We start from the raw sequence: 57,671 nt of genomic DNA, 5'->3' as shown, positions 1-57,671 counted from the left end.
CCGGTACCATGACGCGGCCTTTGAGCCCGTTTTCCTCAAGCTGCCGGACGAATTTCTCCGCATCCTGCTTGATTGGCGGGAAAGTGCTGTGATGGATGGGCACTGTCAGCTTCGCGTTGTACCATTTTGCCGCTTGCAGCGCGTCCTCCGGTCCCATTGTATAGTGGTCACCGATTGGCACGAATGCGACGTCGATCTCATACCGATCTCCAATCAGCTTCATATCGCCAAATAGGGATGTATCTCCGGCATGCAGAATAGTGAGGCCTTCCGCGAATACGAGGAATCCGGCAGGCATACCCGCATACATGATTTGTTTCGTTTCCATATCCACGATGCCGGAGCTGTGGAACGCTTGAATCATTTTCGCTTGCGCAAAGCCGAGGTCGACCGTTCCGCCCATATTCATTCCGATTGTTTTCGCGCCTTGCCAGGACATGTATGTGGCAAGCTCGACAATCGATACAATCGGCGCATCGTTGGCAATCGCGACCGGAGCGGCATCCAGAATATGATCCTGATGAGCGTGAGTCAGCAGCACGGCATCGGTCTTCAGTGCTTCCGGCTTCTGGACAGCCACGGGGTTGCCGCTAAGAAAAGGATCAATGACAAGGGATTTATCGCCAGTGCTGATTTGAATGCAGGCATGGCCATGGAATTGGATTTTCATCTAAGAGATCGCTCCTTCGATTCAATAGTCGGTACATCTTCCATAGTGCCAGATTATGGAGCTGGAAGCAATTTGAAGGCGGGGAAATCGGCTGTTTTTACAAGAAGCTAATATGTTAAAAGCCCTACCTCGTGTAGAGGCAGGGCTTCTGAACTTGTTATTAAACCGTCACCCGTTGCTCTAACAGGGCAATAATCTCAGAGGAATTGGTTTTCGATGCGGTTTGCAGATACTCAATGGCGTTAAGCGAAGCTTGATGCGCCTCGGGACTGGACCCTCTGACGCAGTCATGGAGCACGCGAACATAATAATCATGTTGATGCGCGTCAGCGCAAGTGTAATGAACGCAAACATCCGTGAGGAAACCGGTAACAAGCAGCGTCTCTACCTTCAGCCCTTTCAGCAGTATATTGAGATCGGTGGAGAAGAAGCAGCTATAGCGGCGTTTGCCTATGGCGTACTCGCCACGAGCAGGCTTCAAATAATCAAGGAATTCAACGTCCTCAGATCCTTCCAAACAGTGGATATCCTCAACGCCCTCCAGCTCTCTGCCAAAATCAATCAGATCGACGCGATGCAGCTCTTGGAAGAAAATAACCGGTATACCCGCCTGCCGAGCAGTTTCCAGCACCTTCCCGATATTGTCGACCGCCGTCTGCGCATCGAAGATCGGAATAGGCGTTTTCTCGGGCGGAAGCAACGAACCCTTGGTTACATCAATAATTAATAGTGCAGCTTTCCCGACGATCGTATCGATTTTCTTCTTCATGCGCAATCACGCTCCCACTGATTATTTGAATAAGAAGGAATCCAGAATGTCATCCGCTTTGACTTCCTTGTCGATCAGCTTACGTTCGAAGAAGAAGGAGGAGTACTCTTCGGTCCGTGCTTCGAGCGTGCTGTCTTTGCCCGTCAACATCGCTTTGACTTCATCTTGCTTCAGCAGTTTGACGCCGCCCATCATGGCGATGACTTCATCCTTGGTCGTTTCCAGCTTCTTGGCCGCAATGTCGGCCGCTTCATCGGTATTGGAATAGTAGAAAGCAGAGCCTTTATCAATGGCGCTTATTAGGTTGCGAAGCGCTTGGGCGTGATCGTCGATCATCGCCTGGGACGTCATGACACCGTCGACAATCAGATCCGGCGCATCTTTCGTGGAGTAGAGCAGGTTGCCGCCTCCGGTTAAGGCCTCCGAGAGATAGGGCTCCCACGTTACGGCTGCATCGACTTGGCCGGCGATAAACAGCGGTCCTGTTTGTTCGGGCGACACGTTGGACAACTTCACATCCTTCTCGCTTAACCCTGCGAGCTGGAGAGCATGATTGAGCAAAAAGTGATTCACCGTTCCAATCGTAGCTGCCACGGTTTTTCCTTTGAGGTCTGCAATGGTTTTGATATCCTTCGAAGCGACGATGCCGTCTGCCCCCATGGATAAATCGGTAAAGCTGAACACCTTTAAATTTTGATCTTGCAGCTCATTGGTCTTAACCATCACGGCCGTGTCCAGTGTCGTGAGAGCAATATCCACGTTGCCGGTGATTAAGGCTTGCGTTGCTTCGGTAGGGCTTGGGAATTGGATAAGTTCAACTTTGACGCCGGCTTCCTCGAAGAAACCTTTGCTTTCGGCTACGAACAGCCCCGTGCTTCCGACCCAGAGGTTGTAAGCGACCCGCAGTGTAATGTCATCTTTCTCCGAGCCGGATGTGGATTTGCTGCAAGCGGAAAGCATTAGGGCAGACGTCAGCATGATGATGAGCAGTAGAAGCGGTAATCTCGTTCTCATCTCGAACCCTCCTCTAAAATAAATAAAACCCGGGAGAATAGATGGTATCTACTCTCCCGGGTTTTTATCCCTCCGTGTAGCTGATGCAGCATCAGCCGCTTCCTCTTGGACCTGCCTCATTCAAATTGTCAGGTTATATTACACATAACCCGAGAAGATTGAATGACGGAACCCTAGAAAGCTATTGTTTATGTAGTTGTTAGTTTGAATTGTAGCTCACGGAGGTTTTATGTGTCAATAAACATTACATATAAATTGTAAAAATGCTAAAAACTCGAATTAATATAACATATATATAACGTAAAATTCAGGCGAAGTGACAACAGCAGACAACTCCACTACAATATAGACAAAATACAGCCTATAAGGAGGCACGGCGTTTATGTTTGTTCATATGTCGATCCATCATCCGAAGCCGGGCAAGAGTGAGGACTTGATCGCTTCGATGCACCGTTTCGGGAGCGCGCTCGAAGGAGCGGCCGGATTAAGAGAAGTACATACCTTGAAGGACAGCCGCACCGGAAAGCTGATCGGTCTGGCGATTTGGGAATCCGAAGAGGCGTTCCGGGCCGGCGTGAGTGCTGCCCGATCTGCGGTCGAGAACGACCCGCTTGAGGATTGGGAAGAGGCATCGGAAGGATTTTGGCTGAGCAAGGTGTAGCAGGGGTACAAGAATTGGCGGGACCGCAACAGACAGCTATACTTGTCGTATGGCTTCAACGTAGTCGAATCAGTAGGGAGATGTCGTCATGGCTTTAGAAATTGAACGCAAGTTTTTGTTACCCGAATTCCCGGAGAGACTCATAGGTACAGGTGAATTGCTGAGACAATCGGAGCATCGGATCGAGCAGACTTATCTGGCGCTTGATGGCCCGCAGGAGCTGAGGGTTCGCAGAATCGTCGATCTTGCTACGGAGGAAGTGAGCTATACCCATACCTTCAAATCCGGCCATGGTTTGGCGCGCGAAGAGGTCGAATACAACATCTCGCAAGGGATTTACGAACAGGTTATCCATGCTTTCGGTGCTATTCCGCTGACGAAGAACCGCATTACCGCGACGTGGGGCGATCATGTTGTGGAAATCGATATTTATGACCAAATCCAGCTGATGGTGCTTGAGGTGGAGTTCGATTCCGAGGAGGCAGCCGTGGCGTTCGAGCCTCCGGCTTGGTTCGGCAAGGATATCAGCACAGAGAAGCAATACAGCAACAAGAAGGTATGGCGCGAGCTGCAGGAGCGCCGCAACTAAGACGAAGTCGGGAAAAAGGTGGTTATGACCATGCAGCGCCAACCTGGCGAGAAGCAGCACGTAATTGAAGAAGCGGAACGGTTCGCCCGGGCCGAGCTGGAGCATGATGCCACCGGCCACGATTGGTGGCATGTGCACCGCGTCGTGCAGATGGCGGAGCGGCTCGCACTGCGGGAAGGTGCGGACGCGGAGATCTGCATGATAGCGGCCCTGCTGCATGATGTGGCGGACGAGAAACTGAACGAATCCAAGGAGAGCGGACTGCATAAAGTGAGCAGCTGGCTGGCCGGTCAGTCGCTGACGGAAGCGGAACAGTCGCACATTATGGAGATCATCGCGACGATGTCGTTTAACGGCGGTGCTAATCCGCCGATGCGGACGCTGGAAGGCCAAGTGGTGCAGGATGCGGATCGGCTCGATGCAATCGGGGCCATCGCGATTGCCCGATGTTTTCTCTATGCGGGCTGGAAGGGAGATCCCATCTATGACCCGAAGCTGCTGCCGCGCGATGAGATGAGCCCCGGCGAATATCGCAAAGGGAAAAGCACGGCGATCAATCATTTCCATGAGAAGCTGCTGAAGCTGAAGGAACGCATTAACACGGAGTCGGCCAAAGAAATTGCCGAGGATCGGCATCGGTACATGGCCGAGTATGTGGAACGGTTCATGCGGGAGTGGAATGGAAATTAACGCGCGAAAATAAGAAAGCCGGGTATCTCCGCGATGGAGAATGCCCGGCTTTTTTTAGATTATTTTGCTGCTGCTGCTGCTGTTTCTGTAACGCTGCTTAGTTCGCCTGTTGTCAGGACAACCGGACAATGGTCGCTGCCCATGATGTGACAGTCGATTTGCGCATCGATTAATGCCGGCGCGAGTCTGGAGGACACTAGGAAGTAATCAATCCGCCACCCCACGTTCCGCTCTCTGACCTTCGGCATATAGGACCACCAAGAATACACGTCTGAAAGGTCCGGATAGAAATAGCGGAAGGAGTCGGTAAAGCCGGATGCGAGCAGGGCGGTCATTTTGCCGCGTTCCTCGAGCGTGAAGCCGGAATTGCCCATATTGGGCTTCGGATGCTTCAAGTCGATTTCTTCATGGGCGACATTCAGATCCCCGCAGACGATGACCGGCTTCTTCGCATCCAGCTCCAGCAAGTAGCTGCGGAATCGATCTTCCCACTCCATTCTGTAATCGAGCCGCGCCAGATCGCGTTTGGCATTGGGCGTGTACACCGTAACGAGATAGAAGTCGTCAAATTCCAGTGTAATCAAGCGGCCCTCAGGCTCATAATCTTCTTCCATGCCGTAGCGCACGGATAGCGGTTTGATTTTCGTGAAAACAGCCGTACCCGAGTAGCCCTTCTTCTCCGCATAATTCCAATAGCTCTCGTAGTCGTCACCAAGCGCCATCTCAATTTGACCTGCCTGAAGCTTCGTCTCCTGCAAGCAGAAGATATCGGCATTCATCTCCGTAAAATAATCCATAAATCCTTTGTTCACGCAGGCGCGCAGCCCGTTTACATTCCATGAGACCAGTTTCATCGGCGAAATCTTCTCCTTGCTGCTTATCGAATGAATTACTACCAGTGTAGCATAGATGGCCGAGCTCATGGTGGCCGGGTACCGCTTTGCACTATAATGGGAATAACTAAGATGAATAGGACAATAGAAGGAGCATGGTTGCAGATGGCCTCCACCCGGCAAAACAATAAATTCGTCAACGCTATAGAGACTAAAATGGACATGAGCTTCAAGGCGATCGTCAGCATGCTTCGGGATCAATTCAGAGGCAGTCCAAACCGCCAGCCGGCGCAGGCCGTTCCTTATAAGAAACTGGCACTGTCGGCCCTGCCACAGGCAGAAGGCGTTCAGGTGACGTGGTTTGGGCATTCCGCGTTTCTGCTTGAGATCGAAGGAAAACGGCTGCTGTTTGATCCGATGTTTGCGGATTCGCCTTCTCCGGTAGCGCTGTTCGGAGGCAAGCGCTACAGCGGCGGGCTTCCGCTGCAGGCGGAGGATTTTCCGGCGATCGACGCGGTCATTCAGTCGCATGATCATTATGATCATCTGCATGAAGGCACGATTCGGAAGCTGAAGGACAAGGTGGGCCGGTTTATTGTCCCGCTCGGAGTAGGGAAACGGCTTCGCAAGTGGGGCGTAGATCCCGCGAAGATCTCTGAGCACGACTGGGGCGACGAGCTGCAGCTGGCAGGGCTTACCCTTGCCTGCATGCCGGCGCGGCACTTTTCGGGCAGGGGGTTGTTCGATCGGAACAGTACGCTGTGGTGCTCGTGGGTGATAGCCGGGAAGAGCAATCGGGTGTTTTATAGCGGGGACAGCGGCTATGGACCGCATTTTAAAGAAATCGGAACCAAGTATGGACCATTCGATCTGACGCTGATGGAGTGCGGTCAATATGACGAGCGCTGGGCGGCGATACATATGATGCCGGAGGAAACGGTGCAAGCGCATTTGGATGTGCGAGGGAAATTGTTGATTCCGGTTCACTGGGGTGCTTTTACGCTGGCTTACCATGATTGGACGGATCCGGTTGAGAGTGCCGTGAAGGCGGCTCGTGCGCAGGGGATCGAAATTGCAACGCCGCAGATCGGTGAAACCGTTGCAGCAGGCAGTGCGCCATATCCGACTGCTGCTTGGTGGCGGAATTAGTCCTGGGAGGGGAGAGAGCGTGATGAAAGGAAATTATCTCGTCATCAATTGCGATGATTTTGGCCAAAGCGCGCCGATGAATGCGGCCATTATGCATTTGCTCGAGGAGCGGCGAGTTTCGTCGGCGACGATCATGGCGCCGGCGCCCGGCTTCGAGGAAGCGGCGGCTTGGTGCAAGAAGCGCGGACAGTCTAATATCGGGCTGCATCTGACGCTGACCAGTGAATTCGATGCACTGCGCTGGGGCAGTGTGACGGGTCATCCCTCGCTGCACGATGCGAGCGGGCATATGTATCGGACGGTGAAAGAGTTCGAGCGGGGTGCAAATACAGCGGCGGTCGTGCAGGAGATGGATGCTCAGTATGAGCGGGTGCGCCAAGCGGGTATTACCATCTCGCATGCAGACAACCACATGGGCAGTCTGTACGGCATTGCGACCGGCCGCAGCCACATTCCGCAAGTCTTGATGAAATGCGCGAAATGGAAAGTGCCGTTCCGACTGTTTCGCCATGTTCATCCCGAGGACATGATGGCAGCCGTTCCCGGCGTGGAGCGTGCTGTAGGCAAAGCCTCGGCGCTTGCGGGTACGCTCGGCGTAGCGATACCGGACTATCTGCTGTCGCATCCTTTCGAGGTTGAAGAAGGGGAAACGTACGAGTCCTTCAAGCAATCCATCATCGCCAAAATGTACCGCCTACCCGAGGGCATCAGCGAGACATATATCCATCCTGCTATCGAGGATGCCGCCATGCTGGCAGCGATCCCCCACTGGGAGAAGCGGGTGTGGGAATACCGCCTCATGCTCGACGACGATTTGCACGCCGCATTGAAGGACGCCGGCGTCACGCTGACGGACTACAGCTTTATCCAGCAGCATGGCCGCTCATCGCGCCTCCGCTCAGTCTGGGCGCTCGGCACGGAGCTGCTGCGCAAGTAGCCGCTCTGCACGCGGGAGGGCTCGCTAGGCGCGGATCGCTCCGGCTGGCGCTGGGGGAAGAGTGGCTCGTAGGGCAACACATTGGTGGAAACGGAGTGGAAATGTCGGGAGAGTAGCTCTCGGGGCGACACATTGGTGGATAACGAGCAAAATGGTGAAAGAGTAACCTGCCAGGAGATCCTTTCGGAGCAATTTCAGTGGAATGCTGCCGAAGCGGTAGACGTATGGTTAGTTTGAAAGTTGAGAGTTCGGATATCGTACTCTCAGCTTCTTTTTTCGGTTTGTTTTGGTGTTGAGAGTTCGATTTTGTGGCTCTCAGCTGCTGAAGCGGTAGATGTATGGTTAGTTTGAAAGTTGAGAGTTCGGATATCGTACTCTCCGCTTCTTTTTCGATTGGTTTTGGTGCTGAGAGTCCGATTTTGTGGCTCTCAGCTGCTGAAGCGGTAGATGTATGGTTAGTTTGAAAGTTGAGAGTTCGGATATCGAACTCTCGGCTTCTTTTTTGAATGGTTTTGGTGCTGAGAGTTCGAATTTGTGATTCTCAGGTACTGAAGCGGTAGATATGTGGGTAGCTTTGAGCGCATGTAGCGCATCAGGGGATCTACATCGGAGCAAATTCCGCGAAATGAGCACATGTAGCGCACCGGGAGGTCTACATCGGAACAAATTTGGCGAAGTGAGCATGTGTAGCGCACCAGGAGTTCTACATCGTAGCGAATTCGGCGGCTGCCTGCCCTTCGAGCATAGCTCCAATATTAAGCGCAATAAAGGCCGGGTTCCGTTATGGAACTCGGCCTTTTCATCATCGGCTTTATTATAGGCGGAATCGCTTCACCATCGTGTTGAGCTGATAAGCGAGCGAGCCGAGGGATTGGGAGGAGCTTGCCGTCTGTTGTGCGGCGGCGGCGGCTTCTTCGCTGATGGAAGCGATGGATTCGATCTGCTTCATGACTTCCTGGGATTGTGCAGCTTGGCTGACGCTCGAAGCCGCGATTTCTTTGGTCTGCTCCGTTACCTCGCCGACCCGAACCACGATGCTGCCGAGCGCATCGCCGGCTTGCCGGTAGAGCGTCTCGGTCGTCGACATCGCCTTCACGCTCTCATGCGTACTATGCTGCATCCCCTTAATAATATCGGCGATTTGTTTCGTAGCTTCGCCGCTGCGTTCCGCCAGCTTGCGCACCTCGTCTGCCACGACCGCGAAGCCGCGTCCTTGGTCGCCGGCCCGCGCTGCTTCGATTGCGGCATTCAGCGCCAGCAGATTGGTTTGCTCCGCTATGTCGTCGATTACACCAATGATGTTACCGATCTGATTCGAATCCTTTTCCAGTTCATTCATACGCTGCGAGAGCAGATTCATGCTGCGGAGCGATTCTTGCACGGTGTTGCCGCAAGCGATGGCCTCTTTGTTGGTGTTGATGGTAAGATGAGTCGCTTCCTTGGCACGCTGCGACACCGTGCGCACGCCTTCCGAAAGTTTCGTAACGACCTCGGAGGCGGTTTGGGCCGACTCGGCTTGATACATGTTGCCTCTAGCCACTTCATCGGTTGTTGCGGATATTTCGGAGGCGGCTACGGTCACGGCTTCGGCGGATGTCAGCACTTGGCTGATCAGCTCTCGAAGGCCGTTTGCCATGGAATCAATGGACTGCGTAATGGTGCCAAGCTCGTCCTTATAATGCTGGGAAGGACCGTCGTGATGAAGATTGCCTTCCGAAACTTGCTTCACACGATGCAGAATATGATCGACAGACTTCGTGATTCGCCGAATAATGCCAAAACCGGTAAACCCGATAATGAGCACAATTAAGACGATGATGATATAGATAAACAAATGCATGCTCACATTGTCCTTCTGAACCAGTTCTGCCTGCGTAACGGCATATGCATCGAGAAACTCGCCAAGCTCATTTAAACTCTCGCGCGCGGTATCGAAATCCGAAATATCGCTTGTACCGGCAGCGGTCTTATCGGACCATGCTTCAAAATGCGTAGTGAACCGATCGAGGTTTTGCTGAACGGTTAATTTGGATTGCTCATGGATTTCTGCCAAAAGTCCATTCTCGGCTAGGATCGTGCCGGCGCTTCCGACCCGTTCCACGATTTGCTCGATATTTTCGCTCAAATCCTGCTGCTGCTGTTGCAGTTCATCACCGGCTAATTGGCCGTTCGCAATGGACTGATAAGCTGCCAAGGCTTGGTACATGTCGCGGTCAGCATTAAGAATCAGCGAAGTGGTTTGCGCACTGACGTCGTACATCATTGTTTTCATCTGACTCAAATCGGCATTGTTTCTTTGAATCAAATATAGACAAACTACAACAAACAGCACTAACGGAATAGCAAGCAGACCGCTCAACTTCTTCTTTAACGAAACGTTATTCAGCATCCGGACAACCCCTTTTATCTTGGTCCAAGCCAGCTTTGACAGCTTTAGAGCCCATTATAGAGACAAGGTGTTTAGGAAGTTTAATAGTAAATGTTTAAATTGTGTTTGATTTTGGGCAGAACGCTAATAAAACGGTCGTATATTTGAGCCTCGCTACAGGGAAAATAGTACAACTATAAAGAAAGGGTCCCTTCTAAGCAGCAGCTGCTTGGAAGAGACCCTTTTAGCTATTCGGCATGAAGGACGGGCTGAGCGGCTTCCTTGACCCAACTATGGGCATGCGTCCAGCTGTTCCAGACCGCGTGAACCCACTGGTGAATCATTGCATCCCGAGATTCGCCGGCTTCCGCCTGAAGTACCTCTTGAATGGTAATGGAGGCGCTCGTTTGCGGTGGGGTGAGCTCGGGCCATGTGATCTTTTTGCGGCCTAATTCCATATGTGCTTGCTGCACCTGTTTGCCTGTAAACCCTTGCTCCACAACCAGATAGAGGCCAATCAGCGAGAAGGCCGTCGTAATGGAACGAGTGATTCCGCCGGAATGCTGCGCGCCGTAGGAGTCCAGTGCCAACTGATGAATGAATTCGGGCTGTCCGTGCGACGTTGTGTAATAAGATAATTGATTGAACAGCTCCATGCATTCACCGCTTGCATGAAAGCGAGAGGGCTCTGCAAAATACTGATTGGGCAGCATCAGCCCGCACCCGGGACATTTAACGATGGATTGTTTCATGGACATTCCGCCTCCTCTAATCGATAAACTGCGTAAGCTGCATAATCAAGCTTCGGCAAAATGAATCCCATTGAACTGCATAATCGGCTATACGACGGACAACACAACCTACTACACAACATAATGCGCCCAGAGAGGAGAGCACGGGATGACGAAAAAGAAGGACTATTATACCCTTCACAGCGCCGTTTCCAAGGATGGGACGGTCATCGGCTACAGACAGTCCGGCCGTGGCCCCGGTCTTGTCATCATACACGGTGCCTTCGTATCCGGGCATGAATATGAGAAGCTGGCGCAGGAACTATCCGACACGTTTACCGTCTATGTCGTCGATCGGCGTGGGCGCTTGTACAGCGGGCCGCAAGGCATGCAGTACAGCATAGAGAAGGAATGCGAGGATGCCTTGGCCGTTCTTCAAGCAACGGGGGCTCCCTATGTGTTTGGTCACAGCTATGGCGGGTTGATCGCACTGGAGTTGGCGCGAACGACGACCCTGCCCGCAGTTATCAAGCTAGCCGCGTATGAACCGGCCATCTCGGTCGACGGCGAGTTTCCTTCCGGCTGGATGCCCGACTATAAGCGGCAGATGGAGAAGGGCCAAGATCTGGATGCCTTTGTTACCTTTCTTAAAGGAGTCGGAACGTCGGAGCGGATGGTCAAGCTGCCGCGCTGGCTTATTAAGCTGATGCTGCTCCCTTCCTTGCTGTTTCGGGAAGGGCGCAAGCTGCGGGAGAAATTGCCGACGCTCATTAAAGAGATGGATGAGGTGTTCCGCCTCGACTCTACTGTCCGGAATTACAGCGCCATTCGAATAGAGACGCTCATTCTGGCCGGCGGCAATAGCCCCGCATTTCTGCTAAAAGGGGCCGGTGCGGCGGCGGCGGTCATCCCGAACGCCTCGTACTCCGTCATGGAGGGACTTGGTCATAATGCGCCGGACCTGTTCAACCAGAAGGAGATCGCGCAGCGGCTGAAGCGGTATTTTGCCGGAGAAAGGGCCGCCAATGAACAAAAGAACCTCGGGCAGCTCGCTGTGAAAGGCGCAGCGGGTGACAGAGGTTCTTCCGGATAGCCCGTCTGAACCCGGGCATTATGGCATATTCGAGTATGGCTCTGGCACAGCCGGACCGCCTGAAAAGAGGGGCGAGGCAGCATGACGCGCCAAGCTGCTAATCGTACAAACGAGAGGCAAGATGGATCGGTTCACTCCGCTCACTCCTTTAGGCAACCGTAGTCAGACTTACCTAAATTATAGCGGATTGAAGCCATGCGTCCATCGCTATTTTTGGCGAAATTTAGCGAAACTGCTTCTGCAGAAAAAGAATCCGTTCCCGGTTGTGATACTCCCCGATTTCGTGGCCGCTAAAAGGGTAATCGAAGATCGCTTTCTCCGATGTAATCCGGTTGTAAACCGCATAGATCGTCTCCGGCAGGCAGACGCCGTCCTTCCAACCGACAGACATCAGGACAGGAACCTTGATGCGTGATGCAAGATTTAGCATGTCATAGTGGGCCAGCGTATGTAGAATCGGCTCCAGCTGGTCAGGATAACGCTTGATATGCTGCGCGACCTCCGATAAGGAGCTGCTGGAATGGAGCACGCCGTGATCCATATTGCACATATTCGGAATGTCGGCAATAATGGCCGTTACTTTGGGGTTCAGCGCTGCCGAGATTAAAGCGAGACCGCCGCCTTGGCTGCCGCCTACTGAAGCTAGTCTGTCCGGATCAACCTCGGGCTGAGCTGCAGCGGCATCGATGGCGCGAACGACATCAAGCGTCAGGGCATGGTAATACGAGCCTTCCGGCTCCAGCAGATTGCCGGATACCCAGCCTTTCACCGAGCCGGCTTGCTCCGGCATGTAATTGCCGGTTTCGCCGCCTTGGCCCCTCACGTCTACAGCGAATACGGCGTAGCCGAGAAGCAGCCAGCTCGCGTAGCGCTCCGGATACCCGCGATCGTCGGTATAGCCGGGGAAGGTTACGATACAAGGGAGCTTGGCACCCGCGCTTGCCGCGGCTTGCGGAACGATAAACCAGCCGTGAATCGGCGTGTCGTCGAAGCCTTTATAGGAGATTTTATCGACGGTAACGCCCGGGAAAGGGGAGTCCGCGCGCTCGCGGCAGAGCTCCAGCGGGATATCGTCATATTTTCGCAAAACCCTGTCCCAGAAGGCCTGAAGCTGATCAGGATCCATCGTCAGCTCCGCTGAGTAATTCATAAGCTCGCGCTTGCGGCGAGAAATGGCGTCGTTCACAGTAGAATGCCTCCTCCAAGTCGGTATTGAGTATTATTTGTGCATCGTCATGAGCACGGAAGCCGTCGCTGAAGCCGATCGACGAGATGTAAGTGAAGCCCACAGAATAACGAGCAGCATCAATGCCGCCGTACCTGCGAATAACCAGCGAACCGCTTCCGGGCCGTGCTGGTCGAGGAACCAGCCGGTTCCTTTAGGCAGCAGCGCGCCGCCGATACCGCCGCAAGCCATGAGCAAACTGGTCGTCCGCTCGGTCCTACCCGGCGTTGCCCGGTTGGCAAATACAAGTGCAATTGCAAACATGCCCGACATCGTCAGACCGACGGCAAAAGCGAGCACGAATGCCGGCAATGCCCCGGTAAACAAGGTCATCAGAATGAATAGAACGGCGGTGATGATACAAGTACCGATCAAGTAGGCCGAGCCGCCTACGCGATCGGCGATTTGCCCGGCAACCAAACGTCCGATGACCATTGCGCCCCAGAAGAGACTAAGCGCCAGCGTAGCCGACGATTCCACCAAACCGTTCGTTTGAACGAGCAAGGAAGGCAGGTAATGGATGTAGCTCATTTCAAGGCCGACATAAACGATGAAGAAAACAGCGCACGCGACCAGAATAACCAGCGAGCGTGAAGTCAGTTTCGGTGCGGCCTCCGCGTGTACCTCATGCCCACCATGGACGGAGCCTCCCGCCGAAGCAGCAGGTTGATCCAGAACGGAAGGCCACCAGATCGACCACAGTAAGAAGGTAACGGCAGCCAGTACACCGACGATTCCGAAGGACAGCTTCCAATAACCGGCCTCGATTAAGGCTGCACCCGCGAATGGAATCAGCAAAGCGCCGACGCCGAAAAAGGTTTCCACGCGGCTCATCGCCGTGTTGGCTTTTGCCCCTGAGGCCCCGATAATAAAGGACCCCACAACCGCTTCGGTCATGCCAAGGCCGACCCCTGCAAAAGGCGCAATCGTGAGCATCACCCACCATGGCGGCAGCAGCGTGTATAGAAATTCAGCTACGGTCATGAAGCCGATGGCGGACAACAGCACCGCTTTTTTGCCAACCTTTCCGATGAGCCATGGCGCGCACAGAATACCCGCCATTCCCCCGAGAAATTGATGCATGACGAGCTGACCGCCATCGCCATATTGTACGCCATAGGCGTGAACCATCGGTTCCATTATAGCGCCGATGACCAATTGACCGAGCCCGACAACCAGATAAGCGAAACAACCGAGATAGACTAACCGAGACATTCCAGTGCTCCTCACGTGATAGATTATGTCCACCATAACATATATGGGAGAGAGGAACGATATGAAAATATAACGGATTTCCATAACAAAACAGCCTCTCTGCCTGCAGTTTGGGTTTGCAGAAAGAGAGGCTGTTTGTGTTTGGCGTAGCACAACAAGAGTCCGCTTGAGCCAGTGGAGTATGGCTGAAGAAAGAGAAGCTGCTTGTGCTAGCGTAGGTTGCTTGTCTGCGGAAAGAGAAGCTGTTTGTGTTAGCGGAGGTTGCTTGGCCACAGCACAAGCGAGCGGTTGTCGCGCTCGGCGCCCATGGCGCGCAGCATCTCTTGGGCGGCGACCGACTCGGTAATCGGCTCCCCGTTCCATCGGTCGATCTTGATCTTGCTCAGTCCGTGCTGGCGGAGCAGCATGCGGAAGATTTCTTTGAGCTCGGCAGCGCCGATGGTGGTGGCAGTGCTTGGCGCGGCCGTCTCGGACGCAGTCGTTAAAGCAGATAGGTCAACGATGTGGCGGCCGTTATTTTCGAGCCAATATCGCCATTGCCCCTGCTGCAGCACGAGGTAATTGCCGCTCTTGCGGGCGAACCCGGTGCCGCGGACGCTCGGCCAATCGGCGGCCAGGCCGAATGGATTGGCCGGGTCGGTCGCGGCGAGGACTGTGACGGCGGCATTGTCTTGGCCGGGCAGCGGCTGGCGGACCGAGGCAATTTGCTCGCGCCGCGCGAACTGCAAGGTTTGCACGCCTTGCACCAGCAAGCCGCGGGTCACGACGCCCCATTGCTCCAGCTGCTTGAGCATCGGCAGCAGTTCCTCCCAGCTGAATGGCGAGAGCTGGGCGACGAGATCTTTGGACACGATGCCGTAGCTGTCCAGCAGATGCTGCGTCCAGTGAAGCGCCGACTCCGACAGCTCGGAGGATACGGAGCGCAGCTGGGCGGCGTCGATTGCCCCGGTTGGGGCGCCCGAGGCATCGTTTTGAAGGGCGGGCTGACCGGGCTGAGCGGGCAGGGCAGGTATGGCCGGCGGAACGGGCGGTGCGGACTGACCCGGCCGAGCGAGTAGTGCAGGTGGTGCAGGTGGAACGGGCTGCTCGCTTAGCGGGCCTGTCCAGTACCAGCGCCCAAGGCCGGAGCCGGTGCGGGCGAGCTGCTTGCCCTTGGTCTGCAGCTGCAGACGGAGCGGCGCGAATTGGTCGTTCGAGACCGTGCCCTCCCAGATCAGATCGAGCAGATCCGTCAGCAGCTCGGACGGCACCTTGCCGTAATCGCGGCTTAGCTTAGTCAGGAAGCTGGCCCCGCCTTCCTGCAGCAGCGCAAGCAGGCGCGGATGCTTCGTGCTGTCGGCGGCTTGGACGGCACGTGCGATTACAGGCGCATAGAGCGGCTTGGATTCCGAGAGGAAGAAGGCGATTTTGCCTTCCTTCTCGCTCTCTTCTTTGCGGCCGATCCAGATGATTTCACCGGAGGCGCAAAGCAAGTCCAGGTCGTCTTTGCGATAACCGATCACCCGGGAGGGGAACACAACGGACTCCCAATGCGAAGCGGGCAAGAAGAAGCCTTGCAGCCGCTCGATTACCATGCGCAAGCCGTCGATTCCGCTCAGCTGTGAGCCGGAGAGAGCATGCTGGAGCATGGACATATGAGCGCACCAGCGAATGGGATCGATCGGCTCGGCTTGTTTCCGTGCTTGCTCCATGGTCAGGCGGATCAGTCGCTTGGCCACTTGGCGGCTCGTCCATATCCGCTCGTCATCACTGTCGGCGAAAGGAGCGGATTCGATCCGATCGAGCTGCAGCAGCACCTCGGGAATATGCGCTGACTCAGCCGGTGACAGCTGCGGATACCGCTCACGCAGCTCTTCTTCGGTAAAAGAAAGCCGGTGGTCTGCGAAGCGACCGGCAATAAAAGCGATGGCGCTGTCGCTTCCGGGAAACGCAGCGTACATGTCCTGCTCCTCCGCGCATATCCAGCGGCGCAGCCGGAGGCCGATCGGTTGCTCCGCGATACGGCCTGCTTCGCGCAGAACTTGCAGCCATCCCGGTACGGATTCACCGGCAATGGCGGTTAGCTCCTCTGTCGACAGATCGCCGCGCTGTTTAAGCAGCATATACAGATCCTCGGCGTTTGACGGGACTTGTCGGCCGCCGGTTTCCAAGCGCTCTTGCTCCGTCTGTGCGATGACAGGGTCGACCGCTCGTTGAACAGTCTCCTCGCCGAAAAGCTGTCCTGCCAGCGACTTGCTCACGCTCAGCAGTTGGAGCTGCGTTGCTTCGCTCAAGCCATCGCCTTCATAGAGCATCATGTTGGCGTAGTCGGCGAGAAACTGAACCGCAAAAGGCGACGGCGCATGCGATTCCTTAACCAGTACCTCGATTTGGCCGGCGGTGATGGCTTCGAGCAACTGCTTCAGCCCATTTGTATCGAGGTAGTCGTGCAGACATTCCCGCATGGCCTCCTCAAGATAAGGGAACTGCTCGGCATAGGGGAGCGACTGCTTCAGCAGTTCTTCGCAGCGCAGACGCTTTTGCCACATCGGCGTACGAGTGAAGCTGCGGGAGAGAAGTAACGACGTCTCTGCAATACGACGGAATGATAAACCGAGAAACGGGGAACCCGTGATCGCTTCGGTGAGAAGCGATTCCACGCTGTCCGCCGTAATTTGCCACAGCGTCTGCAGCCAGGAGGCGTCCCAATCGGGCACGACCAGCTCGATGCCGTTATCTTTGGCGTTGCCGTACATCGAGTAGGGCAGCAGTCGCTGGAATTGTCGTTCGATTGCGAGCAGCCACGTTCGGTTGACACGTCTGCCAAACGGATTATGGATAATGATGCGGGTCTGGTTCATCAGATCGCGGTAATGCTCGATGATGATCCGCCGCTCTGTCGGCAGCCCAAGCGCATGATGCTGGGACTGGATGAGCCCGATCAACTCAGAAGCGGCATAATGATCGAGTCCATATTCGGCGTCGAGCCAGGCGATGGTGACGTCTTCCCGTTTCCTCGCCAGCACGGAGTCGCTTTTATTCGCGGGGTCATCCAGTGCCAGCCTGGCGGAAAGCTGCTCCAGAAAATGCCCGAGCTGAATGCCGACCTCCACGCTTCGGCTGGCGTTCTCCGCCTGCCAGAAAGGGATCTCGCTAAAGCGATTCGGCGCTTCTTGAACATAAACGCGGTCGTTCTCGATGCTGCTAATCATCCAGGAACTTGTTCCGAGCTGAAACACGTCGCCTACGCGGCTTTCTGCTATATAAGTCTCATCCAGCTCGCCTAAGTGTGTGCGGCTGTCCGCATGGTGAACGGGATAGGCGGAACTTTGCGGAATGGTGCCAGCGCCGGTAATGGCGGCCATGGATGTATTGGCTCTTTTGCGGAGCATGTTGGTGGCGCGGTCCCATTCCATCAGAGGCCGTGCGAACGGATAAAATCCCGACAGCACCTTGAGCGCCGCTTCCAACCGCTCTCGCGGAAAACCGCGGAAACATTCGCTATGTATGATGAGTTTGTACAAAGCATCTACTGAGATATCCTCCGCCGCAACGATGGACGTCATGTGTTGCGACAAGACGTCCAGCGGCTCTCGCGGCAGGGTGATCGCTTCGATGTCGCGCCGGCCGATATTGCGGCAGAGCACTGCCGCCTCCGGCAGCTCGCTGCGCGATCGCGCGATGATGAAGCCGCGGCTCACATCGCCGACGGCGTGACCGGCGCGGCCGATCCGCTGAATGCCGGCGGCTGCCGCTTTGGGCGAGTCGACCTGAATCACGAGGTCGACATGGCCCACGTCAATGCCGAGCTCGAGCGAGGAGGTGGCGACAAGGCAGCGCAGCTCGCCGGCCTTGAGCATGCGCTCGACCTCAAGCCGCCGCTCGCGCGAGAGGCTGCCGTGATGGGCGCGCGCCAGTTCATAGCCCGCGTGCTCGTTGAGCCGCAGCACGAGCCGCTCACACATGCGGCGGCTGTTCACGAACAACAGCACGGAGCGTGCGCCTTCCATCAGCGCCATCATCCGTTCGATGATGGGCTGCCAGACGCCATCGCGCGTGCGGGCAGGGCGGCTGAGGTCCGGCATCGTCACCCGGACCTCGATGGACTTGGTCATCGCGCTCTCGACGATGACCACCCGGCGCTGCGTATACCCTAGCGGATGCACCAGCTCGGTCTCGCCAAGCCGCCCCGAGAAGAGCGCGTCCGCGCCAAGCTCGCCGAGCGGAGCCGCGCCGTCACGCGCCGCAGCCCGGCCGTCGCCCGCGCTCACGCCAAGCTTGCCGAGCAGTGCCGCGCTGTCTCGCGCTGCAGCCTGGCCGTCGCCCGCGCTCAGCTCACCGAGCAAGGCCGCACCATCTCGCGCCGCAACCGCGCCGTCGCCCGCGCTCACGCCAAGCTCGCCGAGCGGAGCCGCGCCGTCACGCGCCGCAGCCTGGCCGTCGCCAGCGCTCAGCTCACCGAGCAGTGCCGCACCATCTCGCGCTGCAGCCCCGCGATCGCCCGCGCCTGCCTGCGGCTCCCAGCCGCCAAGAAATCGCGCGACCCGCGACAGCGGCTTCTGCGTCGCAGACACGCCGATCCGCTGCACAGGTTGTGCCGCGAGCGCGGACAACCGCTCCAGCGAGAGCGACAAATGCGCGCCGCGCTTGTCGCCGGCAAGGCTGTGAATCTCGTCGACGATGACAGTCTCCACCGTTCCGAGCATGCTGCGGCCTTTGTCCGAGGTGAGCAGCAGGTAGAGCGACTCCGGCGTCGTCACGAGCACGTCGGGGGGGCGCCTCGCCATGCGTGCGCGTTCACTGGAAGGCGTATCGCCGGTCCGCACCGCCGAGCGGAGGCCCGGCCATGCCTCAGAGGCGTCATCGCCTTCGCTACTTTCAAACCGCTCAATGTCCTCCATAAACCCGACCAAATGGTGCTGAATATCATTGTTGAGCGCTTTTAGCGGCGTAATGTACAGCACGCGCACGCCGGATGACAAAGCTTTACCCCGTGCGGCAGCAGCCAGCTTGCGTTGAGCAAGCCGATTCAAGCATGGCAGCAATGCCGCCAGCGTTTTGCCTGAGCCGGTTGGCGCAGCAATCAGTGTATGACGGCCTTCCACGATGGCGGCCCATGCTTCGAGCTGGACAGGGGTAGGCTCACCGAACGTTTGCCCAAACCAGCCGGCCAGCGTCTTATGAAATCCCGCGAGCGCGGGAGAAGAGAGTGACATGGCGAAACCTCCTTAGCTATGAAAAACTCAGAACGTACAATTCCATCTCCAGAGGACGTCGACAGCTACTTTTTACGGTAAAGCGCACCTCAGAGCCCTTTTTTCAGCAAACTTACTCGCTAAAAAATTCTAACGAATCCTACAGGCCTTATTTCGGCCAATAAACACGATATAAAAATCTAACGAATCCTACAGGTCTTATTTGGCCGGAAACTGCTCTTTTCCAGCCCAATTCACCTAAATAAGACCGCTAGGATTCGTTAGAGTTGAAAAGTAGCGGTTTTCGCTAAAATAAGACCTCTACGATTCGTTAGCGTGCAACCACTGCATTAACACGGAAGGCCGCTGCCGCTGACCCCAGCCCGAAGCGCCGGCCAGGCGAACAGCAGCCCCACCGCAATAAAACGACCTACGGCACCGGCCGCCGCGTCTGCGACATCCTCGACCTACGGCACCGGCCACCGCGTCTGCGAGATCCTCGACCTTCCCGGCACAGCCACCGCATATGCGACATCCTCGACCTTCCCGGCACAGCCGTCGCGTCTGCGACTTTCTCCACCTACTCGGCACCGGCCGCCGCGTCTGCGACATCCTCGACCTTCCCCGCACCAGCCGTCACACCGACGCTTTTCCCTTTCCTCGGCACGCAGCCGTCGAGCCAGCGCCTTTGCCCTTTCCTTCGCACAGACTCCACAACGCCGCCTGTCCCCACCGTCACGCCGCCGCAACACCAACGCCCATCCCCGCATCTATCATCCTACTATTCATCATGAGTCAATCGATTCCTCTTTAGACAGGCCTCGCCGTCCGATCCTGCTAAAAATCGGTCATTTGTTAAGCTTCGTTACATAAACTTTAAAAAAAGAATCCATACGGGAGGAATCCGGGATGGCAGGATGGCGGGACAGCTTAGAGAATCGGCGGGCGGAGTGGAAGAAGCTTGAGGTAGGTTTTACCGATACGCTGGCGGGTCGTCGCGTGCTGCGGGTGACGGGGCCAAGAACGCCGCGCTTGATGACGCCGGTGACGAAGACGGTTCGTCAAGAGGAGCTGAAGGCAGTAGCCGATACGTTCGATGCGGGGCTTGCTTGTTTCTGCCTAGGGGAGCTGCCGGCGGGGGAGCGTCAATCCTTCCTCGAGGCCTGGCATGAGCGGCTTGCCTCAGGAGCGATCGTCGTCATGGCCGACCGCCGGAGCGAGGGCTGCGCGACGCCGATCGAGCTGCATGATCTGTTTGCGCCGCTCGGCAGCAAGCTCGATGTCCAGGTGGGCCGAACATTCTGGTGGGTGCGCTATTTAAGGCGGTAATCCCGAATACGCCCCATAGCGAAACAAAAGAAGCCGCAGATGCTTGTCCCGAAGGACGAACAGCTGCGGCTTCTTTTGTGCTCACACAGGCACCTAAAGACGGTGCAGGTCAATCTTACTCGTCGTCGCCGCCATCTGCTACGTCAGAAGGCTCGTCCGCGTATTTCTCATACGTGCTCGGGCTCATCACACGGCGTGCTGTAACGTACCGTTTGGAGTAATAGGAATCGCTTAGCGCGCTGATGGTAACGCCTTTGCTGCTGGAGGAGTGTGCAAACTTGCCTTCTCCAACATAGATGCCAACATGCGAGATTCCTTTGCCAGTCGTATTAAAGAATACGAGGTCGCCGGGAATCAAATCCGCTTTCGCGATTTTCTTGCCGAGCTGTGCTTGCGAACGGGATGCATGCGGGATATCCACGCCGAGTTTATCAAACACGTACATGGTGAATCCGGAGCAGTCAAACCCTTTCGTGGTCGTGCCGGTGTACACGTAAGGTGTACCGATCAGATCTGAGATGACCCCATCCATTTTGGATTGCGCGAAAACGCTTCCTGTTTGAAAAAGTAGAAGCATCGCCAGTCCGATCAAAAGTGCAGAAACCTTTTTCAAAGCGGGAAACTCCTTCCAGTGCCTACGAGGTTAGCTGTGGGGTTCGGTTGAAGGCTCCCTATGATCACCTCTGGCATTCCGCGTCTTGCTGTGCGGATGTCGGGATCAATTCACCCAAGATGGTTCCCCCGTTTCCCGTGATGGGAATTCGGCAAAATTTTCATTTCTAGGCATAATTATTCGATCATTTTCTTCCTTCTCCTTCCTAGTTCACAACTTGTTCACAAATTAAAATTATTAGAATGCAACCTTTTGCCTCTCATTTTCGTATAGCGGCCGCTGGTTTCAGCCATTTCAGGGGGTCGCTCACGCCACGGCCCACCGTGCAAAGCATGTCTCATCTTGAACACAAACACATGTCAAAAAAACCCGCTCTGTCGAGGGGTTTGTCTTTTATATGCCATTAATTAGTGGAAAAGGAGGCCGACCCACTGTCATCAACATGACATGGTGGGCGGCCTCCCCGCATGGATTAGACTTGTTTCGACTGCCAGGCATCATACTGGGCGGCTACCGTCCACACCTTCATGATCGTTCGAATTAACTGGTAGCCTTGATGCAGGATAAGCGCCAGCAGGCCCGCCCAAAGCAGCGATACGGAGGCAATTGTCATGCTGAGTACGGCTCCGATGGCCCACATCAGAATGGAGATGCCCGCGAAAGGCAGGAAGTTCGCGATGCACGTCCATAAGGACCTGAAGGCGCCGGTTCCGGCGACTGCTCCGAACTGCATGGAGAGGAAGAGCAGGTGGATCAGAACCGCCCAGGCGAGCCAAGCGCCCGCCCACGGTCCGGCTTGCTGCGCAAACTCCAGCAGGGAGCTGCTTCCCAGCAGTTTCGTTAACGCCCGCGGCAACAGCCAGATGGCCGGCAGAAGGGTGAGCGTCGTCTCGATTAAGTAGAGCAGCGCTACCGGCTTCCAAGCCGCTCGAATGCCTTTTAGAAATTTCGTGCCGGCATCATCCGTCACATGGTGGAGGGAGTGGAACAGCCCTGCATTGAGGAAAGGGGTGATCACGATGCGCCCGGCCAGCAGCCCGCAGAAAAGCCAGAGATAGGGACGGATTAGATCGGTCTTGATGAGCTGGAACTGCGCCTCCGTCATGAAGAGCTGAACGGCCGTGCCGCTGCTGCCAATGCTGTCCGGGAACCTTTTTAGCAGCGGTACGGTAATGCCTTCAATGGTTCGATAGAGGAAGAAGCCCCAGATCAGCTCGTATAGAAACAGCATAATGATAATGTAGAAGTGCTTAACGGTCAGTCGCCAGCCTTGCTTCAGATGCGTTCTCATTTATCATCACCTCCTGGAAATAGTAGTGTGGGACTCATCACCATGCGATGGAAGCAAATATGCTCTCAATGAGCTTGGAGACGCCGACACTCCAGCGCGTGCGCGATTTCTCCGCGAGCTCGGCCTTCATAAAGTTATTGATATGTTTGTTGTCGAGCACGTTGTCGTTGTGCGGATCGACGGCGGCCCACAGCAGCTTGGAAGGGTGCACGATTTTATATTGAATGTGGGTTTCTTGGCCATCCCACACTTTAGGCATCAGCGTACCGTCGGCAAAATGGAACACGACCGACACCGGCCCGGAGCTGCCGCCTGTCTTCTTAATGAGTACGACCGATTCATACTGCGTCTCATTGCCTTGCTTCACCGGCCGTACATGAATGGAAGCGACCGAGTAATCGGACATGGCATTCCCGTACACGAAATGGCTGAAGTAATCGTTCCACTTGGTTTTCGTTACGGTTTCCACGACGCGCTGGAAGTCGGCGGTGGAAGGATGCTTGAATTTATATTTTTGAAAATATGTCCGCATAATCTTGCGCATCGTCTGGGCTCCGACCTGCTTCTCGATGCCGAAGAGCACCAGTTTCGCGCGCATGTACACATTTTCCGCATAGTGGTTGTTGCTGTGATAGGACCAGGACAGCTGCTTCAGCGGGGCCGGGTCCGTCATGTAGCTTGCTTCGACCGGCAAATTCGGCTCCACGCCGTATTCGCTCTCCATCACTTTGTCCTCGGCATAGGAGGTGAAGCCTTCATCGAGCCATGCCTCTTCGAATTCATTGGAGGCAACCATGCCGTACCAATATTGATGGCCGATCTCGTGGACGACCGTTCGCTCCAGATCGTAGCCGGGATTCTCATTCTCTGCGGCGAATGCGGTAATCAGTGTCGGGTACTCCATTCCGCCTGCGCCGTTGCCGCCTTTTGGCGGAACCACGACGGAGAGCGTGGTATAGGGGTAAGCGCCGTACCATTGCGCATATTTGGCGAGCGCGGATTTGGCTGCGTGCATATAGCGGTCCTTGAACTTGGCGTGCAGCGGATCCAAGTAGAGCTTGATTCGAACGCCCGGAACGCCGTCCGTGGAGAATGGTTCCTCCGCATAAACGAAATCCGGTGAGGCCGACCAGCCAAAATCATGCACGTCATCGGCGTAGTACTGGTAGGTTTTGCGTCCGTTAGATACGATGGAAGGTTTGGTTTGGAAGCCGGTAGCCGCTACCTTATAGCTGTCCGGAACGTTGATCTTCACGCTGTAGATGCCGAAGTCGCTGTAAAATTCCGAGTTGCCGTGATACTGATGGATGTTCCAGCCTTCGGCCGCCCGTCCCCGTGTGCCCGCTGTCTCATACACGCACAGCTTCGGAAACCATTGGCCAGCCATAATGAAGTTGCCGGAATAGCCCATCCTCGCGAACACCTCAGGGAGCTTGACCTCGAATTTCATGCGAAGCGTGACGCTCTTGCCCGGTGCGACAGCCTGGGGCAGCCGCAGCTTGGCCAGCGTTAAATCATTCGGATTGCTGTCATCGGGCTGCACGAAATGCAGACGCGGGAGAAGGCTGTAGCCTTCGGTCGTCTCCAGGGAGAGCAGGTTCATGTAGCCGATGCTGTCCGCAGTCGCTTTATCGTTGCGGAGCTGACCGCCGGATTCTCTCATGAAGGTAGTGTCTTTGGAGCGGAAGGCATTCGGATACAGATGGAAATACATCTCGGATACCTGCTGCCTGCCGGGGTTTGTCCATGTGACAGACTGCTCCCCGATCAACATATGCGTATCCTCCTGAAGTTTCACATCGATGTGGTACTCCGTGACCCGTTTGCTGAGCGACACCGGCTTTGGCTGCATCACAATATCGGGCTCCGGAGCAGTGGACGGAGCAGCAGGCTTCGGCGCCGTGTCTTTCTTGGCAGGAGCGGAGGCGTATGTATATTGCGAAACCCAGGCATCTCCGAACCCTTGCCTTGCCGTTAAGCCCAGAATCACGGCGACGAGGGCAAAGAGTAGAAAACGTTTGGCGTTACGTGGATTCATTGAAAGATTCCCTCCCGTTGACAAGCATCTAAAGCATGTATATGTTTGCTTTTCCGAGATTATTAGCTAAAATGGAATTAATGTGCGGACAGGCGCCAAAACCGCGCCGGACGTGGAATCGCAGTGTTTTGGAGATGGGAGTTGAAGCGTAAGATGAGTGATCAAGAGAAAGATCAACAGCCCGTGGAGAAGAAAGAGAAGAAGTCTCTCTCTTTGAACGTGGTGAGCAATAAGGAACATAAAGGCTTTGGTGCGGGGACGATTGACCTGAGCAGCGTATCCTGCGTCATGATCGATAACGGCGAGGCTTATATTGATGTAGGCGCGATGCATGCGAAGAGCAAGATCGAGAAGGGGATCAAATTCAGCACGAACAAGGAAGATGTGCCTAACGGCCGTCTGTGCTGGATCGTCTGGGTTGCCGTTGACCGCAATGAAGAAGGTTCGTTCTATGCAGGGGCTACTGCTTGCCCAATGTTGGTCGACACGGAAGCACGCAGAGGTTGGAAGATCCTTGCCCAGCACGTCAACAACTTGGATTACGCGATCAAACGCCGTTTCGTGCTCGATGAGCTTGGAACGGAAGAGAAAGCGGCGCTCAAGAAGCTGCTCGTCACCAACAATCAGGAGTGGTGGGACCGCTCGCCGGATAAGTTGAAGGAAGCACTGAACGTGTAATGCGTAACGTATAACAAGCACTTTTGCTGTAAATGAAGCCGTTTTGCCGACTCTCTTATGTGGAGAAAGGTGAAGCGGCTTTTTATTATTCTGTTGTTTCGAAGAGCATCCTAATTATGGTATAGTCGAATGACAGAACATTTGTTCTAAAATTAGGAGGAACTGGCATGAATTTACCGCGCGTATCGCGCAATCATTATTCGGAGCTGCTCCGGCGCTATCTGCTTCCGCAGAAGCGGACGCTAATCGGTCTTGCCTTCCTGCTGTTCCTATCGATTGGCTTACAGCTGATCAACCCGCAAATCATTCGCTTCTTTATTGATACCGCACAATCGGAAGGCAGTTTGAAGCCGCTACTTATCGCTGCCTGTCTGTTCATCGGGTTTTCCCTTGCGCAAGGGGCGGTATCGGTCATAGCTACATACTTCAGTGAAAACATCGGTTGGAAAACAACGAACGTGCTCCGCGGCGACTTGGCGGCGCACTGTCTGTCGCTGGATATGCCGTTTCATAAGTCGCATACGTCAGGCGCTATTATTGAACGGGTAGACGGGGACGTGAATGCGCTGGCGAATTTCTTCTCCAGCATGATCATAAACTTAGTCGGCAATTTCTTGCTGATGGTGGGCATCTTAATCCTGCTGTTTCGGGAGAGCTGGTTAATCGGCGCAGGTATGACGGTATTCGTGATTGCGGCGATTCTGGTCATCCAGCGCATAAGGAAGCTGGCTGCACCGCTGTGGAAGGATTGGCGGCAAGCGAACGCGGATCTGTACGGCTTCATCGGCGAACAGCTGGAAGGGACGGAGGATATCCGGGCCAATGGGGCCTCCGGGTTCGTGATGAATCGCTTCTACGGCATGCTGCAGCGGATGCTGCCGCTTCGCGTGAAGGCTTTTCTGGGCTTTGGCGCGATGTGGAGCACGACCATCGTTGTTTTTGCATTAGGGAATGCGATGGCCTTCGCGATCAGTGCCTATCTGTGGAAGGCTGGCTCTATATCGATCGGTACGGTGTATTTGATTTTCTATTACACGGAGCTGCTTACGAAGCCGATTGAGAAGATCCGCACCCAAATGGAGGACTTGCAGAAAGCGGACGCCAGCATATCGCGTATTCGGGCTTTGTTCGAGACGCGCTCTTCTATTGTAGACGGGCCAGGTGCGACACTCCCTTCGGGCGCGCTTGGTGTGAAGTTCGATGAGGTTACTTTCAGCTACGAAGATGGTACGGGCGAGCCTACGCTGGATCGCTTGGTTTTGGACTTGAAGCCCGGCGAAGTGCTCGGCCTGCTCGGCCGGACAGGGAGCGGAAAGTCGACGCTGGCCAGGCTGCTGCTGCGGTTCTATGATCCGCAGGAAGGGAGCGTGTCCCTGGGCGGGACGGATATTCGCAAGTTGAAGCTCAGTCAGCTCCGCAATCGCGTTGCGATGGTTACGCAGACGATCGAAATTATGGAGGGCACCATTCGGGATAATCTCACCTTCTATGATGACGCTATTCCGGATGAGCGAATCATTGCCGTCTTGCATCAGCTTGGATTAACAAGCTGGTATGAGGCGATGCCGGAAGGGCTGGACACCCGGCTCGCTTCCGGCGGCGGGAGTCTCTCTGCCGGGGAGGCGCAGCTATTGGCTTTTGCCCGCGTCTTTCTGACCAACCCGGGCCTAGTCATTATGGACGAAGCTTCGTCACGGCTGGATCCGATGACGGAGCAGCGCATTGAACAGGCCATCAGCACGCTGCTTGCGAACCGTTCCTGTATTATCATTGCGCATCGATTGGCTACCGTGCAGCGGGCCGACAGCATCCTGATTCTTGAGAACGGCCGTGTCGTGGAAACAGGCAGCAGAACAGCGCTCGCATCGGATCCGACATCGCGTTTCAGTGCCATGCTGGCAACCGGTCTTGAGGAGGTGCTCGTATGACGACTTTTCAATTTCTAATGGGGCTCATCACATACCGGACATGGCGTTATGTCATCAATGCGACCGCTTGGACGGTTATTTACATGGTGCCTATTATTCCGGGGCTTATCACGAAGGAATTCTTCGATTCGCTCACGGGCGACGCTTCCCTGCAGATGGGGACTTGGGGCATTATCGCGCTGCTTCTTACTGCGGCGCTCGCCCGTGTTGTTCTGATTATTGTCGGGTTCATCACCGACGTGAATTTCCGCTTCCGCATGGGGATGATGCTGCGCCGTAACATGCTGAAGCATGTGCTGAAGCAGCCCGGTGCACGAGCGATTCCGTGCTCGCCGGGAGAAGCGATCAGCTATTTCCGCGATGACGTGGAACAGTCCGAGGAAGCGGCCAGCTGGTCGGTCGATGTGTTCGGCATGACCTGCTTTGCTTTGGTCTCCAGTTATATTTTGATTGGGATCGACGCTCAGATGACCTTGCTTGTATTCGTGCCGCTCGTTCTCGTTGTTGCCGTTGCGCAGCTGGCGACCTCCAGATTGCAGAAGTATCGCGCGGCCAGTCGCGAAGCGACCTCTCGTGTGACGGGAGCGATAAGCGAAATGTTCGGCAATGTCCAGGCCATTCAGATTGCCGGTGCAGAAGAACGTGTCATCGAGCGGTTCCGCAAGTTTAATGATACGAGACGCCAAACGATGCTGAAGGATAAGCTGATGGGAGAGGTACTGGACTCCATCTTTACGAATTCCGTGAACCTTGGCATCGGCCTCATTCTCTTGCTCGCGGGCCAGAAGCTCCGCGGAGGCTCGTTCACCGTCGGTGATTTCTCGTTGTTTGTCTACTATTTGACGTTCGTAACCTCGATTATTACGAATGTGGGCAAGTTCATTACGTATTTCAAGCAGATGGGTGTCGCGCTGGATCGGCTGAAAGGTCTGCTTCAAGGCGCGCCTGCCGGCGTGCTCATATTGAAGGAAGGGCTGCGCCTTCGCAAAGGCAGCGCCGCGAAGGAGAACGCAGCGGCTGCTGCGGGGGCGGTGGCAACAGGTTCGTCGGATGTGGAACCGCTGCGTGCCTTGGAAGTCGAAGGATTAACCTACCGGTTTCCGGAGACGGGGAGAGGAATCGAGGATATTCGGCTTAAGCTGGAGGGCGGGTCGTTCACCGTTGTAACCGGCGCGATCGGTTCCGGGAAGACGACGCTTATCCGCACCTTGCTTGGGCTGCTGCCTAAGGATGAAGGCATGATCGCGTGGAATGGGAAGACCGTTGCTGATCCGGGTACCTTCTTCACGCCGGCGAACAGCGCGTACTCGGCGCAAATTCCGCGGATGTACAGCGATACGCTGCGCAACAATATTTTGCTCGGTCAGCAGGAGCGAGGGGATGACTTGCAGCAGGCGATTCATACGGCCGTGATGGAGTATGACCTCGACCATTTGCAGAACGGACTGGAGACGATGATCGGGCCGCGTGGGGTAAAGCTCTCCGGCGGTCAGATGCAGCGGACGGCAGCTGCGCGCATGCTCGTGCGCGATGCACAGCTCTATGTGTTCGACGACGTATCGAGCGCGCTCGACGTCGAGACCGAGCAGAAGCTGTGGGAGCGCCTGTTCCAGAGCAGGGGCGACGCTACCTGCTTGGTCGTTTCGCATCGCAGAGCGGCATTGACGCATGCCGATCATATCATCGTCATGAAGGATGGCCGCATCGAAGCAGAAGGGACAGCGGAGGAGCTGCTGCGCATCAGCGCGACCTTTCAGGAGCTGTGGAGCGGGGATGAACGGACGGCCGATGCCGCATTGCCCGAAGGGGCAGCGCTTCAGCCGGAAACATAGGAAAAAGCCTCTGCAGGCGGCAAGTTGCCGAAGTTGCAGAGGCTTTTTTTGTGCTGGTTTGCTTGTATGGGCGTAGGCGATCAGACTCGGTCCGGTCCTGTTAGATCGGCATTTCCTTGCCGCTGTAATCCACGAATTGAAACCGAAGTTCTTCCAGGTCGATACGGCGCTCCAACAGGTCTACGATGCCGCGGGCGCTGGCATGCGGGTCAGTCGGGGCGTTCTCGCCGCCCATATCCGTCTTCATCCAGCCGGGGTGAATGCTGAGCACCTGAATTTGGCGTTTGTTTACATAGCGGTGAAGCTGCTGCGAGAACATATTGAGCGCCGTCTTCGAAATGCTGTAGGGATAGTCGCCGGGATAGGCGTTCGTAATGCTGCCTGCTTCGGATGAGATATTGAGGAGCGCGCCATTTGGTTCCGTAAGCAGAGGCAAAAAATGCTTCACGACCCGCATAGGCCCGTACAAGTTAACCTCGAACGCTTGCACGACGTCGTTCATATCGAGCTCTTCGATTTGCGTGTTGCGGGCATTGAGGATGGCTGCATTGTTGACGATCGCGCCAAGCGTTCGGCCTTCCCGCTTCAAGGCGGAAGCGAGCCCAGCAATGCTCTCTTCGCTGGCAACATCGAGCTCGGCTATTGTGAGCCGGTCCCCATACGTTGCGCGAAGTGTCGCAAGTTTGTCGCCGCTCACATCGCGAACCCCGGCAATCACGTTATGCCTGCGCTCAAGTGCCTCGGCGGCAATCGCTAAGCCAAGTCCGCGGCTTGCGCCGGTTAGTAGGATATTCATGCTCGCTGATCACTCCTATTTATCGTTTTCAAGCAGCTCGACGAGCACCTTCAATGCCGGGATGGTATCGATATAAGCGTACCGCCCGCCTGTATATTCGCCCTTCTGCTGAAGCGGGAACCCTTTCCCCTCCAGCAGCATGATCTTCTCTTTCATGCCTTCGATTTCAAAAGCGATATGATGCGGCCCTTCCCCATGCTCGTCCAAATAATTTCGCCACGTGCTCGGATGTTCGTCCGGTTCAATCAATTCAAGCTGTAAGGAGCCCATATCAATAAAAGCAAGCTTAGCCCGCGCCACAGTGGAAGCGCCGTTAAACTCCGTTTGCGCCTTATCCACCGTATCGGTGATGATCGCCTGCGGCTTTTCGATCCCGAAAAAATCCGCATAAGCTTGACTCACTTTGTCGATATCGTTGACGAGTATGCCGATTTGCGTAATGACTTTATTGCCGAGTAGTCCTGACAACAGCGAACACATCCTCTCCATAGTTGGGAAGCTAGACATAGACTATTACACAATCTTCCATACACTTACACAGTTATCTTATCCAATCGTCAAAATGAGTGTCAATTCCCAGCAGCAAGCTATTCACCCGTCGGGAGGTTAACGAAATGCTGAGGGAAAAGCGTGAGTGGCTGCTAGAGCGCCATAATGGTGGGAGAGCCTCGAAATGGGCAGAAGAGTAGCTTCTAGAGCAACACATTGGTGGAGGAGCGTCGAATTGAGCGAAAGAGTAGCTCTCAGAACAACACATTGGTAGGGGAGCGCAAGAAATGAGCAGAAGAGTAGCTCTCAGGGCAACATATTGGTGAGGAAGCGCCGAAAAGAGCAGAAGAGTGGCTTGCAGAGCAACACTTTGGTGGGGAAGTGCCGAAACGAGCAAAAGAGTAGCTTCCAGAGCAATACAATGGTGGGGGAACGCCAAAATGAGTAAAAGAGTAGCTCCTAGAGCAACACATGGGTGAGTAAGCGCCGAAAAGAGCAGAAGAGTAGCTTCCAGAGCAACACAATGGTGGGGGACGCCAAAATGAGTAAAAGAGTAGCTCCTGGAGCAACACATGGGTGAGGAAGCGCCGAAATGAGCAGGAGAGTATCTTCCAGAGTAACACTTTGGTGGGGAAGTGCCGAATTGAGCGAAAGAGTAGCTCTCAGGGCAACACAATGGTGGGGATGCGTCGAAGTGAGCTCTTGAGTAACTAACTATTAGAGGTGTTTATTTACGTAAGAGGTAACAGGTACCGTACTTTGGACAAAACAAAGCAATTTAGCTGATAGAGAGGAACCTATTACCGTTCATTGAGCGCAAATCGGCGAATTAAGCTCATGAAAGGTACTGGTTACCGCTCTTAGTGTGGAGTTGGAGTAAGAGGCGTGCGTGGAGAGCTACATACGTACTAATAGAAGGTTTTTGATCTCATGAAGCACATGAGGAGATCTACATTCCAGCAAAATGTATGATTTCGTGCAAAGAAGCACACTAGAAGAGCTACAAGTGAGCGAATCCCGCAAGATGCGCTCCCAATCGCCTGACAGCACAAAAAGGGTCGCTTGCCAATCCGAGAACTCGGATGGCAAAGCAACCCTTTCCCACCGCGGCTAGCCCGTGGACTACCCCACTTGCAAGCTCTCCCGCGGCTAGCCCCCACCGCGACTAGCCCGCGGCAAATTCCGCCGCGACTAGCGCCTTATCGCCGCTGCTCAAACGCTAGTTCGACCACCAGCGCTTGAGCTGCTTCCACCAGTGGCGCGTTTGCTCGGCTTGCGCGCCGCTGTCTTGCGTGCCCGAGGCATCGCCTTCGCCATGCACGCCGCAGACCTCAACCGGCTCGGTGCCGCTGACGAAGGATTCGAGCCGCCGGTCCGGGCAGGACTTCCCGGCGAGTTTGCCGCTCTGCGGATCGATGTAGACGGATACGACGCCGTCGGGCAGCGGGAAGATCTTCGGCGGAATGGCGGACAGCGCCGCTTCCGTGTAGGAGGCGAAGATCGGCGCGGCACGGCGCGCTTCCACGGGCGTCAGCTTGCGGCCCTTGTCGTAGCCGACCCAGACCGCCGTAGCCAGCTCCGGCGTATAGCCGACCAGCCAAGCGTCCGTTGCGGTCGTGCCGGTTTTGCCGGCGACCGGGCGCTTGATCATCGCCGAGACGCGGTTGCCGGTTCCGCCGGTTTCGAACACGCTCTCCATCAAGCTGGTAAGCACATACGCATGCGCGGCATCGACTACGGTGGAGGAAGCGGGCTGTGCTTCGTACAGCACCTCGCCCTTGGCATCCTCAATGCGCAAGATCGCCGTTGGCTCCATGCGTACACCGCCATTAGCAAATGCGCTGAATGCCGATGCCATCTCGAAAGGACTGACCGGGAAGGTGCCGAGCGCTAAGGAAGGCACCGGCTTCATCGGGCTCTCGATGCCCAGCTTCCGAGCCATGGCGATGACCTTCTCCGGTCCGACGGTCATGATCGAATTGACCGCATAAATGTTATCGGAGCTCGCGATGGCCTGACGCATATTAATGAAATCGCCAACGTACTTGCTGTTGTAGTTGCTCGGCGAATACGTCTTGCGGCCTTCATCATAAGTGAAGATCGTCGGCGTACTCTTAAACTGCGATACCGGCGTCAATACCCCTTCCTGCAGGGCAGTTAAATACAGAATCGGCTTAAAAGACGACCCCGGCTGCCGCGTCTTGGCAAAAACGCGATTATACTGGTTGGTCCTATAATCGCGGCCGCCGACCATCGCCTTGATGTAGCCGGTACGCGGATCGACGGAGACGAGCGCGGCCTGCTGCTCGGAATCCGCCGGGATTCCGGCTGCGACGGCCTCTTCCGCCGCGCGCTGCGCATCGGGATCCAGCGTCGTATAGATGCGAATACCGCCTTCGCTCATCGTCCGCTCATCGATGCCAAGCTTATCGACCGCCATATAGCGCACATAATCGCGGAAATAGGGCGCGGTTCCGGCCTGCTTGCTCGTTCCGAGCGGCACGAACCGAAGCAGCTCAGCGCCTGCCGCTTCAGCGTCGGGCTGCAGCAGAATTCCTTGATCCACCATCGTTTGGAGGATGGTGCGCTGCCTGTCCTTGGCATTTTTCATATCCATATAAGGGGAGTAGTATTTGGGGCCTTTCGGAATGCCCGCCAGCATCGCACTCTCAGCTAAAGTGAGCTCCGACGCGTGTTTTCCATAATACAACTCGGCTGCAGCTTCCGCGCCGTAGGCACCGTGGCCGTAATAAATTTGGTTCAAATACATCGCCAAAATCTCATCCTTGGAGTAATGCATCTCCAGCTGAATCGTATACATCGCTTCCTTCAGCTTGCGCGACCAGGTCCGCTCATGCGTCAAATACAGGTTGCGGGCGAGCTGCTGGGTCAGCGTGCTGGCTCCTTGCTTGCGCGACATATTTTCAACGTTAACGACCGCCGCACGGGCCATCCCTTTCATATCGAAGCCGAGGTGATCATAGAAACGCTGATCCTCGATGGCGAGCGTAGCCTCTACAAGATAGGGCGAAATTTGCTTCAAAGGCACCGATTGGCGGTTCTCGCCGGCATGAAACGTGTCAATGATATGGCCCTGCGCGTCGAGCATTTGCGACGTTTGGCTGATCGCCGAAGCGGGGAGCGCTTGCTCCCGCAAATAGTAGAGGAAGCCGAAGGCGCAAATGAACAGCAGCAGCAACGCCACGCCTGAATAAACCAGCCACCGTTTCACGTGCTTCAGCAGCGGCATCCATTTTTCCAATTGAATAGAAACAGGCAGTCGACGCTTCAAGACGCCGCCCTGCCTGAATATGGGTTTCAACCATCTTTTCATCTGCAAGTCTCCTAACCGAAAGAAAGTCCGCTTTATCCAACTAGTATGGAAAACAATGGGACACCCTATTCAGCGAGAAGGTTTATGGATTATGAAATTTTTGTGCGATGCTGGCAAAAGGTTGCTTTTTCCCCCCGTTAACTTATAATACAGATTGATACATTGGACCATATGATCAATAGCACCACTACATAAACGAAAGTAGGGATTTAACAATGGAATTGTGGTACACGGAGAAACAGACCCCGACTTATGGGATTACGATGAAAGTCAAAGAAACCTACGTCAGCGAGCAAACGGAATTCCAGCAGCTTGATATGATCGAGACGGAAGAATTCGGCACGATGCTTGTCCTGGACGGCATGGTTATGACAACGGACAAAGATGAGTGGGTTTATCACGAAATGGTCGCTCACCCTGTTCTATACACGCACCCGAATCCGCGCAAAGTGCTTGTTGTTGGCGGCGGCGACGGCGGCGTAATCCGTGAAATCCTGAAACACCCGAACGTAGAGAAGGCTGTTCTGGTTGATATCGATGGCAAAGTTATCGAGTACTCCAAGAAGTACCTTCCCCAAATCGCTTGCGGTTTGGACGACCCTCGCGTAGAAGTTATCGTGAATGACGGCTTCATGCATATCCACGATCACAAGAACGAGTACGATGTTGTAATGGTTGACTCCACGGAGCCGGTTGGCCCAGCGGTAAACCTGTTTACACGCGGCTTCTACCAAGGTATCTACGATGCGCTGAAGGAAGACGGCATCTTCGTAGCACAAACGGACAACCCTTGGTTTACGCCTGAGCTGATCTCGAACGTAAACCGCGATGTGAAAGAAGTGTTCCCGATCGTTCGCGTATTCTGGGCTAACGTGCCAACATACCCGAGCGGCCTGTGGACGTTCACAATGGGAAGCAAGAAATACGATCCGCTTGAAGTGGACGAGTCCAGCATCCCGGAAATCGACACTAAATATTACTCCCCGCGTCTGCACAAAGCGGCTTTCGTTCTGCCGAAATTTGTGGAAGACCTGGTGAAGTAAGAGGAGACCGACACAACCTATGAAACTCGATCAGAAATACTCCGGCAATGTGTTTATCCTTAGCTCGGATGACTATAACACGTCCAAAGCCGTTATTTACGGTATGCCAATGGACTTTACCGTATCGTTCCGCCCAGGCTCTCGTTTCGGCCCTCCGCGTATTCGCGAGGTGTCGATCGGTCTGGAAGAGTACAGCCCTTACCTGGACCGCAGCCTGGAAGATATCGAATATTTCGACGCCGGCGATTTGCTGCTGCCTTTCGGCAACGCGGCTCGCTCGCTTGAAGTGATCGGTGAATTCGTTCGCGGCGTATTGGACGACGGCAAAATGCCTGTCGGGCTTGGCGGCGAGCATCTCGTGTCGTGGCCGATTTTCCAAGAGGTGTACAAGAAGTATCCGGACATGGCGATCATTCACTTTGATGCCCATGCGGATCTGCGCGAGTCGTACGAAGGCGAACCGCTTTCCCACTCCACACCGCTTCGCAAAGCAGCCGGCCTTATCGGCGGCAAGAACGTCTACCAATTCGGTATCCGTTCCGGTTCCCGCGAAGAGTGGCAATATGCGCGCGAGAACATCAATTTCCACCCGTTCGAAGTGCTTGAGCCTTTGAAGAAAGTATTGCCTGAGCTTGAAGGCCGTCCTGTCTATCTGACGATCGACATCGACGTGCTGGATCCATCGGCAGCACCGGGAACAGGTACGGCGGAAGCCGGCGGCATCACGTCGAAGGAATTGATTGACGCGGTTCATGCCATTGCCCGTTCCGGCGTTAATATTGTCGGCTGCGACCTTGTTGAGGTAGCGCCGGCTTATGACCCTACAGAACAAACACAGATCGTCGCGGCGAAAGTCATCCGCGAAATGCTGCTTGGCTTTATTAAATAATAGCGAAGGACGGGAGCGATGCTCCCGTCCTTTTTTGTTGGTTGCTAAACAGCCTTCGCCGCTCTATTCGGTCTCCTAAATCAGGCTTCTTCTTTTTCGGCGGTCAAGTTTCAGAGTGCCGGAATCAGCTATAAAATAACAATAAAGCAGCTCCGGTTAGAGGACTACCGCATGCCCGCCGCTTAGGGCTTCATTTTTTGGTCATAATGAATAGTAGTAGTCTAACAATTGAAGGGGGCGAGCAAGTTATGAGCTTATTGCCAATTCACGAGCGGCTCGCGGAGCTGTGGACGGTTCGAAGCAAGAGACAGCTCTCGGCGGAGGAGCTGGCGGACTTTGAGCATTGCTTGGCGGTGAACGCGATGATTTGCCGACAAGTTGCGAATTTGTACAATCTCTCGCTGCTGGCTTCGATGACGGGCGATACGGAGTGGCAGCACGATATATGCCGCAAAATCGAACGGCTGACCGGAACGCCGCCGGCATCGCCTCAGCTCTAGCCGGGGCTTGAAATTAACGTCTCTTTCTGGTTTCCTATGGTTATGAGGGGAGGGACTGCGTGATGAGAGTACATTCATTTCCGCCGGAGATCGGCGATCGTGCGCGGGTGCTTGTCCTTGGCAGCATGCCGGGAACGGCTTCGCTCGCGAAGCACCAATATTACGCCCATCCGCGCAATCATTTATGGCCGGTGGTGTATGGCTTGTTCGGGCTGACGCCGGCTGAGGATTATGAGGATCGGCTCGTTTTTGCCAAGGCTCGCGGTATCGCGCTCTGGGATGTCATTGAATCCTGTCAGCGGGAGGGCAGTCTCGATGTGAACATCCGGGAGGAGCGTCCCAATGACATTCCCGGCTTGCTGGCGGAGTATCCGGAGATTAGCTGCATTGTGTGCAACGGGGCGAAGTCTCATGATACGTTCTTGAAGTATTTCAAAAGCTTACCCGAGCTCAGCGGCATAACGCTGCTCAAGCTGCCGTCGACCAGTCCGATTCCGACGGCTGCGATGCGCACGACTGCAGATCGGATCGAAGCTTGGCGCATTTTGCTGCCGCACTTAATTCCGCTCGAACAGACCTAGGCAAACCTCCGCAAGAGGCTTGCTTTTTTCGCGAGGTTGCATATAATAGGGGAAATACAGTCAGTAATAACAGCTACATACGATGAACGGGACAGTACCTTGCAGATCGGTGCTAGCAGCGAGCCGGGCTGGATGAGCGAATCATCCTTGGTGAAAGCCGGCGCAGCGGCGTAAGGGAAGCGGACCCGGGAGTAGATCCATTGAACATGCAGGGAGCTTGTTGAAGCGCGCCTCTGTAAGTAGATGAATCCGGTCACCCCGTTATCGTGCTTGAGAGGTTTTCGGCATGGCCGCCGCTGTTTGTTGTTCGTTGTTCGTGCAGCCATAATGAAAACCAGAAGAGTGGTACCGCGGAAATGAACCTCCGTCTCTTTATTAGAGACGGGGGTTTTATTTGTTTCTAACCACAAATCGGGGAGGATGAACATGATGAACCTGTTATTGCAATGGGCAGCCGCACAGCTGCAGCCGCATGTACCATCGCTGACCTATGAAGACATCGTGGCGCTGCTGGAACTCCCGCCAAACCCGGAGCTAGGCGACGTCGCATTTCCTTGCTTTGCGCTGTCGCGTGAACTGAAACGCGCGCCGGCCGCGATTGCCGCAGAGCTCGCGGAGCAGATCGGTGCCGGAGCCGATTCCGGAACGTCACCGACGATTCGCGCCGAAGCCAAAGGTCCGTACCTGAATCTCTTCCTCGTTCGGGAAGAGTGGGCACCGAAGCTGCTTGCTCCGCTGCTGCTTGCTGATTTCGGGCAATCGCAGGTCGGGACGGGTCAACGCGTCATCATGGATATGTCCTCTCCGAATATCGCCAAACCTTTCGGCGTGGGCCATCTGCGTTCGACGATGATCGGCAACGCGCTTGCTCAGATGTACCGCAGCTCCGGCTATGAGGTTGTGACCGTCAACCATATCGGTGATTGGGGTACGCAATTCGGCAAGCTGATGGAAGCGTATATGCGCTGGGGGGACGAAGCGAAGCTCAAGGAAGAGCCGATTCGCGAGAGCTTGCGTTTGTATGTCCAGTTCCATGAGGAAGCCGAGAAGGATCCGACTTTGGAGGACAAAGCGCGTCATTGGTTCTGGAAGCTGGAGAACGGCGATGAGGAAGCGCACCGGTTGTGGCGTTATTTTGTCTCGTTCAGCATGGAGGAATTCGACCGCGTGTATACGCGTCTTGGCGTGCAGTTCGACTATACGCTCGGCGAGAGCTTCTATAACGATAAAATGACCGCCGTCGTCTCGCGCCTGCAAGAGCTGCAGCTGCTGGAGGAAAGCAACGGCGCGCAGGTTGTTCGTTTGGAAGAGGAAGGATTGCCGCCATGCCTCATTCTGAAGTCGGACGGCACGACCATCTATCCGACGCGCGATCTCGCTACGGCACTCTATCGGAAGAACGAGATGGGCGGGGATTTGCTGCTGTATGTGGTAGGGGCGGAGCAGAAGCTGCATTTTCAACAAGTGTTTGCCGTCTTGAAGCGCATGGGCGAAGAAGTGGCAGACCAATGCCGCCATCTCGCATTCGGGCTGATGAAATTCGAAGGCCGCAAAATGTCCACGCGCAGAGGTCAGGTCATCTTCCTGGATGAGGTACTGGACGAAGCCGTATCCAAGGCTGCTGCCATTATTGCCGAGAAGAATCCGGATCTGGAAGATGCGCGGGATACCGCGGAAGCCGTTGGGATTGGTGCAATTGTGTTCGGCGATTTGCTTCATCATCGCATGCTGGAGGTGGATTTCTCGCTGGATGAGGCGCTTCGCTTCGAAGGGGAGACTGGCCCTTACGTGCAATACACGGCGGCAAGAGCATTCAAGCTGCTGGCCAAAGGGAAGCTGACGTTAGCCGAAACCGAAACGCGCAGCTTGTCCGGTGCAGTGAACGGAAGCGATCTGGGGCGTTATCTCGCAGGGACTGCGGCGTGGGAGTGCATGAAGCTGCTGGCCGCTTATCCCGAAGCGATTGCCGGCGCGCTGCGTCAGAATGAACCGGCGGTTGTGGCGCGTTTTCTGCTCGATGCGGCGAAACGCTTCAACCGTTTCTATCATCAGGAGCGCATTCTGACGGAGAATCCGGCGGACACCGAGGCGAAGCTGCTGCTGACTGCGGCGGTTGCCGGCGTGCTGCGTTCGGGGCTGTCCCTGCTCGGACTGCGGACACCGGAACAGATCTAGATGCTTGCGTCCCTGCGTGCAGGCATTGAAATTAGAGGTGCTCCTGTATATAGTGAGGACATAAGCATTTCAGGCGACGGGAGACCGTGATCATGACAGACAGAGCGAATGTAACGATATCGCTGAGAAGCGACATCGACGGGGAAGTGGAACAGAATACGTTTAATGGCGAATGGTTTCGAAAAGGCTCCTCCGTATTTGTCCGATACGAGGAAGCTAGCGAAGGTGAAGGCGACAGCGTCGTGCGGACGATTATCCGCTATCGCGACGGCGAGCTTAGCGTAACGCGCCGCGGTGATGTAGAGTCGCTGCAGACGTTTGTCGCAGGCACGAAACGAACCGGTCATTATGAATCGGCGCATGCCGCTTTTCATTTGGAGACGGAGACGAAGCTGCTTTGGGTTCAGTTTGGCGATTTGACCAAGACGGGACCGAGCGATGGACAGTTGAAGCCGGATCTGCCGATGTTGATCGAATGGCATTATACGCTGCTTGTAAATGATGAACCGACAGGGGAGTTCCGGCTTCGGCTGCAGGCGGAAGAGCTGTTGTTGACCTAGGCATATCGTCGTACCGATACCGATTATGCTTTAACTTACAGATTGATAAGCGAACCAGGGGGATTGAAGAATTACATGAAAACGAATGTCATCGTACAGCTGCATGAGCAGGTGAAACAAGCGATCGCGGATGCGGTCGTAACGGCAGGGCTGGCGGCCCGCGAAGAACTTCCGGTGTTTGTTCTGGAAGTACCGAAGGATAAGGCGCATGGCGACCTCGCAACCAATGCGGCGATGCAGCTGACGAAGCTGGCGAAGAAGAACCCGCGTCAAATCGCGGAAGCGATTATTGCGAACCTGGATACGAAGAAGGCTTCCATTCAGAGCGCTGAGATTGCCGGTCCCGGCTTCATTAACTTCCGGATGGACCGCAGCTATTTGTATCCGGTAGTGGGTCAAGTGCTTGAGCAAGGCGCCGACTACGGACGGATCGATACCGGAGCGGGAGAAACCGTACAAGTAGAGTTCGTCAGCGCGAATCCGACGGGCAGTCTGCATTTGGGCCATGCTCGCGGCGCCGCGGTTGGCGATGCCCTATGTAATGTGCTTGATTTTGCAGGATACAAGGTTACAAGAGAGTACTACATTAATGACGCAGGCAACCAGGTTGCGAACCTTGCGCTTTCCATTGAGGCACGCTACAAGCAAGCGCTTGGCCAAGATGCGGCAATGCCGGAGGACGGCTACCATGGCGAAGACATTATCGGTTTTGCCAAGGAGCTGGCAGCTTCGGAGGGCGACCGTCTGCTGTCGCTGTCAGACGAAGAGCGTTTCACCTTCTTCCGCGACTACGGCTTGGAGCGCGAGCTGAATAAGATCAAACGCGACCTCGGCGACTTCCGCGTGGAATTCGACGTTTGGTTCAGCGAGACTTCGCTATACCAATCCGGTCAAGTCGAGCAAGCGCTGGCAGCGCTTCGCGAGCGCGGTCAAGTGTTCGAAGAAGGCGGCGCTACGTGGCTGAACACGATGGCTTACGGAGACGACAAGAATCGCGTGCTTGTGAAAAATGACGGCTCGTACACCTATTTGACGCCGGACATCGCTTATCACCGCGACAAATTCGGCCGCGGCTTCGACAAAATGATCAACATCTGGGGCGCTGACCACCACGGCTACATTCCGCGCGTGAAAGCGGCTATGGAAGCATTGGGCAACGATCCGCAGAAGTTGGTGGTCCTTATCGCGCAGATGGTGAGCTTGTTCCAGAACGGCGAGAAGGTCAAGATGTCCAAGCGGACAGGTAAAGCCGTTACGATGGAGGATCTGCGCGAGGAAGTGGGTATCGATGCGATTCGTTACTTCTTCACTATGCGTTCGATGGACTCCCATCTGGATTTTGATATGGATCTCGCGATCTCGACTTCCAACGAGAATCCGGTATTCTATGTGCAATATGCGCATGCGCGGATTTGCAGCATTTTCCGTCAGGCCGAAGAGCAAGGCATCGCGATCTTGCCGCTTGATCAAGTGGATCTGAGCCAGCTGACAACGGAACATGAATTTGATCTTCTTCGCAAAATCGGCGAGCTGCCGCAGGAAATCTCTGAAGCTGCTTCGCAATATGCACCGCATCGCCTGATTCGCTATGTTTACGAGCTGGCTTCTCTGTTCCACAGCTACTACCGTGCGGATCGCGTCATTACCGAAGACGCGGCACAAACGCAAGCGCGCTTCGCTTTGCTGGGTGCGACTCGCGCGGCAATCGCGAACGTGCTGCGTCTTGTCGGTGTTTCCGCGCCGGAGCGCATGTAGTAGGCTTGCAAATAATCAAGGCCGCGAACCTTATCGGTCCCCGGCCTGCAGCATTCGCATTACATCGAGCTCTCCGGTGATCCGGGGAGCTTTTGTGCCCCTTAATGGCAGCATGGATCGTTTCACCACGGCCTTGATATCGCTTGGCGATAATCCGGGCCTGTGGGCAAGAAGCAAGGCAATGGCGCCGCTGACGTGCGAAGTGGCCATTGAGGTGCCGCTCATTTCGTTATACTTGCCTCGCAGCCAAGAAGAGAGAATTTTATCGCCCGGCGCATAAACGTCGATATATAATCCGCGGTTGCTGAACGGGGCGATTCTTCGCAGTCGGTTCGTTGCGCCGACGGCAATCGTTTGCGGATACCGCGCCGGATAGTCGATCGACTTCCGTTTGCCGTCATTTCCGGAGGAAGCGACGATGATGACGCCTGCGTTATAAGCATTGGTCACGGCCGTAAGCAGCGACTTGCTCCGTGTTTTCATGCCGAAGCTCATATTCACGATGTCCATATTATTGCGCACGCACCAATCGATGCCGAGTACGATATCAGAGACAAAGGCGCTTCCATTCTGATCGAATGCTTTCACGGGATAGACCGTCGCACGCGGAGCGACGCCAATCATGCCATGTACCTGATTGGCTGCGGCGATGGTGCCGGCAATATGGGTGCCGTGACCGTTGTCGTCATGCGGAAGCGATCCCCGATTAAGCAGGTTGATGCCCCGGCCCAGCGATTGCTTCAAATCCGGATGGCTGAAATCAACGCCGGTATCAATGACGCCGACCTTCACGCGGTGCCCGGTGGTTGTACTCCAGGCCAGCGGTGCTTTAATCTCCTGCACGCCCCAAGGAATACCTTTCTCGCGGATCACCGGTTTATATATGGAGGAGGAATGCACCGATAGGAGCGGGTCATTCTCGATCCAAATTCCGTCATGGGTATGAGAGCGAAGCACATCATTCGGTACGCGCAAAGAGAAGCCTTGGATGAATGGCAGATGACGGATAGCATCGGCCGCATTCGCCACGGTTTTGTCGATATTCGACCATTCTTGAAGGAAGCGCTCGTAGTCGCTCTTTTGCCGGAAGCGGACGATACGTCGCTTGGCGGCCGATGTGGTTTGGGTTAATGCGCTGTGCAGCAGGCGGAGAACTGCGGATCTGTCCAAGTTGGCTTCCCCTCCATGGCGAATCATGCTGCAGTATTGTATGAACGAGCGCAACAAGCTGTATGAGCAACTTGCCTTTTTTCACATAATTAGGCTGCAAACCGTGTCATTCGCCGTACGGGCACATAGTATAGACCAAGAGTCATTAACGGGCTCTTATAACCGGAAACGGCGGCAACGCCTCATCCGGAAGGATACAGTCAAAGCGAAGGCGCCTCCTTCGCTTTTTCTTTTTGCTCTCGTAAGCAGGTACGCTTGCTTTTTCCAAAGAAATAGGTTTTACTATAATTTGATAATGGATTGCTAACGCACAAAACGATTTCTCCTGCTAGGACAGCGAAGTCGGTTTTCCAGCGTTCAAGCAGTTTGACATGAGAGGAAGTGTCCGAAATGAGCAGCGAGATTGTGTTGAAAATCGATCCTGAGCGCATCAAGGAAATGCCGATGGTTGATTTGGCATTTGAATTGCTGAAAGCGGCTAATACGCCGTTTTACTATCGCGACCTAATGATGGAAATTGCAAAAGTTCGGGGCTTTTCCCAAGATCAAATCAACCAAGTGATTGCGCAAGTATATACGGAAATTAATATCGACGGACGTTTCGCGTGCGTCGGCAGCAATATGTGGGGATTGAAACGCTGGTATCCGGTTGAGAAGAACGAGGATCCGGTCGGTAATGCGAAGCGTTCACGCATCATCAATGATGAAGAGGACGACGACGATCTCTATCCGGATGAGGAAGAGGAAACTTACGCTGCTGAAGAGGATGACTTTGATTCTTACGATGAGGATCAAGAGCTCTTCGATGAAGCCGAAGAAGAAGCGGAAGTGGACGAAGAAGTTGTCATCGACGACGAAGAACTTGAAGAAGACGGCATTGACGACGTTGAAGGCGCAGATGGCGCGACTGACGAAGAAGATGCTGAGGATGACTTCGACGATGAAGATGAAGAGGAAGACAAATAGATTCGATTCTGCGGGACCCCTGCGTCTCTTGACATGGGGTATCCGTGCAGAGTAAACTATTGCATGGGCTTCAAGTTCGGACATGCAAGCAATAAGCCAAAAACAGAAAGTGCCCCGTTTATACGGGTGTCACTTTTTTCTTTTTTATCGACCATTTTTCTTCGGAAATTGGAGAACCTATACTTAACATACAGGCGTGGAGGGTATCATCAGTGACTAAGTACATTTTTGTAACAGGCGGTGTCGTATCATCGCTGGGCAAAGGGATCACAGCCGCATCGCTCGGACGTTTGCTCAAGAATCGCGGTCTTAAAGTGACCATCCAGAAGTTCGACCCGTACATCAACGTGGACCCGGGAACGATGAGTCCATACCAGCATGGTGAAGTTTTCGTAACGGACGATGGTGCCGAGACGGATTTGGATTTGGGTCACTATGAGCGTTTCATTGACATCAATTTGTCGAAGAACAGCAACGTGACAACGGGTAAAATCTACTCCACCGTTATTTCGAAAGAACGCCGCGGTGAATATTTGGGCGGAACGGTTCAAGTTATTCCTCACATCACGAACGAGATCAAAGATCGCGTATTCCGCGCAGGCAAAGAAACGGGTGCGGATGTTGTGATTACGGAGATCGGCGGTACGGTAGGCGATATCGAGAGCCTTCCGTTCTTGGAAGCGATTCGTCAAATTAAGAGCGATATCGGCCGTGATAACGTGATGTACATTCACGTTACGCTGATTCCGTTCATCAAAGCGGCAGGCGAAGTGAAGACAAAACCGACACAGCACAGCGTGAAGGAACTGAGAAGCATCGGAATTCAGCCGAATGTGATCGTTTGTCGTACGGAGCATGAGCTTGCAGACGATTTGAAACGCAAAATCGCGCTATTCTGCGATATTGATGCGAATGCCGTTGTGGAATGCCGCGATGCATCGACACTCTACGAAGTGCCGCTGAATCTGCGAGAGCAAGGCCTCGACGATATCGTTGTGAATCATTTGAAGCTGACAACTACGCCTCCGGATATGACGGAGTGGGAAGCGCTCGTTCGCCGTGTGCAGCAGCTTAGCCGTACAACTGAAATTGCGATTGTCGGCAAATACGTTGCGCTTCACGATGCGTATTTGAGTATCGTAGAATCGCTAAGCCACGCAGGCTTCGACGCGGATGCGGATGTGAAGGTGCGCTGGGTTAATGCGGAAGAATTAACCGATCAGAACGTTGCGGACAAATTGCACGGCGTGCATGGCGTCTTGGTACCGGGCGGCTTCGGCGATCGCGGTATCGAAGGCAAAATCATCGCGATTCGTTACGCGCGTGAGAACGCAGTACCGTTCTTCGGTATTTGCTTGGGTATGCAAGTTGCGGTTATCGAATATGCACGAAATGTTTCGGGTTTGAAGGATGCGAACAGCTCCGAGATCAACCCGCTTACGCAATATCCGGTGATTGATCTGCTGCCGGAGCAGAAGGACATCGAAGATATGGGCGGCACGATGCGCCTTGGACTATATCCTTGTAAGCTGACGCCGGGCTCGCTGTCCGCGCGTGAGTACGATGATGAGCTTGTTTATGAGCGTCACCGCCACCGTTATGAGTTCAACAACGAGTACCGTGAAACGATCGAATCCGCTGGTCTGCGCATTACGGGTACGTCCCCGGATGGCCGCCTTGTTGAGATGGTCGAGCTTCCGGGTCACCCGTGGTTCCTGGCTGTTCAGTTCCATCCGGAGTTCACTTCCCGTCCGAACCGTCCGCAGCCGTTGTTCCGTGGTTTCGTAAGAGCGGCGCTTGAGAAAGCCGAGAAATAAATCGGTTTGAAGTTTTTTTCCAGTGAAAGCAGGAATATGAGTGGCAGGGCGCGAAATCATTAACGAATATGGAATTCAAATCCAATCGTGACGATGATTGTCGTACATTCATAGGAGGGTTTCAAGTTGGAAAACAAGAAAGTCTTAATTGTCGATGATCAGAATGGTATTCGTATTTTGCTCATGGAAGTGTTTAGCAGTGAAGGCTACACTACTTTCCAGGCGCCTAATGGCAAGCTGGCACTGGAGATCGTGAGAAACGAAGCACCGGATCTTGTTTTGCTAGATATGAAAATTCCGGGTATGGACGGATTGGAAATATTGAAGCATGTCAAAGCGATCAACAAAGACATTAAAGTCATCATGATGACCGCGTATGGCGAGCTTGACATGATTAAAGAAGCGACTGATCACGGCGCGCTTATGCATTTCACCAAGCCGTTTGATATCGATGAGATGCGAATGGCGGTTAACTTACAGCTGCGCAGCGAAGAAGCAGGCGGCTGGTATGCAGTAGGATCCTAAGTACAAGGATCCTGCTGTTTTTTTTTGCCCAAGTCCGCATAACACGGGAGCGATTCATCGATTTCCAAGACTTGTACCAAACGAATCATGATTGTGTTATAATCATTTGGTGCGATATTTGAAGCGTGTTTTCGTTACTTAAGCGCATGTCTTCAATGCCGGTTGTCAGCATCCGTGCTGAGGCGGTTTTGCGAAGCGTCGCATATCAAAGACAAATTTATGGAGCGCTAAGCTTCATAAAACACTAGGAGGAGTAGAGAACCATGCCACTCGTTTCGATGAATGAATTCCTGCCAAAGGCAAAAGCAAACAAATTCGCGGTCGGTCAGTTCAACATGAACAACCTGGAGTTCGCGCAAGCGATCACAGAAGCCGCAATGGAAGAAAACGCGCCATTTATTTTTGGTGTATCCGAAGGCGCCCTTAAATATATGGGTATTGAGTACACTGTCGCTATTGCTGAAGCAGCAGCGAAGAAATCCGGTTTGCCGATCGCGCTTCACCTGGATCACGGTAGCAGCTTTGAAGTTGCGATGAAATGTATCCGTGCAGGATTCTCTTCCGTTATGTTTGACGGTTCCCACTACGGACTAGAAGAAAATATCGAATTGACTAAACAAGTTGTTAAAGCGGCTCGCGCTATGGGCGTATCCGTTGAAGGTGAGCTTGGCACAATCGGCGGCGTTGAGGATGATATCAGCGTTGACGAAGAAGATGCATCGCTTGCTAAGCCGGCTGAAGCAATCCGTTTCTACGAAGAAACAGGCGTTGACTGCTTGGCGATTGCTGTAGGTACAGCTCACGGTATGTACAAAGGCGAACCGAAAATTCATTATGATATCATTCAAAAAGTATCGGATGCTATTCCGGTACCGGTTGTATTGCACGGCGGTTCCGGCGTACCGGACGAAGCAATTCGTTTGTCCATCGCTGCAGGCGTAGGCAAAATCAACGTAAACACAGAGAACCAAGTGGCTTGCACGAACGCGATCCGCGAAGTGCTTGGCGCAAGTGCATCCGTTTACGATCCGCGTAAATATTTGGTACCAGCTCGTTCCGCAATGAAAGCAGTCGTACAAGAGAAAATCCGGTTGTTCGGCAGCAGCAACCAGGCTTAACTTCCGAAAGCTATAGAATCGAACAGCCGCGTTTAGCGCGAATCAGAAGCAGGCGCTCCCGTCCGTCAAGAAATCTCTTGATAGAAGGAGCGCTTGCTTTGTGGCATATAGGGTTTATGTTATGCGCCGGATAGCGGCTGCTCGTTTCGTTGCTCTCTTCCGGATGGGAGGATAATAAGAACTGATGGATAAACTAATGATCCGCGGCGGACGTCCGCTGCGCGGCACCGTGCAAATCAGCGGCGCGAAGAACAGTGCAGTTGCCTTACTACCTGCGGCAATATTGGCAGAATCAACAGTCACGCTGGATAATTTGCCTCACCTTAGCGATGTGGCCGTATACAGTGAAATATTAGAAGAGCTTGGCGGACATGTGCATTGGAGCGGGGATTCCATCGTCATTGATCCTTCTGCCATGCAATCCATTCCGATGCCCAACGGAAAAGTAAAGCTGCTTCGTGCATCGTATTACTTGATGGGTGCGCTGCTTGGCCGATTCGGCGAAGCGACAATCGGTTTGCCGGGCGGTTGTAATTTTGAGCCGCGTCCAATCGATCAGCATATTAAAGGCTTTGAAGCGCTTGGCGCGCAAGTAACCAACGACCACGGCTCCGTACGGATAGTGGCGAAGGAACTGCGCGGCGCGAAGATTTACCTCGATGTTGTAAGTGTAGGGGCAACGATTAATATTATGCTTGCGGCCTCCCGGGCCAAAGGCTCTACCATTATCGAAAACGCGGCAAAAGAGCCTGAAATCATAGATGTAGCTACGCTTCTTAGCGCGATGGGCGCCAAGATCAAAGGTGCCGGAACAGAAACGATTCGGATCGAAGGCGTAGAGCGGCTGCATGGCTGCAGACACTCCATTATTCCTGACCGAATTCAAGCAGGCACGTACATGATTGCCGCAGCGGCAACGCGCGGCGACGTATTAATTGATAATGTCATTCCGAAGCATATGGAAGCAGTAACGGCTAAGCTGCAAGAGATGGGCGTTCATGTCTATGAAATGGACGAGTCCATTCGCATTGTAGGACAGCCGAAGTATGAAGCAATCGATGTGAAAGCCCTGGTGTACCCCGGCTTTGCCACGGATTTGCAATCCCCGATGACCAGCCTGCTGACACAGACGACAGGAGTAAGTATCCTAAGCGACTATGTTTACAGCAATCGATTCAAGCATGTTCCGGAATTAACGCGAATGGGCGCTAACATTCGGGTGGAAGGCCGTTCGGCTATCGTCGAAGGCGGTCCATTGAATGCGGCTAAAGTGCGTGCAGCTGATTTGCGTGCAGGTGCGGCGCTTGTGGTAGCGGCATTAACGGTGAGCGAGGGCGTTACGGAGATCACCGGTGTGGAATATATTGATCGAGGTTATGACAATTTAGTCGAGAATTTACGGATGCTCGGCGCAGACGTTTGGCGCGAGTAGCAGAATAAGCGGATAGCCGGAAGCTATTCCGCTATAGGAATCGGTCTCTGGAATAGAGTGGGCCGATTCCGGCAATGATGGATGAGGCTTGGAATTATTTTGAACCTTGATAAAAGTGGTGATACTATGTCTGAACTTCAGATCGCGGATCTTGAAGTGATGAAGCTCACAGAGCTTTATAAACTGGCCAAACAGCATCAAATACAGGGCTATGGTCAGCTGAAGAAGAGAGAATTAATTTTTGCCATACTGCGCGCGCAAGCGGAGCAGAGCGGACTTATGTTTATGCAGGGTGTACTTGAGATTTTACCGGAAGGTTTCGGATTTCTACGACCGATTAACTATTTGCCAAGTCCAGAGGACATCTACATCTCAGCCTCGCAAATCCGCAAGTTTGACCTCCGCACAGGCGATTTAGTATCAGGCAAATGCCGAGCTCCCAAAGAAAACGAACGCTTTTTTGGATTACTTCAAGTAAATGCCGTTAATGGAGAAAGCCCCGAACATGCTGCAGAACGCCTTCATTTTCCAGCCCTTACTCCTCTCTATCCCGAAAAGAAACTAGTTCTCGAAACCGCCCAGCCTAAATTATCTACACGGATTATGGATTTACTTGCGCCGGTTGGTCTTGGCCAGCGCGGACTTATCGTAGCACCGCCTAAAGCGGGGAAAACATTGCTGCTTAAAGAAATCGCCAACAGCATTTCCACCAATAATCCGGAAATCGAATTATTTGTACTGCTCATTGATGAGCGTCCGGAAGAAGTAACGGATATGTCTCGTTCGGTAAAAGGCGAGGTTGTCGCTTCGACGTTCGATGAGCTGCCCGAAAATCATATTAAAGTTGCGGAATTGGTGCTGGAGCGCGCATTACGTCTTGTGGAACATAAGAAAGACGTCGTTATTTTGCTGGATAGCATTACACGTCTTGCTCGTGCCTACAACTTGGTTGTACCTGCATCGGGGCGTACGTTAAGCGGCGGTATCGATCCGGCAGCTTTCCACCGTCCGAAGCGGTTTTTCGGGTCGGCACGTAACGTGGAGGAAGGCGGCAGCTTGACGATTCTGGCAACTGCGCTGATTGAAACAGGCTCGCGTATGGATGATATTATTTATGAAGAATTTAAGGGTACGGGGAATATGGAGCTTCATCTGGACCGCAAGCTCGCGGAACGCCGTATTTTCCCTGCACTGGATATTCGCCGCTCGGGAACGCGCCGCGAAGAGATGCTCCTGACCAAAGAACAGCTGGATAAAGTATGGGCGATTCGCAAGAACATGAACGATTCCATGGAGTTTGTGGATGGCTTCTTGAAGAAGCTCGCCGACACGAAGGATAACGAGGAGTTCTTGGCCTCGCTGGACACTTCTGCCGTAACGCCGCCACCGGCGCCGAGAAACAGACCCGGCACAACCGGGGGCAGCAGCAGACCTAGCTCAGGCTCGAGCAGCGGTGCAACAAGCGCTTCGAGAAGACCGTCTACACGTACGACACCTGTCACATAGATTGAAAGTCGTTTTGCACACGCGGCATTTCATTATGCATGGGGCAAAACTTTTAGGAGGTACATCATGAATCTCGTTTACGCAGACGAACACGGTAATTTGTTCGATCATCCCGATTGGACGGGGCTTGGCCGCAGCGGCGATATGATCGTCGAGCTGATGGAGGATGAGCTGATTCCTCTTCCTGAAGGCGCAACGATGGTCGGTCTGCCGCATACCCGGCCGATCGGCATTCATAATGCATCCGGTGAGATGCGTCCGCTGCCGGGCAATGTGCAGGCAGTTGGAGCGCTTTTGCCGCAAGGCTATACTCGTCTATGCATCCCGGGTTATATGAAGAGTGACAAGACGCAGAAGCTGCCGCTCTTTGGGTATTCGGCTGTCGTTTGGAAGGAAGACGGCTTCTATGTGACGGCGCAGAAATGCGACGATCCGGAACGCTGGAATCCGCTGAATTGCGACACGAATGAACTCAATGTCGGTGTCGAACGATTGCTAGCCAAGTATCCGGAGAACCGGCTCTACAAGCATCTGTCGAATTGCGCGCTTGGTTATGAGTGCTTAACCGCATCCAATACGTTTCTGCAGCGCTGGGAAGGCGCGGTGCCTGTGTCCTTCTCCTGCAATGCCGGCTGCTATGGCTGCATCTCGGAGCAGCCTGACGACAGCGGCTTCCCTGCACCGCAGACGCGCATGAACTTTAAGCCGACGGTAGAAGAAATCGTGGATGTGATGATGGAGCATCTCATTACGCCGGAATCCATCATCAGCTTCGGACAAGGCTGCGAAGGCGAGCCTTCGACGCAGGCCAGAATTATTATTGATGCTATGCGCGAAGTCCGCAAACGGACCTCGATGGGCTATATTAATATCAACACCAATGCGGGGCTGACGGATCACATCCGCGGCATCGTGGATGCCGGCCTTAACCTGATGCGTGTTAGTACCATTAGCGCGCTCGATGATCATTATAATGCCTACTACAAGCCACGCGGCTACAACCTGGCGAACGTCGAGAAATCACTTCGTTACGCAACGGATAAAGGTGTTTACACCTCCATCAACTATCTCATTTTCCCCGGCGTTACGGATCGTGAGGAAGAAATCGAAGCGATGCTCGGTTTCGTCAAACGCACGGGTCTCAAGCTTATCCAAATGCGGAATTTGAATATCGATCCGGAAAGCTACCTGGAGCTTATTCCGAAGCCGCAAGGGGAGATCTACGGCATGAAGCAAATGCTGGAGATTTTCGCGGATGAGCTGCCCGATGTAGTTATCGGATCTTACACCCATGTGCCTCCGGCGCCTGTGAAGCAGCCGTTATAGAGCTTTTTTGGTAAGCTGTGGGTCATCGACAAAAGCATTGCTTTCATAAGGGCGTCCATGCTATACTCTCCTTATGTTTTGTAATACACTCTGGGTCCGCATGTTGATTCAGGGCAGAAAGAGGTGAACGAGATGAAACAAGGTATTCATCCGACATACCACGTCACGACGGTAACTTGCGCTTGCGGCAACAGCTTCGAGTCTGGTTCGATTAAACAGAACCTGCGCGTAGAGATTTGCTCCGCTTGTCACCCATTCTTCACGGGTAAGCAGAAGTTCCTGGATGCCGGCGGTCGCGTCGACAAATTCAAAAAGAAATACGGTATCTAAGCCTTATTGGCCGGGATTTCCGGAAATTAGCAGAATACAAGAACCTCTCTCAGCCATCCTAATGGTTAAAGGGAGGTTTTTTTATGCGAAAGAAGCATCTTCTGCTTAGCGCACTAACACTTATGACTGCGATTTCGTTATCCGCTTGCGGAAACAATAAAGACGCCACCAATAATTATAATTCGAACTCCTATGGCCATGATGGCTATATGGGGCTTTCGAACAGCAATCCGCATCTGCCCAACCGAAATGGTCAATTCCTGAATTATGATAGCGACGGAGATTTTGCACAGCGTCAGTTGAAAAAGGTTAGCGGCATCGAGCGGACCAATATTATGTTTCAAGGACCTGAAATGTATGTAAACATCAAGCCTAAGCCTGGTGTTGATAAAGAGAAGCTGCGGGTAAAGGCGCTAGCCGTATTGCGGGATAACTTCCCGAGGTATAAGGTGCATGTCCGAATGGCAGGGTAATAATAAAGGGCCTCCTGACAACCCAGTGACAACTTCCAGCCAATAGGCGGTTGCACTTTGAGATAGAACAAGCTATACTTATTTTTGCCGTGCTAGACGGGGAGGTAGCGGTGCCCTGTAGCTCGCAATCCGCTGTAGCGAGGTTGAATCCCTTTTCTGAGGTTATGCTGATGTGGGGCTGGTGTTCATGAACAGTGTTGACGGTTGGGTCCTCCGCAATGGGCGCTTGTGAACGGGTCAGGTCCGGAAGGAAGCAGCCATAAGCAAGTTAGCTCATGTGCCGGAGGAGTGCTTGACCAGAGCTGGGAGTGGAAGTGCCGTCCATGTCACATCAATCGAAGTTAGGTGCACGGTCCTATTAATCAACAATAAACGACATTCTTGTTGACTCTTTATGAGCCAAAAAGGATGTTTGTTTATTTTCTGGCAGGATTATCAACTTTTGTGGACGAAAGGATTAGAGACGGATTGGATCTACGTAAAGGGGATAACGCATGTACGATATACCTTCTGCTTCCATTGTTCACTTAAGTTTGCAGGCGCTTGATAATTATTGTGCGCAGTTCGCTGGTACAATGATTGTTGTATTGGACGAGCTCGCCCGCATGGTCCATGTGAATATGCAGTTTTTGAAAGAAACGGGCTATACGGAAATGGATTTGCTCCATACGGCATTCCGCGGCATTGCGGAGAGCAAGCTCTTTCGTTCTGAACCTGAACATACTATTGAAGCAATCGTGAGCCATCTGCTTCTACCTTCGCGAGAATCCATTTCGATACATATACGACAAGCCGGCGGTGCTGTTATGCACACAACGACCGTGCCTATTATCGCACAAACCGAGCAGGGAATTCGTTGTCTGCTCTTGTTATATAATCAAGAAGCCGGGCAAGGCGCGAGCCTCATTGAGCGTTTCGGGGAAACGATGCTGCAAGATGAGCATATTGGCGTGATTCTGCTTCACCGGGAGACACTGCAAATTTTCGACATCAGTCCGCTTGCTTGCCAATTGCTGGGCGTAGCGAAGTCGGCTCTCGTTAATGAACAGCTGTCGTCATTTTTCGCAAGCGCGGAGAAGGAATATGCACTAATTTGTCAGGCGCTGGAGAGTGGGGAGCCGGTTCGGAACTACCCGATCACCTGGATCCACGATGAGAAGCGAAGCGACCTGCTCATGGATGTCGGTTTGCTTCGCAGCTGCGGGGAAGGCGGAGAAGGTGCTTATATCATCTTCAAGGATGTCACCAACCTGCGGTCGCTTGAGACGCAGGTGCAGCGAAGCGACCGACTCGCGATGATCGGCCAAATCGCGGCGGGGGCTGCGCACGAGATTCGCAATCCGCTGACAGCGATTCGGGGCTTCCTGCAAATGTTCCGCAAAACGATGATCGAACGCGAAATGAACAAAGAAAAAGAATACACGGAAATCATGCTGGGCGAATTGGACCGAATTAATCATCTTGTAGGCGAGTTTCTTCTGCTGAGTAAGCCGAAGGAAGTCATGACCAGCTCTGTGCAAGTGGGTTCCGTGCTGCGCGATATTATGCCTGTCGTCGCAAGTGAGGCGCTTCTTTATAATGTAAACGTTATCTGGGATGAGGAACTGGAGCTACCCCGTGTACTGGCGGATGCGGAAATGCTGAAGCAGGTTTTCCTGAACTTATGTAAGAACGGCATTGAAGCGATGTCGGCAGGCGGAACGCTCACGGTAAGGGGCTCCGTTGTAAAGGCAGGCGGGAAGTCGCAGCTGCTAATTGAAATTGAAGATACAGGTTCGGGGATTCCGGTGGGTCTGATTGATAAAATATTCGATCCGTTCGTGACGACGAAACAGAACGGAACCGGGCTTGGTCTTTCGGTTTGCCAGCGTATTTTGCATGACTTTGGCGGAAGCATTACAGCAGCGGCCAGACAGAAAGGGGCACTTCTGCAGGTTGTGCTCCCTTGCTAAACCTCATTTTGAGCGCTTTCTGCCAAGGTGAAGGAAGAAACGTGCAGGAGAACGGTTTTTTTGGCTGGCGGCATCGTGTATAATAGAAGGACCGGGCATTTCAGCCCCGCGAACGAAAGCAGCCGAAAGGAACGGAACGTATGTCACATATCGCCTTATATCGTGCCTGGCGTCCGCAGACGTTCCAGGACATGGTCGGCCAGCAGCATATCATTCAAACTTTGCAGAATGCGATACGCGAAGATCGTGTATCCCATGCCTATTTATTTAACGGCCCCAGAGGAACGGGGAAAACAACCGCGGCTAAAGTACTGGCCAAAGCCATCAACTGTGAACGCGGACCGATGACCGAGCCTTGCAACGTCTGCGATGCGTGCCGAGGCATAACCGCCGGCACGATTATGGATGTTGTGGAGATCGATGCGGCATCCAACCGCGGTATAGACGAAATAAGGGATATTCGGGATAAGGTTCGTTATGCGCCTTCCGAAGTACGCTTCAAAGTGTACATTATCGATGAAGTGCACATGCTGACGACCGAAGCATTCAACGCCCTGCTGAAGACGCTAGAAGAACCGCCGTCTCACGTCATCTTCATCTTGGCGACGACGGAACCCCATAAGCTGCCGGCTACGATAATTTCTCGCTGTCAGCGGTTCGATTTCCGTCAAGTCTCTTTGCCGGAGCAGACCGAACGTCTCCGCCAAATTTGTACCGAAGAAGGCATCCAAGCCGAAGACGATGCACTCGCTTATATTGCGAGACTGTCGGACGGCGGGATGCGGGACGCGATCAGCTTGCTCGAGCAGGTCTCGGCTTACAGCGGGGAACGAATTACGCTGAACGATGCCGTCGATGTAACCGGTGGACTAGCTGCGGAACAGTTCGAGCAGTTAGCCGATGCGATCAGAGCCCGTGATGCCGGGGCCGTAATGCCTTTGGTGGAAGGGCTGATGCAAGCCGGCAAGAGTGCAGATAAGTGTCTGGAGAACTTAATATACTATTTCAGGGACCTGCTCGTGTTGAAGCTTGCTCCGCAAGGGAAAGCCGCAACGGAGCGGATCGTTGATCAGGCGAAGTACCGAGAGGTTGCCGAAGCATTTAGCGCCGAGCTGCTGTTTCGCATGATAGACGTGCTTAACGGCTATCAGCTGGAGATCAAGCATGCCGCACTGCCGCAAACGATATTCGAGATCGCGCTTATGAAGATCTGCACGATGCAGGAGGCAGGCGGTGCTCAGGTTGCCGCTTCGGCGTCTGTCGCCGTAGGTGAATCTGCAGCGGGCAGCGCTCCTGCGGGAGAAGTACAGCGCCTGCAGCAGCGCATCGATGCGCTGGAGCGCAAGATTGAACAGCTCGTGGCCAGCGGCGTGCGTCCGGAGGCAGGTGCTGCACCAGGCGGCGATCAGGCCGGAGCGGCGCAGCGCGGCGCGCGAGGTTCTTCGAACTTCGGTGCGAAGAGCGGAGCCGGCGGGGGAGCGAGCTCGATTGCCCGCGTCAAGCTGGATCCGTTCCTTGCCGCGGCGGAGAGCCAGGCGACAGGGCAGGTGCGGATGAGGTGGAGCGACATTTTGCAGCGTGTGAAAGGGAATAATATTTCGACACATGCTTGGTTTGTGAATGGCGATCCCGTCTCAGCCGCCGATAATACCATCCTTGTTGCATTCAAGAACTCCATTCACCGGGAAACGACAGAGAAGCCTGCCAATCGCGAGGTTATCGAACGGGTTCTGCATGAGGCGTTTAATCGTCCGATTCGTCTGGCAACCGTCATGCTGAAAGAATGGCAGACGGCAACCGAGAACGGACCTGCTCCTGCAGGCGAGCTGCTCATGCTCCAGCAAGATGAAGCGGGTGCGGCGCCGGCGGAGCCGGAGTGGGTTGAAGAGGCTGTTAAGCTGTTTGGCGAAGACCTCGTTGTTATTGAAGACAACTGATGTCATGCGACGTAATGAGCGTTCGAATCTAACTATAATTGAGGAGTGACTTTCACGATGAACAACATGAACCAGATGATGAAGCAAGTTAAGAAAATGCAGGAGCAAATGCTTAAAGCACAAGAGGAGCTTGGAACTAAGCTAATCGAAGGTTCTGCGGGCGGCGGTGTCGTTACTGTACAAGTAAACGGCCATAAGAATGTACAAAGCATCATCATCAAGCCGGAAGCAGTAGATCCGGACGATATCGAAATGCTGCAAGACCTTGTTCTGACAGCGGTTAACGATGCGTTGACTAAAGCAGATGAACTGGCAAACAAAGACATGGGCAAATTCACGGGCGGCATGAAGATCCCGGGCCTATTCTAAATTCTAAGCATTTATAGGTTTCACATGAATAAATGAGCTTAGAATTCTCTGGGATGAAACGCGCCGCGCCGCCAAGGCTGCAGCCGTTTCACCTTGAAACGTTCCAAACGAGTAGAGGAGCTGCGCCTTGTATTATCCCGAACCGATTGCCAAACTTATTGATGCCTTCAGCCGGTTGCCGGGCATCGGTCCGAAGACGGCGGCCAGACTGGCTTTTCATGTTTTGAAAATGAAGGAAGACGACGTTATAGATTTCGCGAAGGCGCTGGTCAGCGTCAAGCGTAACCTGCATTACTGCTCCGTATGCTGCAACATTACCGATACCGATCCTTGCCGAATTTGTCAGGACAAGAGCAGAGATAACTCCGTTATCTGTGTCGTTCAGGAATCGCGGGATTTGGTTGCCATGGAGCGCACGAAGGAGTTTCAGGGACAATATCATGTCCTCCAAGGAGCGATATCGCCGATGGAGGGGATTGGACCCGACGAAATCCGCATTGCCGAACTATTGAGACGATTGAGCGACGAACGGGTACAAGAGATGATTCTCGCCACGAATCCCAATATTGAAGGCGAAGCGACTGCGATGTACTTATCGCGGCTCGTCAAACCGTTTGGCATCAAAGTAACCCGTATCGCGCATGGACTCCCTGTCGGGGGCGATTTGGAATATGCGGATGAGGTTACCTTGTCCAAGGCGCTTGAAGGCCGCAGAGAATTAGGATAATCAGTTTTGAAGACAAGCTCCGTGAGAGATCGCTCTCCCGGGGCTTTTTTTTATTTCGGAAAGAAGTGAGCGGCACCGTCGAATGGGCGGCGATCGCCGGTTCATCTTATTTGAGCTGCTTTTTGAAGTGGCGCGGGAAGCTTGTTCTATTTCTCTTTCTCTTTCATACATTTCAACTATATGCCGTGGCAATTGCGAGCTGTAAGGGAAACAGGAATGAGCGAGGAGTGAATGCGATGTGGGCGAAATGGCTGCGTACGAAGAAACAGGCTGCCGCACTGAAGTTAAAGAAGAGTGAACAGGATGAGCAGGTGGAGCTTTATGCAGAGATTAAGACAGCGAAACAAGAGTGGGATAATGCTTACCGATACTTCGATAACGCTCTTGGCAAAGATCAAATCGACTACGCCATATTTGCGATTGGGGCAGCGGAGAAGCGTTATGAAATGCTGATCAGAAAAGCGAAACGATTACCGGTCGAATGGTCGACCTTAAAGGGGGGAGTTAGTGGATGAAAGTCATTTGGCTGGTTAGTCTAATTGTATCTTCCTTGCTCTTAATTGCTGTTATGCTGAGGCATCGATTGCCGCTGCAGTGGGTGAGGCGATTTGCTTTGCACCTTATTGCGGCAGCATTGACCCTGTACGTTCTGAATTATTCGGGATTGATCTCGGGGATGGAAGTACCGTTGAATCCGGTAACGATCGGGACTACAGTGCTGCTGGGTATCCCGGGCATTGCATTAATTCTCGGTCTGCAAATGACACTGTTATAAGTGGATAACATTAGAATTCACGAAATGCAAAAGAACACTTGACCGCGGGCGCGCGGATATGTTAAATTAGTTCTCGCGTCACTTAACGGAACATGAGTTGCAAAAATAATTTAAAAAAAGTGCTTGCAATTAACTGACCGAATGTGATATATTAATCAAGTCGCCGCTGAGACATGGGCGCACAAAACAAGAAGTATTTGTTCCTTGAAAACTGAACAATGAGCGACCAGTCAAATGGTTATAAATCGCGAAACATAACGTTTCGCAAAGCTAGTTTTTTGAATGAGCTACCAAGCGAA

General features: G+C 53.9%; 49 protein-coding genes, 1 other RNA gene, 1 pseudogene, 2 riboswitches and 1 other annotated feature (1 of these 54 running past the window's edge). Of the genes and pseudogenes, 33 read left to right on the top strand and 18 right to left on the bottom strand.

The window, feature by feature from the left end; translation table 11 throughout:
* The 3 genes from BM412_RS28680 to BM412_RS28670 all read right to left on the bottom strand — a co-directional run.
* Positions 1-670: the 5' portion of a metal-dependent hydrolase gene (locus BM412_RS28680; RefSeq protein ID WP_091225131.1), read on the bottom strand. Its footprint begins 29 nt before the window's first position; only the first 670 of its 699 coding nucleotides appear in the window; its start codon is at positions 668-670; its stop codon lies off the left edge, out of view.
* Between the two features lie 160 nt (positions 671-830).
* Positions 831-1,439 (bottom strand): cysteine hydrolase family protein, encoded by a 609-nt coding sequence (locus tag BM412_RS28675; RefSeq protein ID WP_091225130.1) that lies wholly within the window; start codon positions 1,437-1,439, stop codon positions 831-833.
* Positions 1,440-1,460: 21 nt separating this feature from the next.
* A complete protein-coding gene (locus tag BM412_RS28670) occupies positions 1,461-2,453 on the bottom strand; it encodes an ABC transporter substrate-binding protein (protein WP_091225129.1) in 993 nt (330 codons plus the stop codon).
* 51 nt (positions 2,454-2,504) lie between these two features.
* Positions 2,505-2,641: riboswitch (guanidine-I (ykkC/yxkD leader) on the bottom strand.
* 194 nt (positions 2,642-2,835) lie between these two features.
* Here BM412_RS28670 and BM412_RS28665 point away from each other — a divergent pair.
* The 3 genes from BM412_RS28665 to BM412_RS28655 all read left to right on the top strand — a co-directional run bounded on the left by BM412_RS28665 (position 2,836) and on the right by BM412_RS28655 (position 4,393).
* Positions 2,836-3,114, top strand: coding sequence for an antibiotic biosynthesis monooxygenase family protein (locus BM412_RS28665; protein ID WP_091225128.1), 279 nt, complete (start codon positions 2,836-2,838; stop codon positions 3,112-3,114).
* 88 nt (positions 3,115-3,202) lie between these two features.
* Positions 3,203-3,703, top strand: coding sequence for a CYTH domain-containing protein (locus BM412_RS28660; RefSeq protein WP_091225127.1), 501 nt, complete (start codon positions 3,203-3,205; stop codon positions 3,701-3,703).
* 30 nt (positions 3,704-3,733) lie between these two features.
* Positions 3,734-4,393 (top strand): HD domain-containing protein, encoded by a 660-nt coding sequence (locus BM412_RS28655; protein ID WP_091225126.1) that lies wholly within the window; start codon positions 3,734-3,736, stop codon positions 4,391-4,393.
* 59 nt (positions 4,394-4,452) lie between these two features.
* Here BM412_RS28655 and BM412_RS28650 read toward each other — a convergent pair whose 3' ends face one another.
* A complete protein-coding gene (locus BM412_RS28650) occupies positions 4,453-5,247 on the bottom strand; it encodes an exodeoxyribonuclease III (RefSeq protein WP_091225295.1) in 795 nt (264 codons plus the stop codon).
* 201 nt (positions 5,248-5,448) lie between these two features.
* Between BM412_RS28650 and BM412_RS28645 the strand changes: the two genes are divergently transcribed.
* Positions 5,449-6,375, top strand: coding sequence for an MBL fold metallo-hydrolase (locus BM412_RS28645; protein ID WP_256256642.1), 927 nt, complete (start codon positions 5,449-5,451; stop codon positions 6,373-6,375).
* 22 nt (positions 6,376-6,397) lie between these two features.
* A complete protein-coding gene (locus BM412_RS28640; RefSeq protein ID WP_091225125.1) occupies positions 6,398-7,312 on the top strand; it encodes a polysaccharide deacetylase family protein in 915 nt (304 codons plus the stop codon).
* Positions 7,313-8,126: 814 nt separating this feature from the next.
* On the opposite strand, the gene BM412_RS28635 is transcribed toward BM412_RS28640, so the two are convergent.
* Both BM412_RS28635 and BM412_RS28630 read right to left on the bottom strand, forming a co-directional pair.
* Positions 8,127-9,701 carry a methyl-accepting chemotaxis protein gene (locus BM412_RS28635; protein ID WP_091225124.1) on the bottom strand — a complete coding sequence of 525 codons (1,575 nt, stop codon included), beginning with the start codon at positions 9,699-9,701 and terminating at the stop codon, positions 8,127-8,129.
* Positions 9,702-9,928: 227 nt separating this feature from the next.
* Positions 9,929-10,432 carry a DUF5946 family protein gene (locus tag BM412_RS28630; protein WP_091225123.1) on the bottom strand — a complete coding sequence of 168 codons (504 nt, stop codon included), beginning with the start codon at positions 10,430-10,432 and terminating at the stop codon, positions 9,929-9,931.
* A gap of 148 nt (positions 10,433-10,580) precedes the next feature.
* Here BM412_RS28630 and BM412_RS28625 point away from each other — a divergent pair, with 148 nt between their 5' ends.
* A complete protein-coding gene (locus BM412_RS28625; RefSeq protein ID WP_091225122.1) occupies positions 10,581-11,504 on the top strand; it encodes an alpha/beta fold hydrolase in 924 nt (307 codons plus the stop codon).
* 223 nt (positions 11,505-11,727) lie between these two features.
* Here the strand turns inward: BM412_RS28625 and BM412_RS28620 are convergent, their stop codons facing one another.
* The 5 genes and pseudogenes from BM412_RS28620 to BM412_RS32280 form a co-directional block, all read right to left on the bottom strand.
* Complete coding sequence (locus BM412_RS28620; protein WP_256256641.1) at positions 11,728-12,690, bottom strand: acetylxylan esterase; 963 nt, start codon at positions 12,688-12,690, stop codon at positions 11,728-11,730.
* 33 nt (positions 12,691-12,723) lie between these two features.
* The gene (locus tag BM412_RS28615; RefSeq protein ID WP_091225121.1) at positions 12,724-13,944 is read right to left on the bottom strand and encodes an MFS transporter; all 1,221 of its coding nucleotides are present in this window, start codon (positions 13,942-13,944) and stop codon (positions 12,724-12,726) included.
* Positions 13,945-14,195: 251 nt separating this feature from the next.
* Positions 14,196-17,501: an Lhr family ATP-dependent helicase gene (locus tag BM412_RS28610; RefSeq protein ID WP_256256657.1), complete on the bottom strand. Its 3,306-nt coding sequence runs from the start codon at positions 17,499-17,501 to the stop codon at positions 14,196-14,198.
* Positions 17,502-17,696: 195 nt separating this feature from the next.
* A pseudogene (locus BM412_RS32960) lies at positions 17,697-19,139 on the bottom strand (DEAD/DEAH box helicase); the annotation flags it as partial.
* A gap of 559 nt (positions 19,140-19,698) precedes the next feature.
* Positions 19,699-19,857, bottom strand: coding sequence for a hypothetical protein (locus BM412_RS32280; protein ID WP_177246140.1), 159 nt, complete (start codon positions 19,855-19,857; stop codon positions 19,699-19,701).
* Positions 19,858-20,027: 170 nt separating this feature from the next.
* Here BM412_RS32280 and BM412_RS28605 point away from each other — a divergent pair, with 170 nt between their 5' ends.
* Positions 20,028-20,447, top strand: coding sequence for a hypothetical protein (locus tag BM412_RS28605; RefSeq protein ID WP_091225119.1), 420 nt, complete (start codon positions 20,028-20,030; stop codon positions 20,445-20,447).
* Between the two features lie 115 nt (positions 20,448-20,562).
* Here BM412_RS28605 and BM412_RS28600 read toward each other — a convergent pair whose 3' ends face one another.
* The 3 genes from BM412_RS28600 to BM412_RS28590 all read right to left on the bottom strand — a co-directional run bounded on the left by BM412_RS28600 (position 20,563) and on the right by BM412_RS28590 (position 24,389).
* The gene (locus tag BM412_RS28600; RefSeq protein ID WP_256256640.1) at positions 20,563-21,060 is read right to left on the bottom strand and encodes a C40 family peptidase; all 498 of its coding nucleotides are present in this window, start codon (positions 21,058-21,060) and stop codon (positions 20,563-20,565) included.
* 4 nt (positions 21,061-21,064) lie between these two features.
* A riboswitch (cyclic di-AMP (ydaO/yuaA leader) is annotated at positions 21,065-21,224 on the bottom strand.
* Between the two features lie 308 nt (positions 21,225-21,532).
* Entirely contained in the window at positions 21,533-22,351 is an 819-nt protein-coding gene (locus tag BM412_RS28595) for a hypothetical protein (RefSeq protein WP_091225118.1), read from the bottom strand.
* Positions 22,352-22,388: 37 nt separating this feature from the next.
* On the bottom strand, positions 22,389-24,389 hold the full coding sequence (locus BM412_RS28590; RefSeq protein ID WP_091225117.1) for a M1 family aminopeptidase: 2,001 nt from the start codon (positions 24,387-24,389) through the stop codon (positions 22,389-22,391).
* A 153-nt stretch (positions 24,390-24,542) separates the two neighbouring features.
* Here BM412_RS28590 and BM412_RS28585 point away from each other — a divergent pair, with 153 nt between their 5' ends.
* The 3 genes from BM412_RS28585 (at position 24,543) to BM412_RS28575 (ending at position 28,827) form a co-directional block, all read left to right on the top strand.
* The gene (locus BM412_RS28585) at positions 24,543-25,067 is read left to right on the top strand and encodes a YwhD family protein (RefSeq protein ID WP_091225116.1); all 525 of its coding nucleotides are present in this window, start codon (positions 24,543-24,545) and stop codon (positions 25,065-25,067) included.
* A 167-nt stretch (positions 25,068-25,234) separates the two neighbouring features.
* The gene (locus BM412_RS28580; RefSeq protein ID WP_091225115.1) at positions 25,235-26,995 is read left to right on the top strand and encodes an ABC transporter ATP-binding protein; all 1,761 of its coding nucleotides are present in this window, start codon (positions 25,235-25,237) and stop codon (positions 26,993-26,995) included.
* Positions 26,992-28,827 carry an ABC transporter transmembrane domain-containing protein gene (locus BM412_RS28575; protein ID WP_091225114.1) on the top strand — a complete coding sequence of 612 codons (1,836 nt, stop codon included), beginning with the start codon at positions 26,992-26,994 and terminating at the stop codon, positions 28,825-28,827. The genes BM412_RS28580 and BM412_RS28575 overlap by 4 nt, the downstream gene beginning before the upstream one ends.
* A 100-nt stretch (positions 28,828-28,927) precedes the next feature.
* Here BM412_RS28575 and BM412_RS28570 read toward each other — a convergent pair whose 3' ends face one another.
* The 3 genes from BM412_RS28570 to BM412_RS28560 all read right to left on the bottom strand — a co-directional run bounded on the left by BM412_RS28570 (position 28,928) and on the right by BM412_RS28560 (position 33,362).
* On the bottom strand, positions 28,928-29,623 hold the full coding sequence (locus tag BM412_RS28570) for an SDR family oxidoreductase (RefSeq protein ID WP_091225113.1): 696 nt from the start codon (positions 29,621-29,623) through the stop codon (positions 28,928-28,930).
* Positions 29,624-29,638: 15 nt separating this feature from the next.
* Positions 29,639-30,094, bottom strand: coding sequence for a VOC family protein (locus tag BM412_RS28565; protein WP_091225291.1), 456 nt, complete (start codon positions 30,092-30,094; stop codon positions 29,639-29,641).
* A gap of 1,237 nt (positions 30,095-31,331) precedes the next feature.
* Positions 31,332-33,362 carry a transglycosylase domain-containing protein gene (locus BM412_RS28560; protein WP_091225290.1) on the bottom strand — a complete coding sequence of 677 codons (2,031 nt, stop codon included), beginning with the start codon at positions 33,360-33,362 and terminating at the stop codon, positions 31,332-31,334.
* A 299-nt stretch (positions 33,363-33,661) separates the two neighbouring features.
* On the opposite strand from BM412_RS28560, the gene speE reads away from it, so the two are divergent.
* The 7 genes from speE to argS (BM412_RS28525) all read left to right on the top strand — a co-directional run bounded on the left by speE (position 33,662) and on the right by argS (BM412_RS28525) (position 40,949).
* Positions 33,662-34,489, top strand: a complete 828-nt coding sequence (gene speE, locus BM412_RS28555; protein WP_091225112.1) for a polyamine aminopropyltransferase — start codon at positions 33,662-33,664, stop codon at positions 34,487-34,489.
* Positions 34,490-34,508: 19 nt separating this feature from the next.
* Complete coding sequence (speB, locus tag BM412_RS28550) at positions 34,509-35,378, top strand: agmatinase (protein ID WP_091225111.1); 870 nt, start codon at positions 34,509-34,511, stop codon at positions 35,376-35,378.
* A gap of 248 nt (positions 35,379-35,626) precedes the next feature.
* Positions 35,627-35,878, top strand: a complete 252-nt coding sequence (locus tag BM412_RS28545; protein ID WP_090985995.1) for a DUF7667 family protein — start codon at positions 35,627-35,629, stop codon at positions 35,876-35,878.
* Positions 35,879-35,940: 62 nt separating this feature from the next.
* Entirely contained in the window at positions 35,941-36,459 is a 519-nt protein-coding gene (locus BM412_RS28540; RefSeq protein ID WP_091225110.1) for a DNA-deoxyinosine glycosylase, read from the top strand.
* Positions 36,460-36,532: 73 nt separating this feature from the next.
* Positions 36,533-36,834 (top strand) — a binding site (T-box leader).
* Between the two features lie 60 nt (positions 36,835-36,894).
* On the top strand, positions 36,895-38,634 hold the full coding sequence (argS, locus tag BM412_RS28535) for an arginine--tRNA ligase (RefSeq protein WP_371264874.1): 1,740 nt from the start codon (positions 36,895-36,897) through the stop codon (positions 38,632-38,634).
* A 92-nt stretch (positions 38,635-38,726) separates the two neighbouring features.
* A complete protein-coding gene (locus tag BM412_RS28530) occupies positions 38,727-39,194 on the top strand; it encodes a YwiB family protein (RefSeq protein WP_091225108.1) in 468 nt (155 codons plus the stop codon).
* A 75-nt stretch (positions 39,195-39,269) separates the two neighbouring features.
* Positions 39,270-40,949 (top strand): arginine--tRNA ligase, encoded by a 1,680-nt coding sequence (gene argS, locus BM412_RS28525; RefSeq protein WP_091225107.1) that lies wholly within the window; start codon positions 39,270-39,272, stop codon positions 40,947-40,949.
* 30 nt (positions 40,950-40,979) lie between these two features.
* Here argS (BM412_RS28525) and BM412_RS28520 read toward each other — a convergent pair whose 3' ends face one another.
* Complete coding sequence (locus BM412_RS28520; RefSeq protein ID WP_240548365.1) at positions 40,980-42,119, bottom strand: S8 family peptidase; 1,140 nt, start codon at positions 42,117-42,119, stop codon at positions 40,980-40,982.
* 390 nt (positions 42,120-42,509) lie between these two features.
* On the opposite strand from BM412_RS28520, the gene rpoE reads away from it, so the two are divergent.
* The 16 genes from rpoE to BM412_RS28440 all read left to right on the top strand — a co-directional run bounded on the left by rpoE (position 42,510) and on the right by BM412_RS28440 (position 57,372).
* On the top strand, positions 42,510-43,085 hold the full coding sequence (gene rpoE, locus BM412_RS28515) for a DNA-directed RNA polymerase subunit delta (RefSeq protein ID WP_091225106.1): 576 nt from the start codon (positions 42,510-42,512) through the stop codon (positions 43,083-43,085).
* 212 nt (positions 43,086-43,297) lie between these two features.
* Positions 43,298-44,902, top strand: a complete 1,605-nt coding sequence (locus BM412_RS28510; RefSeq protein WP_091225105.1) for a CTP synthase — start codon at positions 43,298-43,300, stop codon at positions 44,900-44,902.
* Positions 44,903-45,028: 126 nt separating this feature from the next.
* Positions 45,029-45,427, top strand: coding sequence for a response regulator (locus BM412_RS28505; protein ID WP_091225104.1), 399 nt, complete (start codon positions 45,029-45,031; stop codon positions 45,425-45,427).
* 263 nt (positions 45,428-45,690) lie between these two features.
* Complete coding sequence (gene fba / locus BM412_RS28500; protein WP_091225103.1) at positions 45,691-46,545, top strand: class II fructose-1,6-bisphosphate aldolase; 855 nt, start codon at positions 45,691-45,693, stop codon at positions 46,543-46,545.
* Positions 46,546-46,729: 184 nt separating this feature from the next.
* Entirely contained in the window at positions 46,730-47,977 is a 1,248-nt protein-coding gene (locus BM412_RS28495; protein WP_091225102.1) for a UDP-N-acetylglucosamine 1-carboxyvinyltransferase, read from the top strand.
* A 126-nt stretch (positions 47,978-48,103) separates the two neighbouring features.
* A complete protein-coding gene (rho, locus tag BM412_RS28490) occupies positions 48,104-49,483 on the top strand; it encodes a transcription termination factor Rho (RefSeq protein ID WP_091225101.1) in 1,380 nt (459 codons plus the stop codon).
* Between the two features lie 66 nt (positions 49,484-49,549).
* Positions 49,550-50,809 carry a radical SAM family protein gene (locus BM412_RS28485; protein WP_091225100.1) on the top strand — a complete coding sequence of 420 codons (1,260 nt, stop codon included), beginning with the start codon at positions 49,550-49,552 and terminating at the stop codon, positions 50,807-50,809.
* Between the two features lie 132 nt (positions 50,810-50,941).
* The gene (gene rpmE / locus BM412_RS28480; RefSeq protein WP_091225099.1) at positions 50,942-51,139 is read left to right on the top strand and encodes a 50S ribosomal protein L31; all 198 of its coding nucleotides are present in this window, start codon (positions 50,942-50,944) and stop codon (positions 51,137-51,139) included.
* A gap of 83 nt (positions 51,140-51,222) precedes the next feature.
* Positions 51,223-51,612 (top strand): hypothetical protein, encoded by a 390-nt coding sequence (locus BM412_RS28475; protein ID WP_091225098.1) that lies wholly within the window; start codon positions 51,223-51,225, stop codon positions 51,610-51,612.
* Between the two features lie 87 nt (positions 51,613-51,699).
* An RNA gene (gene ffs, locus BM412_RS28470) (signal recognition particle sRNA large type) lies at positions 51,700-51,965 on the top strand.
* Positions 51,966-52,106: 141 nt separating this feature from the next.
* A complete protein-coding gene (locus BM412_RS28465) occupies positions 52,107-53,564 on the top strand; it encodes an ATP-binding protein (protein ID WP_256256636.1) in 1,458 nt (485 codons plus the stop codon).
* Positions 53,565-53,704: 140 nt separating this feature from the next.
* Complete coding sequence (gene dnaX, locus BM412_RS28460; RefSeq protein WP_091225097.1) at positions 53,705-55,501, top strand: DNA polymerase III subunit gamma/tau; 1,797 nt, start codon at positions 53,705-53,707, stop codon at positions 55,499-55,501.
* Positions 55,502-55,558: 57 nt separating this feature from the next.
* Complete coding sequence (locus BM412_RS28455; RefSeq protein WP_091225096.1) at positions 55,559-55,870, top strand: YbaB/EbfC family nucleoid-associated protein; 312 nt, start codon at positions 55,559-55,561, stop codon at positions 55,868-55,870.
* Positions 55,871-55,997: 127 nt separating this feature from the next.
* A complete protein-coding gene (gene recR / locus BM412_RS28450; RefSeq protein WP_091225095.1) occupies positions 55,998-56,597 on the top strand; it encodes a recombination mediator RecR in 600 nt (199 codons plus the stop codon).
* 236 nt (positions 56,598-56,833) lie between these two features.
* Entirely contained in the window at positions 56,834-57,112 is a 279-nt protein-coding gene (locus tag BM412_RS28445; protein ID WP_091225094.1) for a YaaL family protein, read from the top strand.
* A complete protein-coding gene (locus BM412_RS28440; RefSeq protein WP_091225093.1) occupies positions 57,109-57,372 on the top strand; it encodes a pro-sigmaK processing inhibitor BofA family protein in 264 nt (87 codons plus the stop codon). Before BM412_RS28445 ends, BM412_RS28440 begins: the two co-directional genes overlap by 4 nt.
* Positions 57,373-57,671: the final 299 nt, after the last annotated feature.

The organism is Paenibacillus sp. BC26 (assembly GCF_900116125.1).
In the GTDB taxonomy this organism is placed as follows: Bacteria; Bacillota; Bacilli; order Paenibacillales; family Paenibacillaceae; genus Paenibacillus_Z; species Paenibacillus_Z lignilyticus.
This window is presented reverse-complemented; position numbering and strand designations above follow the sequence as displayed.

Excerpts from the sequence above, each read along its gene's own strand:
- BM412_RS28675 (WP_091225130.1), bottom strand. The coding sequence starts at position 1,439 with ATGAAGAAGAAAATCGATACGATCGTCGGGAAAGCTGCACTATTAATT.
- BM412_RS28670 (WP_091225129.1), bottom strand. The coding sequence starts at position 2,453 with ATGAGAACGAGATTACCGCTTCTACTGCTCATCATCATGCTGACGTCT.
- BM412_RS28665 (WP_091225128.1), top strand. The coding sequence starts at position 2,836 with ATGTTTGTTCATATGTCGATCCATCATCCGAAGCCGGGCAAGAGTGAG.
- BM412_RS28660 (WP_091225127.1), top strand. The coding sequence starts at position 3,203 with ATGGCTTTAGAAATTGAACGCAAGTTTTTGTTACCCGAATTCCCGGAG.
- BM412_RS28655 (WP_091225126.1), top strand. The coding sequence starts at position 3,734 with ATGCAGCGCCAACCTGGCGAGAAGCAGCACGTAATTGAAGAAGCGGAA.
- BM412_RS28650 (WP_091225295.1), bottom strand. The coding sequence starts at position 5,247 with ATGAAACTGGTCTCATGGAATGTAAACGGGCTGCGCGCCTGCGTGAAC.
- BM412_RS28645 (WP_256256642.1), top strand. The coding sequence starts at position 5,449 with ATGAGCTTCAAGGCGATCGTCAGCATGCTTCGGGATCAATTCAGAGGC.
- BM412_RS28640 (WP_091225125.1), top strand. The coding sequence starts at position 6,398 with ATGAAAGGAAATTATCTCGTCATCAATTGCGATGATTTTGGCCAAAGC.
- BM412_RS28635 (WP_091225124.1), bottom strand. The coding sequence starts at position 9,701 with ATGCTGAATAACGTTTCGTTAAAGAAGAAGTTGAGCGGTCTGCTTGCT.
- BM412_RS28630 (WP_091225123.1), bottom strand. The coding sequence starts at position 10,432 with ATGAAACAATCCATCGTTAAATGTCCCGGGTGCGGGCTGATGCTGCCC.
- BM412_RS28625 (WP_091225122.1), top strand. The coding sequence starts at position 10,581 with ATGACGAAAAAGAAGGACTATTATACCCTTCACAGCGCCGTTTCCAAG.
- BM412_RS28615 (WP_091225121.1), bottom strand. The coding sequence starts at position 13,944 with ATGTCTCGGTTAGTCTATCTCGGTTGTTTCGCTTATCTGGTTGTCGGG.
- BM412_RS28605 (WP_091225119.1), top strand. The coding sequence starts at position 20,028 with ATGGCAGGATGGCGGGACAGCTTAGAGAATCGGCGGGCGGAGTGGAAG.
- BM412_RS28595 (WP_091225118.1), bottom strand. The coding sequence starts at position 22,351 with ATGAGAACGCATCTGAAGCAAGGCTGGCGACTGACCGTTAAGCACTTC.
- BM412_RS28590 (WP_091225117.1), bottom strand. The coding sequence starts at position 24,389 with ATGAATCCACGTAACGCCAAACGTTTTCTACTCTTTGCCCTCGTCGCC.
- BM412_RS28585 (WP_091225116.1), top strand. The coding sequence starts at position 24,543 with ATGAGTGATCAAGAGAAAGATCAACAGCCCGTGGAGAAGAAAGAGAAG.
- BM412_RS28580 (WP_091225115.1), top strand. The coding sequence starts at position 25,235 with ATGAATTTACCGCGCGTATCGCGCAATCATTATTCGGAGCTGCTCCGG.
- BM412_RS28575 (WP_091225114.1), top strand. The coding sequence starts at position 26,992 with ATGACGACTTTTCAATTTCTAATGGGGCTCATCACATACCGGACATGG.
- BM412_RS28570 (WP_091225113.1), bottom strand. The coding sequence starts at position 29,623 with ATGAATATCCTACTAACCGGCGCAAGCCGCGGACTTGGCTTAGCGATT.
- BM412_RS28560 (WP_091225290.1), bottom strand. The coding sequence starts at position 33,362 with ATGCCGCTGCTGAAGCACGTGAAACGGTGGCTGGTTTATTCAGGCGTG.
- speE (WP_091225112.1), top strand. The coding sequence starts at position 33,662 with ATGGAATTGTGGTACACGGAGAAACAGACCCCGACTTATGGGATTACG.
- speB (WP_091225111.1), top strand. The coding sequence starts at position 34,509 with ATGAAACTCGATCAGAAATACTCCGGCAATGTGTTTATCCTTAGCTCG.
- BM412_RS28545 (WP_090985995.1), top strand. The coding sequence starts at position 35,627 with ATGAGCTTATTGCCAATTCACGAGCGGCTCGCGGAGCTGTGGACGGTT.
- BM412_RS28540 (WP_091225110.1), top strand. The coding sequence starts at position 35,941 with ATGAGAGTACATTCATTTCCGCCGGAGATCGGCGATCGTGCGCGGGTG.
- BM412_RS28530 (WP_091225108.1), top strand. The coding sequence starts at position 38,727 with ATGACAGACAGAGCGAATGTAACGATATCGCTGAGAAGCGACATCGAC.
- argS (WP_091225107.1), top strand. The coding sequence starts at position 39,270 with ATGAAAACGAATGTCATCGTACAGCTGCATGAGCAGGTGAAACAAGCG.
- rpoE (WP_091225106.1), top strand. The coding sequence starts at position 42,510 with ATGAGCAGCGAGATTGTGTTGAAAATCGATCCTGAGCGCATCAAGGAA.
- fba (WP_091225103.1), top strand. The coding sequence starts at position 45,691 with ATGCCACTCGTTTCGATGAATGAATTCCTGCCAAAGGCAAAAGCAAAC.
- BM412_RS28495 (WP_091225102.1), top strand. The coding sequence starts at position 46,730 with ATGGATAAACTAATGATCCGCGGCGGACGTCCGCTGCGCGGCACCGTG.
- rho (WP_091225101.1), top strand. The coding sequence starts at position 48,104 with ATGTCTGAACTTCAGATCGCGGATCTTGAAGTGATGAAGCTCACAGAG.
- BM412_RS28485 (WP_091225100.1), top strand. The coding sequence starts at position 49,550 with ATGAATCTCGTTTACGCAGACGAACACGGTAATTTGTTCGATCATCCC.
- rpmE (WP_091225099.1), top strand. The coding sequence starts at position 50,942 with ATGAAACAAGGTATTCATCCGACATACCACGTCACGACGGTAACTTGC.
- BM412_RS28475 (WP_091225098.1), top strand. The coding sequence starts at position 51,223 with ATGCGAAAGAAGCATCTTCTGCTTAGCGCACTAACACTTATGACTGCG.
- BM412_RS28465 (WP_256256636.1), top strand. The coding sequence starts at position 52,107 with ATGTACGATATACCTTCTGCTTCCATTGTTCACTTAAGTTTGCAGGCG.
- dnaX (WP_091225097.1), top strand. The coding sequence starts at position 53,705 with ATGTCACATATCGCCTTATATCGTGCCTGGCGTCCGCAGACGTTCCAG.
- BM412_RS28455 (WP_091225096.1), top strand. The coding sequence starts at position 55,559 with ATGAACAACATGAACCAGATGATGAAGCAAGTTAAGAAAATGCAGGAG.
- BM412_RS28445 (WP_091225094.1), top strand. The coding sequence starts at position 56,834 with ATGTGGGCGAAATGGCTGCGTACGAAGAAACAGGCTGCCGCACTGAAG.
- BM412_RS28440 (WP_091225093.1), top strand. The coding sequence starts at position 57,109 with ATGAAAGTCATTTGGCTGGTTAGTCTAATTGTATCTTCCTTGCTCTTA.